Below are 57671 nucleotides of genomic sequence, written 5' to 3'. Positions count from 1 at the left end.
ACACCGGAGTTCTGGCAGCGTGTCATGGCGGTTAAAGACGCCGTGAACAAGTGTCTGGAAGATGCCCGTGGCGAGAAGCTGGTCAAAGCCTCGCTGGCTGCCGAAGTGACTCTGTATGCCGATGAAGCGCTACAGCAGGATCTGGCGCGCCTCGGTGACGAGCTGCGCTTCGTACTGATCACCTCCGTGGCCCGTATTGCGCCGCTGGCGGAGGGCGAAGGCGCCCGTGATACAGACGTAGCAGGTCTCAAGGTGGCGGTTAAAGCCTCCGCACAGCCCAAGTGCGCCCGTTGCTGGCACCACCGTGAAGATGTGGGTCAGCACGCTGAGGATCCGGAACTTTGTGGTCGCTGTGTCGAAAACGTCAGTGGAGAAGGCGAACAGCGCCAGTACGCCTGATGGAGTCGCTCACAAGTAAGGCCAGCGCACTGCGCTGGCTCTGGCTCAGCGCGGTCGTCATCCTGTTGGACCTGGGTACCAAGTACCTGGCAGATACCCGGCTGACCTATGCCGATCCGGTGTCGATCCTGCCGGTGTTCGATCTGACGCTGCTCTACAACAAGGGGGCAGCGTTTAGCTTCCTGGCGGCAGAGGGCGGCTGGCAGCGCTGGCTGTTCATCCTGATCGCTCTGGGTGTGAGCCTGATGCTGTTGGTGTGGATGAAACGCACACCGGCCCGCGCCTGGTGGCTGGGTTCAGGTCTGTCGCTGCTGCTCGGTGGTGCTCTGGGTAACCTCTACGACCGTATAGTTCATGGTCATGTGGTCGATTTTATCTCCGTGCACTACGGCGGCTGGTACTTCCCGGCCTTCAACCTGGCGGACACTGCGATCACCTGTGGCGCGATTCTTCTGATTATCGATATGTTGTTTGCTGGCGATCAAAGCGCCAAAGAGAGTGGAAAATGAGTCAAGCGACCATCGGTCCCGACACGCAGGTCACCCTGCACTTTGCCATCAAACTCCAGGATGGCCAGATTATTGATTCAAACTTCGAAGCCGAGCCGGCCACCTTTACCTTCGGCGATGGCAACATCCCTGAAGGTTTCGAACAGGCACTGCTCGGCCTTAAAGAGGGTGATGAAGCCCAGCTGACCATTGCCCCAGAGCGCGGCTTTGGCCAGCACAACCCCAGCAATATCCAGGTGCTTTCCCGCAAGGATTTCAAAGACATGGATCTGGAACCTGGCCTGGTCGTTTCCTTCCAGGAACCGGGTGGTGAAATTCCCGGTGTGATCACGGAATTTAATGACGAACGTGTTTCAGTGGATTTCAATCACCCGCTGGCAGGAAAGACGTTACTGTTCGAGGTCAAAATTCTCTCAGTTAACTAACTTCTAATAGAAAGCCAGTCTGCTATAGTGCGGGAATGCAAACACTTGTATGGATCCCGCACGGATGAAGAGACAGACTGGCTTTACTCTCATCGAACTGATGATCGTCGTTGCCGTAGTGGGCATCCTGGCGGCGATCGCATACCCCTCCTATCAGGAATACGTCCGTAAGGCTCGTCGGGCTGATGCTATGAATGCGTTGGCTGAAATTCGCATTGAGCAGGAAAAGTGGCGGGCGAATAACACCTCTTTTACGACCAATCTTTCAGCGCCCCCGGCAGGGCTGGGAGTAGGGGCGTTGTCAGGTGGCAGCTATTACTCCGCCGATGAGCATTACATATTGGAAGTAACTTCAGCAGGCACATCAACATTCACAGCTACAGCGGCTCCGACAGGGGATCAGGCCGGAGATAGTTGTGGAACGTTTGCTGTGGATCGTGAAGGAATTGACGATTCCGGCTCATACGCTGACCGCGACTGCTGGTCGAGGTGATCAGCCATGTATCTTCAACGTTTCACTGCCAAAACTATCTCAACGCGCCAGCAAGGCGTGACATTTATTGAATTACTTATCTCCATTGCGGTTCTGGCAATTCTTGTAGCTTTAGCTGCTCCTTACTTCGGCAACTATATCGAACGACAACGCCTTGTTGGCGCTACCGAAGCTTTGCATGGTCAGATACAGCAGGCCAAGCGAGCGGCGATCTCCAATAATAAAACGATATTCTTTAATGTCACTACAGGGCAGGCATGGGTATCTGTTTATGGAGATCAAAATCCGCCTGCGAGTCAGGTCAATGGAGAACCTGTGTTAACGGTGAGTGCAGATGAGTATCCGACGATAGAAGTTTCCAATGCGGGTAGTAATGCTACCGTAAGTTTCGAGAAGCCTGGGCTCGGTACAGCGGGCACGATAGTTAGCGATGGTTTAAGAATAGAATCGCCTTCTGCTTGGCAAGTGGTTGTTTCCGTGAGTTCTGTTGGGCAGGTAGAGATATGTTCAGATGATGTTAGCCAATACCCCGCCTGCCCGTAAGGAGATGTAGATGGCATTCGTTAAACAGTGCCGGCAAAGCGGCTACACTTTGATAGAGCTAATGGTTGGCCTCTTAGTTGGGCTTATCGTGCTTTCTGGAGTTCTCTATGCCCTCCTAACATCGTTATCAAGTAGCCGGGATGTTTTGAACAGTACACGTCTTAATCAAGAGTTGTCTACGCTAAATGACTTGATCTCCGGTGAACTCCGGCGTGCCGGTCATTGGCCCGCATCAGCGGCATCCGCGGCTATACCTTCACCGTACTCGGATCCGAGTGGTGAGATTCCGCTCGCTATTATTGGAACCGATTGCGTTTTGTATAGCTATGATGTGAATGATGATGAATCCATAGACGATGATGAAAGGCTAGGGTTCAGGCTGGCAAGCAATGCAAACGCGGGCTGGATCGAAGCGAGGATTGTAGGTGTTACTGCGATGGACCAGTGTGGTTTGGGGTCCGGGACTTGGGAGCCGCTAACGGATGACAGTTTTATGGACGTTACTTCGTTTGGTTTGTCATCAATCGAATCATGTTTTTTGGTAGAGGACGCAAGTTCCGTCGCATGCGGAACAGTTTCTTCTGGCTATGTGTCGATAAGAGACATTTCTATATATGTTGAAGCCAGAGTTCTTCGGGATAGTGATTGGGCTGGCTCGGTGCGCGAAACAGTCAAAATTCGCAACAACGATGTGGTGGACTGAACATGAAGAGACGAGCAGTGACGGTTCGCTTTGCTTCAGTGGATAAGCAGCGTGGGATGGCAACCCTTCTCACAGCCATCGTTCTCATGCTCGCTGTCCTGGGTGTCGGTTTTTATATGTCAGATACCGTGGTGCGTGAAAAGCAACTAGGTGCTAGTGATTATCGTGGGAAAAAAGCATTTGCTGCAGCACAGGCAGGCTTGGACTCAGTAGCGGGCTACCTTTCAGCGGATATGTCTGTACCTGGAGTGAGTTTAGGGACGCAAAGTTTGGGAAACGAGCGTTTTTCTGTTTCTTTGGTAGATGGGTCTGCTTCAGGGAATGAGGCTCTTATAGTAGTAAAGGCAGAGGGATATAGCCTAGAAGATATGTCGATAGTTAGGCATCTTTCGCAGGGGTATGGTCGTCTCCCTTTGCTGCCAGGTTTGCCGAAAGTGCCGGTGGTATCAAAAGGGGTTTCTGATCTTACCGGTAGCATGCAGATATACAACAATGCTGAGAAGGTTACGGTTTGGGCCGGTGGTGATGTTGATGGAGGTGGTAACTCGAACACATATATTACTATCGATGGTGTGCCAAATCAGATGAGCACCACTAATAATACATTAGGGCCTGATGTGATCGCGAATGATCAAGAACTTAATTCGGCGACTGAAGAAGAGTTTTTGGGGAATTTTTTCGGGACAGACTGGGATGGTTTAAAAACTAAAGCTCTGGAAAAAGGAAAAGTAGTAACTTCTCAGGCTGAGTTCGATGCAGCTGCATATGATGCTGATAATATTGGAGGCGTTATATATGTTGAAGGTGTTTCCGATCTTAAAATTCAGGGGAATTATGGTGTACCTCCTTCAGATCCTAACGATGAAAGTACAGCTATTCCTATAGTAATCGCTGTGAAAGGCGATGTCCGAATCAATGCTAATGGGACTACTTGGGGAGTACTATTGGCTGAGAATATTACTGGTGGTAATGGTAAATATACAGTAAATGGTAGTGTTATTACAACCGGTGATATAGAGAAAATGAACGGTACGTTTACTGTTAAGCTCAGTGATTCTGTCCTCGATGCCTTTGATAATGTTTATACGGTCGGTTTAATTAACGGTAGCTGGAAAGATTGGAAGTGATTACCATGAAAACGAAAGGCATACAGCGCGGATTTACTTTAATAGAAGCTTTGATCGCTTTTGTCGTTCTTTGTGTGGGCTTGCTTGGTGCACTTATATTTAATTCATTGCTCGTAAGTGAGAGTGGACAGTCTAAAGCGAGAATGTATGCTGTTAAGTTAGCGGAACAGAGATTGGAGGATCTTCGAGCATATAAGGACAGGGATGAGTTTGATTCGACAATTATTGCAGCTGCTTCAGATGGATATCCAACGGTTGGCGTAGTATCTGGAGCGGGTATAAACAGCACGTTTACAATTAGTAACAGGATACAGCCCGCGGCTTCATTAGCTTCTTTGGCCACGCCCGATGTGTATTCAGTTGACGTAATGGTTTCTTGGCAGGATAGTGACGGTTCTTCCGATTCGGTATCTCTCATTTCAAACATCGCATGGGTTAACCCATTAAGTGGCCTTTCTCCGAGCGAAGCTGGTGTGGGCAAGGTTAGCGATCAGTTTGGCTCGATAGATTTACCCACAGGCAACGCAACAGTGTTGAATAGGTCGCTGATAGATGTTTCGTCGGCAGCCGCAGGGACAGTTCTTGATACAAACGGTGTAATTTCCGTAGTAATGGGGAATGATGAAACGAAGGCGGTTGAGTTAATAAGGCTCAATGATTCAACTGATAATTTAATGAAGATTTCTGGACGTGTTGCGAGATATAGTAATAGCGGTTCGGTCGGGGTTTTTGATTTAAGTGATGGTGGTTCTGTCATAGGAAAAAATACCGTTTTTGGCTATATACCATTTGCCTCGGCTGCCTCTCCTACCGAATTGTCTCACTATTATTTAGATTTACAGGCAACTGGGGGGGCAAACTGTGTCATTTATAAATATGGAACGATAAATAGTGTTACAGCTCCTTATGATTATGGGGACTATGTTTGTGTGATGGCGGAGGGATGGCGAGGGACTATCAACCTAGACATATATTCTAATGTTCAACAAGACGATGTGGACTTGGTTAGTGAACAGATACTTTCCTGTGAACCAGATAGCGGGTCGCGGCGCTATAAATATTTAATTAAGCAATTGCCAATTAATATCGCTAGCTCAGCACTAACTGACGAAATTACATTTCAGAATGCCTCTACTGCAGGGGAGTCTGGCCTAATTAGGTTTGGCGATTCAGTCCAGCTTAGTGAATATTATTTTCTCAATAAAAATGTTGTTTCAGTGGCTCACGTAATTGATGAGGTTCCATACTATGGTGGAGATGTCGAGCGTCAAGGTTATATTGTAACTGACGACTATAGTAAATGTACCGGGAATGGTCAGATATTAGCTAGTAAATATGTAAATTATAACTCTGATTCGAAAATAGATCAGAACCCATTTCCCGGAAGTCTTAATGATTTTTATAATTTGGCTCCTGATGCGTCTAACGAGGCTGGGCAAGTAATATTAGGGTATGTTCCTGCTAGGTGGTCAATATCCGGGTATATATCTGTGGATAGAGATACAGGGAAAAACGCCGGCGGCTTTAGTATTATTGGTAACCCTGAGCCGGAAATATCAATTTATTGCTCTATTGGAGCTTCGGTAGCGTCACCATCTATCAGTAATTACGATACTTGGGAGTATTCATGCAGGGTTCCAGTCGATTGGACAGGGGCTATCATAGCTCAGCCTACGCCTTCTAATGGAGAGGTAGGTTGTCCTGATGATGCAACAGCTGAAGAGCTGGTTGGAGTAGTTGATTTTTATGCGGCTTCAGTCGCATCTGATGCTTCTGATTCGGTTGCTCATTACTATTATAAAGATGTAAATGCTAATGTATCCGGTCAGAACTTTGCTTTCTCTGCGACGGCGGAGTGTACTGAGATACCGTAAATACATTTTCGGTTTAAAGGTGTAAATATGGCAGCAGAATCGTATTTGTAGATCGCGCTAAAAAATGGCCTCTCCTCCAGAGGCTATTCCAGTCTCAAATGCCAAAAGTTACTTTGGTAAAATTATTCAATTTCGCAGTTCTTGCTTTCCCTGTCGCAGAGTGGGATATTTCTGTCTCGATACACTTTCAGTGTCTCCTGAGAACCGCAAGGATTTGGTTCTGATCTATGCTTATGCTGTCTAGATTTTCAGGCTTTACCCTCCTCGAACTTATGGTCTCGATTGCCGTTCTGGCGATCCTGCTGAGCATAGGTATTCCCAGCTTCAGTAGCTTTATTGACAGCAGTCAGCGCCGCGCTATCAGTGAAGGTTTAGCATCTGCAGTCAAGGTGGCGCGTTCTGAGGCGGTTACCCGCGGTGTGGAAACTACCCTCTGTCGACGGAACAGTGCGGGTAACGCCTGTAGCAACGATGCCAACTGGAGCGTAGGATGGTTAGTCATCCCCAACGCCAGCGGCGCGGCGCCCGTCAGGGTCTGGGATGCATTGCCGGCGAGGTATACCCTATCCCAGAATGGCGGTGCGGGACCGATCACCTTCACTGCCATGGGGAGTGTGCAGAATGAAGGAGTTTTTAACTTTTCGTTAGCGGATGGAGACGCTAATATTGGTGGTTACAAAGTGACCGCCATTGGAGGCTTTGAAGAGGACTGAAGTCTATGCCCAGGGATGGGAAGTATCACCTTCCAAAAAATCGTCAGTCTGGCTCAACTCTTATTGAAGTGTTGATCGCCATGTTTGTGATCGCCGTGGGGTTGCTTGGGGTCGCCGGAATGATGACCTACACCACCAAAGGCAACCACAGTGCCTACCTGCGTTCGCAGGCTTCTTTTCTTGCCTATGATCTGGCCGATGCCATGCGCGCTTCTCCTGCTGATTTTCTGGACGGCGGATTTGATAACGACTGTACCTCCTGCGCATACCGACAAACCTGGAATGGTAGAGTTATTAGCGAGTTGGGTGATACAGCAAGAGGCTCCGTTATTCGAACAGGAAACGAAGTGACGATCAGTCTTACCTGGAACGATAGCAGGGGTGAACTGCTTGATGGCCAGGGTAATGAAGCTACAGGCATCGACGCTGCTAACAATGTCTTCGAATTTAAGACAGAGATCTAATGATGCACGGACGCAGTGTTGAAAAGGGTTTTACGCTTATCGAACTGATGGTCAGTCTGACCATCGGCCTCTTTATCATTCTGGGAGTGCTCGTTGTTTATGTCGGCGGCTTACGCTCCTACGCCGTAAACGACGCCTTATCGCGGGTGCAGGAGAACGGGCGATTCGCTTTAGAGTTTCTGTCTAGGGATGTGCGTCAAACGGCGTATCAGCCGATCTGTGAAATAAATAACCTTTTGGATGTAGAGGCTGGCACTGCCGCTGCAGACCTGTATCTGGTTGGAGCTGGCATCGAAGGCTGGGATGATGAAGCCGGCGACTATTCGGCTAATTTAAGCAACTACCAAGCGGAAACAGACGTGCTGATGCTAAAGAATATGGCGACCAGCACAAGACTTGAAGCTAGCGGTAACACCCCTGCAAACGCTAACAACATAGGGTTGACCTCGGCAAGCGGCATCACGGCGGGCTCGATTATTCTCGTTGTCGATGCTGATCCTGATGAGCAACGCTGTGACCTTTTTCAAAAGGTAAATAACGAAAATGGTTCGAACCTCGCGCTGGCAGGCAGTGGCGGTGGCAGTGGCAATTCGCCCTCACCTGGCAACATAAATCAGAATAACGATTTCAGTCATCAGTACGATGGTGAAATCGATGTCTATCAACTACAAACCCTGATCTATTACATCGGAGAGGGGAGCGACGGCAGAGTGGGTTTAAGGCGCCGTGCACTCTCCTCAGATGGCTCTCTGAGTAATGATGTACCGCTGGTTAGTGGCGTCGAGGATATGCAGATCGAGTATGGGCAGGACACCGATGGCGATCGGAACGTGGATATATATCGTGATGCCTCGCAGGTAACTGATTGGGATGAAGTTCTTTCAATCAGGGTTCACTTGCTGGTAGCCGGAGAGACAGACAACGTTCTTGAGACTAGGTCCGATACACTGCCCGCCCCTTTTGCGACGGTTGGTACCTCGGATCGCCGATTGCGCAAGGTGTTTACCTCAACCGTAGCCCTAAGGAATAAGCTGCCATGAATGCTCAGGGCTTTAGGAATGAGTCCGGTGCAGCGCTGATCGTAGCGTTGATCATGCTGCTGCTAATCACCATTGTTGGCGTCAGTGCCATGCAGACCACGACCATGGAAGAGAAAATGGCCGGTAACCTGCGGGATCGCCATGTTGCCTTCCAGGCCGCTGAAGCTGCATTACGTCAGGGAGAGTCAGATGCTGAAGACAGCTTCCCGAATGTAGATGGTGAGAGCGATACGATTACTGTGAATATTAACGGTAATGACGTAAATGCGAGCTACACGCTGACTGAACAGTCTGTTGAGTACCAGCCCTCCCTGGATGCGAACGAAAGCCCTGATTACACCGTCATGATTGTCAGGGTGGTCGCTCGATCCAGGGGCTTGTCCGGGAGTGCGGATGTTCAGCTGGAATCGACATACAGAATAGAACGATAGGCGATAGATGATGAAAGGACTTCGAATCAAAAGCTGGCTCTGTTCTGTCTCTTTGCTGGCGGCCTGCCAGGGCGTTAATGCGGATGTCGCGCAGGAGCCTCTGTTTCTGGGCAGTAGCGTACCCGGCAATATGGCTATAGTCCCTTCGGTTGAATACCCGACGGTAAACAGCTTAGCGAATATTGACCCTTATCGAGAGGCATCAACTTTTCTAGGTTATTTTGACCCCAACAAGTGTTACGACTATAGCGGTAGCGCTAATGAGTCCGAGAGACACTTCTATCCGGTATCGGGAAACGCTTCGAATCACCGCTGTGATGGCGCGTACTGGAGCGGAAACTTCCTAAACTGGGCTTCGATGCAAACCATAGACCCGTTCCGTTGGGCGCTAACAGGTGGCTATCGAGTTGTCGATGAGCCTGATGAAACCTGGATACAAAAAGCTAGAAACTCGGGGCAAAATAATAACCCCGATCGTACTATCTATAATGATAGCGATCACTCAATACGATATGCCACTCCCTTTAATGCCAGTCAGATAATCGTTTCTGCAAAGAATGGTCACGGTCTGGAATTCCAGGTCCCCGCTAATGCTGAATATCTGGGCGATTCTCTGAGTTCTGAACTGCTACACAGTGAGAACTTCAACGGAAGTATTTCTGCTGACTTGAATTATGGATTCCACACGAATGACTATTCATACGGCGGGTCATATGGGAATAGATATTTAAGGAAAAGCAATAATTCCGGTGGTCGAAACGCGAACGATTATATACATAATCGATTTGATATTGATGATGGTGTTATATTTTCTGGTGACTTTTATTTAAATAGTGGTTCGGGAAACAGGGATGCTGCATTTTTCATAGGCGATAACCAAGGTAATGGCTACGGTATTTATGTCTATAGCGGGGATACCAATGGTGGAAGTACCGTTTATATAGATATCTTAGATGGAGGCAACTTAGTAGGGCCATACGTTTCAAGCGGGTGGGCTAATGTGACCCGAGGAGAGTGGCATAGGTTCACGCTTTCGTTTGACGGGGCACGTGCTTTATCTTTGAGTATTGTTGATTCGGATAATAACGAGATTTTTTCTACCAGTGGGAATGGAGATCTAAATGTTGGAAATATCTCCCGGATATACTTCAAAGGGAATGCCGACTATGGGGTTGATAACTTTCGGATAGAACGTTTTGATCCGACAGAGGATAGTGTTTTCAAGTATGAGTCGCTCGGCAACAACAGATATAGAGCAGCTGTGAGGGTTAAAGTCTGTGATCCAGTAGCGGGTCTTGAAGCGAACTGTCAGCCCTATTCTCAAGGGTGGAAGCCTGAGGGATTGATGCAGCAATATGCTGAACAGATTCGTTATAGTGTATTCGGTTATCTGAATGATAATAATGTATTGCGAGACGGCGGGGTTCTGCGCGCTCAACAGAAATTTATTGGTGCGCGCGAGCGTCTCCCAGGATCTGGATGGCAGGACAATAATCAGGCCGAGTGGGATCTGGTAACTGGCGTGATGTATCCTAATCCAGATTCGTCAGACGCTCAGGATACCGAAAATTATTATGGCGTTAATAACGTAAACAGTGGCGCCATGAACTACATCAATAAATTTGGTGAACTAAATAACAATACCTATAAAACGAGTGACCCGGTTAGCGAGCTTTATTATACCGCGACACGTTATTTTCGGAATATAGGGCCTGTTCCTGAATATACAAACAGGGGTCAGAACTATGGAAACGATACGGCGAGGCGCTGGGTCGATAACTTTGCAGTTATTCGTGATGATTGGGAAGATCCAATTCAATACAGCTGTCAAAAGAATGTGATTTTAGGTATCGGGGATGTAAATACACATAGGGATCAAAACTTGCCTGGAAGTAGCTTTACTGGCCCAACACCTAACGTAGAGCCCAGCCTTCCGTCGGCAGTAAATGACGATACGGCCGTTAATGTACATGACCTGAACCAGAAAGTTGGTGAGTTAGAGTCCCTGACCTTAACTGACCAGGGCTTTGGCGCGACCCGTAACCCTGGTTACATGATAGGCCTGGCCTATGATGCGCATACTCGAGACCAGCGCGACGATATACCGGGTAGACAAACGATAGATACCTATTGGGTTGATGTGCTTGAGTATCAGGTACTGAATCGGAGGCAAGATAACCAATTCTGGCTGACCGCCAAGTATGGAGGCTTTACGCCGAAATGCCCTGATGATGAGCCTAACTGTTCACTCCCGGAAATTGAGGGACCTGATGATTTGTCCGAGGCGCTGCCTGAACACTGGTGGTTCACCAATGGAGAAACGCTGACGCAATCAAATGCGAACCTTAAGCGTGCGGATAATTACTTCCCAGCAGGGCAGGCCGATGCGATGGTTGAAGGTCTTGAAAGGGCATTTAGCGATATTGCTGAATCGTTGACGTCCACAGCCACCGCGGTTTCCTTCAACAGTGACCAACTGGTGGCGGGTTCTCTGATATTTCAGGCGATGTTTGATACCAACCGTTGGAGCGGAGATTTGGTTGCTTACTCAATCGACACGAACGGTGGTGTTGGATCTCGGGCATGGAGCGCAGCGGAAAAGTTGGACGCACGTAACATAGGTAGCCGGAAGGTATTCACAAGTGGCGATTTTAGTAATGTAACCAACGGTGCGGTGACCGGTGGACGGAGCTTCACATCAGGGATTGGCTTGGCACCGGATCTCGTTAATTACGTTCGTGGTGACCGGTCTAACGAAAGTGTTGAAGGTTTTCGGCCTCGATCCAGTCGCCTAGGGGATATCGTCAATTCCAGCCCACAATATATCGATAATGAGGAAAACTTTGGCTATTCGGCCCTAGCCGGAAACAGCGAGTTTGGCGATGCAGGTGCGGCATACGCTAGTTATCGCGAAGGTAATGAATATCAGAATAAGCCGCCGGTCGTTGTAGTTGGCGCCAACGACGGTATGCTGCATGTGTTTAATGGCAGTGATACCAGCAGCGGCGGGAACGAGCTTTTTGCTTATGTTCCTGGCTCGGTACTTGGTGGGCTGGACGAATTAGCAAACCCGGGTTATGTGCACCGTTACTACGTAGACGGCACACCGCGATTAGGTGATGCTTGGTTGGGTAGCCATTGGGCTACCCTCGCGGTAGCGACGACTGGCGCGGGTAGTAACAGTGTTTTTGCGCTGGATATTACAGACCCCAATACCATGTCTTCGAGTGATGTACTCTGGGAGTACACCAACGAAAAGATGGGATTTCTTGTGCAGCAACCCTCGCTGGTCGCCTTGGGTAATGGTGACTTCGGGGTCGTGGTCACTAGCGGCTACGAAACGGACCAGGACGAAGGCTATGTTTGGATACTGGATGCCAGTGATGGCCAGGTGATCAGGGAGTTTGAATTAGATACGCAAGGCGGTGAGCTTGGAGCCCCCCTGGTGATCGACCTGGAAAGAGATCGTATTGCTGATCGCATTTATGTCGGTGATACCCAGGGTAACCTGTGGAGAATCGATATCGATGATACGGAGGCTGCCGATTGGGAAGTTTTTGGAACTGGCCAGCAGGGAAGTCCGCTGTTTGTTGCGATGGATGCGGATAACACTCGCCAGCCTATAACAGCGCCTCTCAGTGCTGCTTTTAATGGCAACAACGACCCAATGATCCTGTTTGGAACCGGTAGTTTCCACGAGCAGGGAGATAATATCGTCAGTGACGATCCGCAGGTGCAAACGCTTTACGGTATTTTTGACGAAGGTTCTGCGGTCAGCGGCCGAGGAGCCTTGCAGCAGCAGACGATCACTGCTGAAGTCGATAGAGGGGAGGTGGCGCTGCGAACCACTTCAACTAACGTCCTGACGGCCTCCGATAAGGGGTGGTTTATGGACCTTTATGTCAGTGAAGCCAACGGCGGAACAGGTGCAGTTGGAGAGCGGGTCGTTGCTAGAGCAAGTCTCACTAATGATCTCGTTATATTCAGTACGCTTATTCCCTCCGCTGATCCTTGTGCGGGAGGCGGTAGCAGTTGGTTCCTATCGCTTGATTACAATTCCGGCAGTGCGCTGAATTATCAGGTGTTCGACGTCAATAACGATGGTGAATTTGACGCTGAAGATGGTATCGACGGGCAGGTTTCTTCAGGCTTTTCTGATACGGACGCAGGGGTAAGCAGCGGCAGTATTACTGACCAGGAAGATGGGCGCCAGGTGTTGGTTACCACTGGTTCAAGGAATGTTGATCCCGAAACGGTAAACATCAATGATGGCAATGAGAGTGGCCGTATCGCCTGGCGTGAGCTGACGCAGTAATGGGAGTTAACGTGAAGGGACGTACGCAGGGCTTCACCCTGATTGAGTTAATGATCACGGTCGCCGTGGTGGGCATATTGGCGGCGATTGCCTACCCCTCCTATCAGGAGTATGTGAAGGAATCACGTCGCTCCAATGCGAGAGTCGATCTGCTGCAGTTGGCGCAGTTTATGGAAAGGTATTACACCAGTAATGGCCGCTATACCGCCTCGGGTGGCGTTGCGCCGACCTTGCCTTACAGCCAGTCACCCAAGGATGGCTCGACAAAATATTACGATCTGAGCCTGCCCGCGGCAGCGCTTACAAACAGCACTTATACGCTGCAGGCGGTGCCGAAAGGCGCAATGAACGGAGATCGCTGCGGTACGCTGACTCTCACTCATACGGGAGTAAAGGGCGTTCAGGGCGGGAGTAGCGGTGCGGATGACTGCTGGGGGCTCTGATCTTGAAAAGGTCTGAAACGGCCTGAAACCCAAATCAATGAGGATGTCATGGATGACTCCGAGTTTTTCCCAAAGCCGGGCAAGCTTTGCCCAGGGGATAGCGGCTTTACGCTGATCGAACTGCTGGTCGCTATTACCATACTGGCGATTTTAGCGATGTTGGTCCCTTCTATGGCCGGTATGGTCGAACGGGCTTCCCGTGATTCAACCCAGAAAGACCTGATGTCATTGATGTCTGTAGCGCGATCAGAAGCGATACAGCGTCAGCAGCCTGTGACTTTTTGCCGAGGTGAATCCACTGCCTGCGCGGGCACTACGACGAATCAAGATACCCGCTGGGACGGTGGTTTAATGTTTGTCGATACGAAGCAGACTAGAACGTTCGACACTGCCGATGATGAGCTGCTCCGTTATGTCCCGTTTAATGAGGGTGTGCAGGTGACATGGAACGGCGGCGACGTGATCACGTTTGAGGCTGATGGTAGTGTGACGGGCTACTCGCTGGGTAGCTTCATGCTGACCCACAGTAGTGACTCCAGCACAGTCAGTTGTATAAGAATTTCCATGCAGGGACGCGTGAGGCAGGCGACTGGAGAAGACTGCGATTGACCGTTGTCGCCCTGTTTTTTCAGAAGCTGTTGTAACATCATGCCCTGATGATTTTGTTCGGGGAGCAGTATGAAACATATCCTTATCATCGGCGCCGGCGTAATCGGCCTGATGACAGCACGGGAGCTGGCCCGTGCCGGCGTTAAAGTCACCCTGGTAGAGCGCGGCGAAAGCGCCCATGAAGCCTCTTGGGCCGGTGGCGGTATCGTCTCTCCGTTGTATCCCTGGCGTCATGGCGAGGCGGTAACACGGTTGGCACTCTGGTCGCAGAGCAGCTACATCCTGCTGGCGCAGGAGCTTTTTGCCGAAACCGGGTGTGATCCTGAGCTGCGCCAGAAGGGAATCATCATGGTGGATGTGCATGATGAGGAGGAAGCACTGCAGTGGGGCCATGATCACTACCGTCCGCTGGTAAAAGTGGATAGCGAGTTTATCCATGAGAAAGAGCCTCGCATCAGCGGCGATTTCAGCTCCGGCATGTGGATGCCGGAAGTCGCCAGCATCCGTAATCCCCGCCTCGGTCGCGCCCTGCGCATCAGCGCCTCCCAGCACCCCAATATCGATTTGATCGAGCACTGTGAGGTAACCGGATTTATTCTGGTCGGTGAGCGTGTAGAGGGTGTACATACGTCGAAGGGCGATATTCGTGCGGATGATACGGTTATAGCTACTGGCGCCTGGAGCGGTGGTTTGCTTGAAAGCCTCGGGCTGCGCCTGCCGGTAGAGCCGGTGCGTGGTCAGATGATGGTGTTCAAGGCGCCGGTGGGGTTGATCGACCGTATCGTGATGCTGAACGGTCGCTACCTGATCCCCCGCAGTGATGGCCGTATTCTCGTGGGTAGCACTCTGGAGTATGTGGGTTTTGACAAGCAGACCACGGAAGAGGCGCGGGAGTCTCTGTACAAAACCGCTCTGACAATTCTGCCTGATCTGGCACAATATCCCGTCGAACATCACTGGGCAGGGCTGCGGCCCGGATCGCCGGAAGGAATCCCCTATATCGGCCAGGTCCCGGGTTGGTCCGGACTGCATCTTAATTGCGGGCATTTCCGCAATGGGCTGGTGCTGGCGCCGGCGTCCACGCGTCTTCTCAGTGATCTGTTATTGGATCGCGCGCCGATCATCGATCCGGCTCCCTATGCCGTCGATGGCCGCATTGAACACGACTGACAGGTATCCTTAGGTACAGATGAGTAAGCCGATTCGGGTCGCCATGGCCCAGCTGAATCTTTTGGTGGGTGATATTCCGGGCAACACCGCACGGATTATCGAGACTGCATGTAAAGCCAGGGATGAGCTAAATGCCGATCTGGTCATGTTCCCGGAACTTGCCCTGAGCGGTTATCCACCGGAGGATCTGCTGCTGCGCCCGAGCCTGGAGATCCGTATTGAGCAGGCGCTGGAGCAGGTGCTCAGTGAAGTGCAGGGTATTACCCTGCTGTTGGGTTATCCCCGTTACCGCAACGGCGCCCTTTACAACATGCTGGGTGTCATCCGTGACGGCGAAATTCTCACCGAGTACGCCAAGCAGTGTCTGCCGAACTACCAGGTGTTCGATGAGAAGCGCTATTTCGTCGCGGGCACTGAGCCGGGCGTATTCGATCTGGACGGTTACCCGGTAGGCCTGAGCGTTTGCGAGGATATCTGGCACACCGCTCCGGTTCAGCAGCTCAAGGCGGCTGGCGTACGCCTGATACTCAATATCAACGCCTCTCCCTTTGATTCCAAAAAAGCGGAACAGCGTGCCGATCTGCTGGCGCGCCAGGCACAGACTGCAGGCTGCCCGATTCTCTACGTCAACCAGGTCGGCGGCCAGGATGAGCTGATTTTCGATGGCGGTTCCCAGGCGGTGGATGCGGCCGGTCGGCAGGTCTTCGCAGGTGCATTTTTCGAAGAGGGGTTGTATGCCTTCAGTATCGATCCGGTACTGGGTCAGGTCACTCCTGAACAGCCGACGATCGAGGCGCCTTCCTTCGAGAAGTCTGTCTATGATGCCCTGGTGCTGGGCGTGCGGGATTACGTCAATAAAAACGGCTTCAAGGGAGTCGTGCTCGGTCTGTCTGGCGGTATCGACTCTGCGGTAACCGCCGCCGTTGCCGTGGATGCCCTGGGTGCTGACCGGGTGGAAGCAGTGATGATGCCGTTCCGTTATACCTCCAGCATGAGTGTGGAAGATGCCGCCGCAGAGGCAGATCTGCTTGGCATCCGCCACAGCGTGATCTCCATCGAGCCGATGTATGAAAGCTTTATGGCGGCGCTGGCGGATGAGTTTGCCGGTACCAAGCCCGATACCACGGAAGAGAACCTGCAGGCGCGCTGCCGCGGTGTGCTGTTGATGGCGATCTCCAATAAGAAGGGATACTTGGTACTGACCACCGGTAATAAGTCCGAAATGGCGGTGGGTTACTCCACGCTTTACGGTGATATGGCCGGTGGTTTCGATGTACTCAAGGATGTACCGAAAACCCTGGTTTATCGGCTGGCCAGCTACCGTAACAGCCTCTCGCCGGCGATTCCGCAGCGCGTTATCGATCGTCCGCCGTCTGCCGAGCTGGCGCCGGATCAGAAGGACCAGGACAGCCTGCCTGAGTACGATGTGCTGGATAAGATTCTGGAGCTTTACGTCGAGCGTGACTTCAGCGCCCGGGCGATCATCGATGAAGGTTTCGCCGAAGCCGATGTAAACCGGGTGGTGCGTCTTGTAGATATCAACGAATACAAGCGACGTCAGTCACCAGTGGGGCCGCGCCTGACCCAGAGAGGTTTTGGCAGGGACCGGCGTTATCCGATCACCTCTGGCTGGAAACCGGGCGAATAACCCGGTAGGAGGCGCGTCTCGCGCCGATTGAGCCTGGCACGGCGGCTAATTCGTATTAAGTCGGTTGATCGCGACGGGGCGTCGCTCCTACGGAGGGGCAGCCGGATCAGCTGGTGGGAGACGCACCTCGCGCCGGTTGAATGGGGCACAAATAAAAAAGGCTTGCACACGTTCCGTAGTGCAAGCCTCTTCGGCATCCTGCCAGCTTTCCTTTGCAATACCGGGTGCATCCTGCGCCCGCGAGTTTCCATACCCACATCCGAAATGGCATCCTGCCATTGCTGCGATCCTGTCAGCGGATGGCCTAATGATGCTATCTCGAAGCACGCTGGGCTATAGGATTTTTTCCTAAACTGCGGGGCGAAGAATTATTTAGATTTAGCCCGGTTCAGGTTCAGCATCAGGGATTCGGTCAGTTCTACGGCCACATGGGGCAGAGCATCAATGGCGCGCATCAGGCGCTGCTCACCGCTCTGGTGGATAAACTTAAGCAGCTCTGGCCTGACCGATTGAGGTAACAGGGCATGAAGTGGATGATCTCTGCCATCGGCACGCAGGTAGACCCAGTGTCCAGGGTAGTTAAGGCTGACATCAATGAGTGTCTGCATATGCTCAGGGCCGACGTCGGGCGTATCGCAGGGCAGAATCAGTAGATTGCTTTCGGGTAGATCGGGCAGGAGAGCAGCTAAGGCTCTGAGCGGGCCAGGGAAACTGTCGTCCGGATCCGAAATCAGTGGAAAGCCGAAAGCGGCGTAAGCCTCCTGGTTCCTGTTGCAGTTGATGTAGATCTGCTGGCAGTGAGGTTGCAACGCCTGCAGCGAGTAGCTGACCAGGGGCTGGCCATCATGATCGATCAGGCCTTTATCCTGGCCGCCCATACGGCGCCCACGGCCGCCCGCCAGCACCAATCCCGTATAGTTTTTTCTATCGTTTCTTATTCTGTTGTTTTCGCTCGACACGACCGCTGGTACTCCTCGCAAAGATCGCGCCCATTGTCAGGCGACCTCCTGCGCTCTGGCAAGGGCTATCGCCTGCTGCTTTGCAGAGCGCGTAACCTCACCTACGATAATCAGGCTTGGGGTCTTGAATCGAGCCTGTTGTGTCTTCTCAACCACGGTGTCGAGCGTAGCCAGCAGGTTGCGCTGGTCGTCGCGGGTACCGTTTTCGATCAGCAGAATCGGCCAGTCGGCCGGCAGACCGTGTTTCTGCAGCCGGGCGCTGATAAAGGGAAGTGCCTCGAGGCCCATATAGAACACCAGCGTCTGATCGCGGCGGGCCAGCGATGCCCAGTCGTGGCGCAGGTGATCGACATGATGGGTGGCGGTGATAAAGCGTACCTGATGCGCACTGGCGCGGTCTGTCAGCGGTATGCCCGCCGCGGCGGCACAGCCCGAGGCCGCGGTGATTCCGGGTACGATCTGCCAGTTGATGCCGGCGCTGTTCAATGCATCTATCTCTTCAGCCATGCGGGCAAAGATGGCTGGGTCACCGCCTTTTAAGCGCAGTACGTTTTTGCCTCGGTAAGCTTCGGCAACCATCAGCTCGCCGATTTTTGCCTGAAGTACGCTGTGATTGCCCGGTGACTTACCGACATAGTGCCGCTCGGCGTTGGCAGGTATCAGGTCGATAATCTCTTTGCTGACCAGTCGATCGTAGATCACGACCTGAGCATTGCGGATCAGTTGATCGGCGCGAACGGTGAGCAGGTCTGCGGCACCGGGGCCACAGCCGATCAGATGAACCCGGCCCTTCGTCGGGTAAATGGGCTTTTTATCGACGGTATCGGCAGGAGATGTTGTTTTATCGCTCCGTCCAAGCAGGACAACACGGCTCAGAATCTGCGCGAACGGTGAGAAAGGTTTACTCAGAAACATGGTCGGCTTCCTTGGCGCTCTCAGCAATCAGCGCCTTTAGTTCGGGGAGGCAGGAACCGCAGTTGGTTCCACATTTGAGTTGCTCACCCAGCTTCTCGGCTGAGTCTGTGCCGGCGTGGATTGCCGCCAGAATCTCTGTCTCGCGCACCTGAAAGCAGCTGCAGATCACGGCTCCGCAGTTTGAACTACCCGCTTCGCGCGCTGCCAGAAGCTGGCGGCGAGCATCCTGATCGATAGAATCCCTGGCGAACTGGGTATCCAGCCAATCCAGCTCCGGCAGATTCTGATCCGGCTCGATCAGCAGCACCCATTCGAGCCGGTCACCCTTAAAACTGCAGCCACGGAAACGTCCCTGGTTGCGGTCTTCCAGCATCAGGTCCGGTTTGCGGCCCAGATTTTCTGAGCACCAGGCTGACCAGTCATCCACGGCGTTGGTGGCGGCCAGGCGGAAGCTGGTGCAGTGCTGCAGTGGAACACGGCTCCAGTACTCACTCGGAGGAGTGGCGTTTGAAACTGTGATCAGGCGAGCCTGCCAGACTGTTTTCAGAGCCGAAATCGATGCTATGCCCTGTTTCGATTCCGGCTGGCCGGAGATCGGGTCGACCACAGCGTCGATCAGATCGCCGCTGATCGCGGCGGATGTAAACTGGGCGTTCCAGTGCATCGGGATAAACAGCTCGCCTGGACGCTGGGCTTCACTCAACTGTGCCCTGGCAACGTAGCGGCCAAGTGCGTTTTCAAGCACGGCGATATCGCCTTCGGCAATATCGAAACGCAGGGCATCCTTGGGGTGGAGTTCGATAAACGGCTCGGCTCTATGCTGTAGAAGTCGGGCGGCGCGTCCCGTGCGGGTCATGGTGTGCCACTGATCCCTGATCCGTCCGGTGTTGACCACCAGTGGATAGCTTTTGTCCGGCTGTTGCTGCGGCAGGCTGGGCTCTACCGGCAGCAGGCGAGCTTTGCCGGATGGCGTGAAAAACTGGCCGTCTGTGAACAGGCGAGCCGTTCCCAGCGGTGCTGTAGCGTTAACCGGCCACTGGATGGGCTTCAGCGCATCGTATTCGTGATCGCCAATCTCTGTGAGCCCACTGATATCGAAGCCCCTGCGGCCGTTGTTTTCAAACCCGGAAAGCGCAGCGTGCTCGCGAAAGATCGCTGCGGGGCCCGTATAAGAGAAGGACTCGGCAAAGCCCAGGCGTTTGGCCACCTCACAGATAATCCACCAGTCATTTTTTGCAGCGCCGGGCGCGGGAATCAGTCCGCGCTGGCGCGAAATTCTGCGATCAGAGTTGGTTACGGTGCCATCTTTCTCTGCCCAGGTGGTGGCGGGCAGGGCGATGTCGGCAAGTTCCAGCGTATCGGTCTGTGTCATGCATTCGGAGACGATCACCAGCTCGCATTTCTCCAGCGCGGCGCGAACCTGGCTGGCGCGGGGTAGGCTGACGACCGGGTTGGTGGCCATGATCCAGACCGCCTTGATCTCACCGCGCTCGATGGCCGAAAAGAGTTCGACCGCCTTCAGCCCTTCGGTTGTTGCCATGTTGGGAGCGGCCCAGAAACGCTGTACGCGATCGATGTTCTCGGCGCTGGAAAAATCCATATGCGCGGCCAGCTGGTTGGCAAGCCCGCCCACTTCGCGCCCGCCCATGGCGTTGGGTTGGCCGGTTAGTGAGAAGGGACCCATGCCGGGCTTGCCGATACGTGCCGTTGCTAGATGGCAGTTGATGATGCTATTGACCTTGTCGGTGCCGCTGCTGGACTGATTGATCCCCTGGGAGAAGAAGGTCAGCGTCTTTTCGGTGTTACAGAACCAGTCGACCAGGGTGTCCAGATCGGCCTGCGGAAGATCGGTCAGCCGGGCTGCTGTGGATAGATCCGGGACGCTGCGCTGGGCTGCCGCAAGCGCTGCATCCAAGCCCTCGGTATGCTGTTCGACGTAGTCTCGGTCAATCTGTCCGCGCCGCTCCAGCTCAACCAGGAGCGCATTGAAAATAACCGCATCGCTGCCGGGCTTCAGTGAAAGATGCAGGTCCGCCAGTTCTGAGGTCGCGGTGCGGCGGGGGTCGATCACAACAACGCGCAGCGAGGGATTGGCTGTCTTGGCGGCGGTCATGCGCTGAAACAGAATTGGATGGTTCCAGGCGGCGTTTGAACCCACCAGAACCATCAGTTCGGCGTGGTCTATATCCTCGTAGCTGCAGGGCATCAGGTCGCCGCCGAAGGCGCGTTTATAACCGGCAACGGTGGATGACATACACAGGCGGGAGTTGGTATCCACCTGGCTGGAGCCGATGAAGCCTTTCATCAGCTTGTTGGCGACGTAGTAGTCCTCGGTCAGTAGTTGGCCGGAGAGATACATGGCGACCGACCGCGGGCCGTGCCGTTCGATGATGTTGGCCAGCCGTTCGCTGACGCTGTCCAGGGCCTGCTCCCAACCGGTTTCAACACCATCCACCTGCGGCTGCAGCAGCCGGTCGTGCGTTCCTGTGGTTTCATGCAGCGCGCTGCCTTTGACGCAGAGCCGCCCGCGATTGGCGGGGTGATCGCTATCGCCGGAGACGGCAATGATCGCCTGATCCTGCACCTGGGCAGTAACGCCACAGCCGACACCGCAGTAAGGACAGGTGGTATTGTTCATGCTTCAGCCCTGCAAAAAAAAACGCCTGAACCTCAGTCCTGCAGAGCAGGGTGAGATTCAGGCGCCTTTGCCATCTATCGGAAACGTCGCTAAGACATTTCCGTGAAATTGTTGATTAACTGTCCATAAACCAAGCAATTCTGATGCCATTCGTAGGTGTGTATGAATTTCAAAGAGTTAGCTGAAAGGATGGTTTTGGGCTCTGCTTTTTATGCCTCCCTAACATGCATCGCGCACTCAGGTGGTGCGAAACCTGGCGTGTCATCAGGTGTAAGGAGCTCCCTCCGTCTGCTGGTTTATCAATGCCTCCAGTGAGATTCGATCAGGCTCGTTAGGCATATAAAGAATGACCTGTTTTTTGCGCGGCATCAGGGGACCGTCTAATGACCAGTTTCAGGAAAAGGCTGCTCTATTTTTGATCAAAAAACGGCCGATCCTGCCTGATCTCGGTGCGATTTTTCTGTGCAGAGCAGCTAAGGAAAAGAACAAATGTAGACTATGAGTTTGTTTTTTATGAATTAATAAAAAACTGGCACAGGCTTCGCTTATGTTTTGGCAGATCGGTGGCGTGCCGTCTTGCTCTCAAGAGCCAAGGTTGAAAGCAGATTACCCGCCCCGAATGCTCTTTTAGAGCCTGACAATTAGCGAATTCGGCAAAGGCGCCGTTCCAGTATCACAGACCGAGGTTTGTGGTGCAGGAACGGCGCCTTTTTTTGTTTCTGGAGGAATGGATATGAAAAAGTTTAATCGTCGTTCTCTGTGTAAACGCATGCTGCTGGCGGCATCCATCGGCCTGGCTTCTGGCACCCTGTCTCTGCCGGCAGTTGCGGAAGTAGGTTATGCCGAAAAAGAGGAACTGAAGTTTGGCTTCATCAAGCTGACCGATATGGCGCCGTTGGCGATCGCCTACGAGAAGCAGTACTTCGAGGACGAGGGTCTCTATGTAACTCTGGAAGCCCAGGCGAACTGGAAAGTGCTGCTGGATCGCGTGATCGATGGGCAGCTGGACGGCGCTCATATGCTCGCAGGTCAGCCGCTGGGTGCGACCATCGGCTTCGGCACCAAGGCGGATATCATCACCGCGTTCAGCATGGATCTGAACGGTAACGGTATCACCGTTTCCAACGATATCTGGGAACAGATGAAGCCCAATATCCCGGTGGGTGAAGATGGCAAGCCGGTACACCCAATCAAGGCCGATTACCTGAAGCCGGTTGTGGATAAGTACAAGTCCGAAGGCAAGCCGTTCAACATGGGCATGGTGTTCCCTGTATCTACCCACAACTATGAGCTGCGCTACTGGCTGGCTGCCGGTGGCATTCACCCGGGCTTCTACGCTCCGGAAAAGGGCGACACCAGCGGCCAGTTGCAGGCCGATGCGCTGCTCTCAGTGACTCCGCCGCCGCAGATGCCGGCGACCATGGAAGCGGGAACCATCTACGGCTACTGCGTTGGCGAACCCTGGAACCAGCAGGCGGTGTTCAAGGGTATCGGTGTGCCGGTGATTACCGACTACGAAATCTGGAAAGACAACCCGGAGAAAGTGTTCGGTGTCTCCAAGGAGTGGGCGGAGAAATACCCCAACACCCATATCCGTGTGGTCAAGGCGATGATTCGTGCCGCCAAGTGGCTCGATGACAACAACAACGCCAACCGTCCGGAAGCGGTGGAGATCCTGTCACGCCCAACCTATGTGGGTGCGGATGAAGAGGTAATCGCCAACTCCATGACCGGTACCTTCGAATATGAGAAGGGCGATGTGCGCGATGTACCTGACTTCAACGTCTTCTTCCGCCACAACGCGACCTACCCGTACTACTCCGATGCGATCTGGTACCTGACCCAGATGCGCCGCTGGGGCCAGATCTCCGAGTCCAAGCCGGACAGCTGGTACATGGATATCGCCAAACAGGTTTATCGCCCGGACATCTACGCCATCGCTGCCAAGGAGCTGATCGCCGAAGGCAAGATGGATGCATCTGAATTCCCGGATTTCGATAGCGAAGAGGGCTTCAAGGCGCCGCAGACCCAGTTCATTGATGGCGTGACCTACGACGGCCGCAAGCCTAACGAATACCTCGAGAAGTTCTCTATCGGCCTTAAGGGCGACCAGAAAATCTAATCCCCGCGCGCAGCCCGATCCGGGCTGCCTATCCGGGAAGGAGAGATGACCGATGACTAGCATCCGCATGACACTGGCCGGCGTTTCCAGTATCGCCGGGGTTAAATCCAATGACACCCTGGGCAGCTGGTTTAAGCGCATGCTTGGCACCCTGGGTCTGCCGCTGCTTGGCCTCGCTGTGTTCCTGTTTATCTGGCAGGCCGGCGCCAAGCAGATCGATACCTCGCTGGGCCAGTTCCCTGGGCCCACCCAGGTCTACGAGCAGATGAGTTCGCTCTACGCAGAACATATCAGCGAGCGTGAGCGCGAAGCAGACTTCTATCAGCGTCAGGAAGCCCGCAATGCCGAGCGTGTGGCCAAGGATCCCAGCTATGTGCCGAAGATCCGTGAATACACCGGCAAACCGACCTTCTTCGACCAGATCGGTACTAGCCTGGTGACGGTCCTGGCGGGCTTTGCCATCGCTGCGATCATCGCGATTCCTCTGGGTATCTGTATCGGTCTGAACGCTTCGCTGTACGCGGCGTTGAACCCGATTATCCAGCTGTTTAAGCCGGTCTCACCACTGGCCTGGCTACCGCTGGTGACCATGGTGGTCAGTGCGGCTTACGTGACCGACGATCCGATGTTTGCCAAGTCATTTCTGACCTCGCTGTTCACCGTGGCACTCTGCTGCCTCTGGCCGACGCTGATCAATACGGCAGTGGGTGTGTCTGCGGTCAGCCAGGATCTGCAGAACGTCAGCAAGGTGCTGCGCCTGAGCTGGATGACTCATGTAGTGAAGATCGTGCTGCCGTCATCGGTGCCGATGATCTTTACCGGTCTGCGTCTGTCGCTGGGTATCGCCTGGATGGTGCTGATCGCAGCGGAGATGCTGGCGCAGAACCCGGGGCTGGGCAAATTCGTCTGGGACGAGTTCCAGAACGGCAGCTCCGATTCCCTCGGTCGCATCATGGTCGCGGTCCTGGTGATCGGCCTGATCGGCTTCCTGCTCGACCGGATCATGTTGCTGCTGCAGCGCCGTGTGTCCTGGGACAAAAACGCAATTACCCGTTAAGGAGGGCTCATCATGACCAAGCATCTTGAACTGACCGGTGTATCCATCGAGTTCCCGACGCCGAAGGGCTCCTTCAAGGCGTTGGATAACGTAAACCTGAAAATCGCCCGCGGTGAGTTTGTCTCGCTGATCGGCCACTCCGGCTGCGGCAAATCCACCGTGCTCAATATTGTCGCCGGCCTTTATCAGTCCACCACCGGTGGTGTGGTGCTGGATGGCAAAGAGGTGAACGAGCCTGGCCCAGAGCGCGCGGTGGTGTTTCAGAATCATTCGCTGCTGCCCTGGCTCACCGCCTATGAAAACGTGGAGCTGGCGGTGAAGCAGGTGTTCAAGGGCAAGAAATCCAAGGCGGAGATGAAGGCCTGGATCGAACACAATCTGGAACTTGTCCACATGACCCACGCCATGCACAAGCGCCCGGATGAGATCTCCGGTGGTATGAAACAGCGTGTTGGTATCGCCCGTGCGTTGGCCATGGAGCCCAAGGTGCTGCTGATGGATGAGCCGTTTGGTGCCCTTGATGCGCTGACCCGTGCCCATCTGCAGGACTCTCTGATGGAGATCCAGAAGGACCTGAACAATACGGTGATCATGATCACCCACGATGTGGATGAAGCGGTACTGCTCTCCGACCGTATCGTCATGATGACCAACGGCCCGGCAGCGACTGTGGGCGAGATTCTGGATATCGAGCTGGAGCGGCCACGCAACCGTATTCAGCTGGCCGATGATGCCCAGTACAACCATTACCGTCATGAAGTGCTCAGCTTCCTCTACGAGAAGCAGCGCAAGGTTGAGGATATTGGCCAGCATCGCTCGCAGAAGGCTGCGGCGGATAAAGCTCAGGAGACCGCACCGGCAAAAAAGCAGGCCCAGGCCTAAGCGATGGATGAGGGATAAGGCCATGAGAAAACTGGTTGATCTGCTGATTATCGGTAACGGCATGGCCGCCAACCGGCTGCTGCAGGAGTTGAGCAAACAGCCCAGCCGGCCCGAGTCGATCCTGGTGATTGGTGAAGAGCCTCGGCCGGCCTATAACCGGGTGCTGCTGTCCCCGCTGCTGGCGGGTGAGCTGAATGAATCTGATCTTCAGCTTAACGGCGTGGAGTGGTACGCAGAGCAGGGCATAGAGCTGCTGTGTGGCGACCCCGTTCAGGATCTGGACCTGTCGATGCGCCTGGTCAGAACAGCTCAAGGCAAGGTGGTTCGGTATCGTCGGTTGGTGTTCGCCACAGGCTCACGCTCAGCGCTTCCGGCTATCCCGGGCGCAGGTCTCAGCGGAGTGATGGGTTTTCGTACCTGGGCCGATGTCGAGACGATGCAGGCGCAGGCGGCCAAGGGAGGTTGCGCGGTGGTTGTCGGTGGCGGCCTTCTCGGGCTCGAAGCGGCGGAAGGGCTGCGCAAACTGGGTATGCAGACCAGCGTGTTACAGCGAGGTGCCTGGCTGCTCAACCGACAGCTGGACCAAAGTGCTGCCAGCCTGCTGCAGCAGACGCTGGAGGAACGCGGACTCGAGATCCATACCGATGCCGGTATTGAGCTGATTGAAGGCGAGGCGGGAAGGGTGAGCGGCGTGATGCTCAAGGATGGGCGCACGTTGAAAGCCGATCTGGTGGTGCTGGCGGCGGGTATCGCCCCGGAAATCACGCTGGCGCAGGCGGCGGGGCTTATCTGCCATCGGGCGATAGCGGTGGATGCGAGACTGCAGACCAGTGATGAGCGGGTGTTTGCTCTGGGCGAGTGCTGTGAATTTGCGGGCCAGACCTACGGCCTGGTGGCGCCTATCTGGCGTCAGGCAGAGGTGTTGGCCCAGGTGCTCGCCGGCCAGGACCTGAGCGGGTATGTCGAGCAGCCCGTCGCGACCCAGTTAAAGGTGAGCGGTATCTCACTGTTCTCCTGTGGAGAGGTTGATGCGAAGGATGCTCAGGTGCTGGAATATCGTGATGTGGGGCAGCGTGAGTATCGCAGACTCTGGTTACGTGACGGGCGTCTCGTCGGCGCGGTGTTATATGGCGATACCCGTTTCGGCCCCGAGTACTTCAAGGCCTTGCTGGCGGAAGAGGATCTCTCCGCCCAGCGTGAGTCGCTGCTGTTTGGTATTGCGGATCAGCAAAAGGTTGCCTGAGCACCGGCGCCGGAGTGTTTGTTCAGACTTTAAAATAATAGTTGAGATAAACTCAACTAAGAATCAAAAAAGGATCGTTTTTACTCAGCCAGGTGGCTACGTATCATAGGCCTCAAGTTAGACATTCAACTAAAGTCGAATCCAAAGAGGTGCCACCATGGCTGAACAAAATCTTACTACTGCTGAAATCGCTCGTCGTAACGGTTGCGAAGATCCGATCGTCCTGGCTCAGATCGAGCGCGCTGAATACATCGCTGACCTGATCCACGGCCTGACCAGCTGGGTTTCTGCTAAAGCTTCCCAGGTTGCTCACGAAGTATCTGCGCTGTTCCACCGTCACGCTCACTGATCGGTAGAACAGCCCTCCCCAGGGCTGGGGATAGAATAAAAAAGCCCTTTCTCTTCTTTATGCGTTCCTTGTGACGTTGCTTGTAACGTTCCTTGTAAAAAGCACCGCGTTAAAACTGGTTACAGTATCCGCTTTATCTCTGTTTTATCTCGAAAAGCCGTTATCGCCCGATTGTCAGCACGTTAGCACGTTGAGTCCCCCGGGATCGCTGTATGGCGTAGCAAGGCTATTGCTTCTATATCCCGTTCTACTCCGTACCTGATTCAGCCGGCGTAAGTTCGCACTACCAGACGTGGTAGGAGGCGACACCCTCGTCGCGATCCCCGCCGAGGCTCGATATGCCCTTGGTGTTGCTGGCTTTAATCGGCGCGAGGCGCGCCTCCTACGATGGGTGTGGCATCGGTTTTTCGTAGGAGCGACGCCCTCGTCGCGATCACCCGCCAGGGTTTGAATTACCCGCCGTGCCAGCTTCAATCGGCACTGGGTTATTATGCCCCTTGGGTGCGGGCCTCCTACTGCGCTTCATAGCGCTGATCGGTCAGGGTCTTCATAAAGGCGACCAGGGCATCAACACGGCGATCATCCAGAGCCGGGGCATCCTTTAGGATCTCTTCGGACAGGTTGCGCTCCACCTCGGCTGTATTCCAGGGATTACCTGTTTCCGGGTTGATCGCCCGGGCCGGATTGCGGCTGTTGTAGTGGTCATAAAACAGCACCACTGTGCGCAGATCTTCGAAGACGCCGTTGTGCATGTAGGGGCCGGTAACCGCCACGTTGCGCAGTGTCGGCACCTTGAATTTGCCATCACGGGTCGGGTCGTCGATGCTGGCGTTGGCGGAGAGTCCCAGGTCGATATCGCGATCCAGCGCCGGATTCATCGGTACGCCGATATTGTGGTAGCTGTAATCGCTGAACGTTTCCTGTTTGTACATCGGCGTCTGACTCAGCTGATGACACTGGTTGCAGTTGGTGAACTGCTGAGAGAAGAACAGGGTGCGGCCCAGTTCCTCTTCGGCGGTCATCTTGTACTCGCCGCGCAGGTAGCGGTCGTATTTGGAGTCGAACGGCGAGAAAAACTCGGTTTTTTCAAATGCCTGGATACTGTCGCCCAGCGCCTGATAGGCCCGTTCAGGGTCTTTCAATATCGCATCATCAAACAGCTTCGCAAAGCTCTGCTGATAGTAGGCGTTTTCGCGCAGCCTCTCGATGATCGCTTCCTTGCTGGGCATCCCCATCTCCGCTGGGTTCAGCGGCGGCCCCATCGCCTGGTCGGCCAGTGTCGACGCACGACCGTCATGAAATTGCCCACCTTTATAGCTGCCATCCTCTGTTTGATGAAACGCCGGTGAAAACGCCGCATAGCTGGCGGTGGGCGCATTACGGCCGCCGTGGGAGCTACCATCGTCGCCGAGAGAGTCCGGTGTGCGTTTGGGATCGACAAAACCGCTGGATGGGTCGTGGCAGGTGGCGCAGGACTGGGTACGGTTTTTCGACAGGTTAACGTCGAAATAGAGCCGCTGGCCCAGATCGGCCAGGCTGGTTGCAGCCTGGATATCGTTACCCGCGGAGTTGGCGGTGTTGGCTGTTTTCTGGCAACCGGCCAGCAGTGAGCCCAGTAACACCGCTACGGCGGTGGGAAGCACAGCGTTGTAAAGCTTCATGAGAGACCCTCTTAACCGGCGCGGACAGCCTGACGTAACGAGAATAAATAGCAATAAATAGAATCAATAAATAACCGGACGAAATGTCACGTTAATTTTTGAATGATACATATTATCACTCGCATTACAAAGCGGGGAGAGATGCGCTTTGTCGAAGGTCAAAATCGGTGTGGATGATGCCAGGGAGTGGGTGGGCTGTGGATAATGAGGACAAAAAGAAGCCCCGGCTTAAAGCCGGGGCTGGTGTGGTTCCGAATCGTACGAGTTAGCCGGGCTCAGCTCAGGCGGCTGCTTCGTCCTTCTCCGGTACCGACTCGCGAATCAGGTAGTCGAAGGCACCCAGTGAGGCGGTGGCGCCTGCGCCCATTGCGATAATGATCTGCTTGAACGGCACGGTGGTCACATCACCGGCGGCGAAGACGCCCGGCATGGAGGTTTCACCCTTGGCGCCGATCTCGATCTCGCCAAACTTGGACAGATCCAGGTCGCCCTTGAGCCATTCGCTGTTTGGTACCAGTCCGATCTGGACGAAGATACCTGCCACATCCACATCATGGGACTCGCCGGTGGCACGGTCGGTATAGGTCAGACCGGTGACACGCTCGCCATCGCCATTCACCTGGGTGGTGGCTGCTTCCTTGATGATCCTGATATTTGGCATCGACTTGGCCTTGCGCACCAGCACATCGTCGGCACGCAGGGTGTCGCCGAACTCCAGCACGGTTACGTCCTTGACGATACCGGCCAGGTCGATCGCCGCTTCGATACCGGAGTTGCCGCCGCCGATCACCGCTACGCTCTTGCCCTTGAACAGCGGGCCGTCACAGTGCGGGCAGTAGGCCACGCCCTTGCCGCTGTACTCTTTCTCACCGGGGACGTTCATCTGTCTCCAGCGGGCGCCGGTGGCAAGAACGACCGCCCGGCTTTTCAGCGTTGCGCCGCTTTCCAGGTCTACTTCAACCTGACCTTCACGACGTAATTTGGACGCCTTCTGCTCAGTAATGATATCCACTTCATAATCGCGGACATGCTCTTCCAGGCTGGCGACCAGCTTGGGGCCTTCGGTGTACTTGGTGGAGATAAAGTTCTCGATCCCCACGGTGTCCATTACCTGGCCACCAAAACGCTCGGCGACGATACCGGTACGGATGCCCTTACGTGCGGCGTAGATTGCTGCCGCAGCACCGGCCGGGCCACCGCCTACAACCAGCAGGTCATAGGGCTCTTTCTCTGACAATTCGGCGGCCTTGCGCTCGGCGGCGCCGTCGTCGACCTTGTTCAGGATCTCGGCCAGGCTCATGCGGCCCTGGCCGAACGCTTCGCCGTTCAGGAATACGCTGGGAACGGCCATGATATTGCGCTCGCTGACCTCATCCGGGAATACGCCGCCGTCGATCATGGTGTGGGTGATCTTCGGGTTCAGCGTAGCCATCAGGTTCAGCGCCTGGACCACGTCCGGGCAGTTCTGGCAGGAGAGCGAGATGTAAGTCTCGAAGTGCAGCTCCTTATCCAGTGCCTTGATCTGTTCGATCTGCTCGTCGGCGACCTTCGGTGGGTAACCGCCGTTCTGCAGCAGTGCCAGCACCAGAGAGGTGAACTCGTGTCCCATCGGGATACCGGCAAAATGAACGCGAGGAGTCACACCTGCCGGTGATACCGCCATGCTCGGTTTACGAGCGGCGTTGCCCTCTTCGTTCAGGGAAATTTTGTCAGACAGCGGGGCGATCTCCTGCGCCAGTTCGCGCAGCTCTTTGCCCTTGGCTGAGTCGTCTGCAGACAGGGTTATCTCAATCGGAGTAACCAGCGCCTGCAGATAGGTGTTCAGTTGCTGTTTCAGGTTTGCATCCAACATGAGCCTGTCCTGCATTAGTGTTCAAAGAAAATCGCTGTTCAAGGAAAATCGAAGGGTGGGGCTGCGCCCCGGTGCTTTTAAACACCCCGGCACAGCCCTCGGTGGAACCGGTCTTAGATCTTGCCGACCAGGTCCAGAGACGGTGCCAGAGTCGCTTCGCCTTCTTTCCACTTAGCCGGGCAAACTTCACCCGGGTGGCTAGCAACGTACTGAGCTGCTTTGATCTTACGCAGCAGGCTTTCAGCTTCACGGCCGATGCCCTCAGCAGTTACTTCAGCGGCCTGGATGATGCCTTCCGGGTCGACGATGAAAGTAGCGCGGTCTGCCAGGCCCTGGCCTTCACGCAGTACGTCGAAGTTGGTGGTCACGGTCCAGTTCGGATCGCCGATCATGGTGTACTTGATCTTGCCGATGGTTTCAGAAGCATCGTGCCAAGCTTTGTGTACGAAGTGGGTGTCGGTAGATACAGAGTAAACTTCCACGCCCAGCTTCTGCAGCTCTTCGTAGTGATCAGCCACGTCGCCCAGTTCGGTCGGGCAAACGAAGGTGAAGTCGGCCGGGTAGAAGAAGAATACGGACCACTTACCTTTCAGGTCAGCGTCAGAAACTTCGATGAATTCGCCGTTTTTGAATGCGTTCGCGGTGAACGGCTTGATCGGGGTGTTGATTGCCTGAGCCATGTCTAATCTCCTTTAGGTTTGTCAGTAGCGTTTCGACAGAACCCAGAATAGTTTTCTCCGTTAGATATGAGAAATTGATTATTCCAAGGTTACTGATAGCTATCCTTAATCGACGGCCAGTAGCCGACGCCTATTATTCATTGGGCCCCGAGGTTGGCAGTTTCAACCCCCCGGTTTCCAATAAGGTCTGTTGCAGGATCTATCAGGGAGCGGTGGCAGCGGCCTGAATGGCGGTGAGGGCGATGGTGAAGACGATATCTTCGACCAGCGCGCCGCGGGACAGATCGTTTACCGGCTTGCGCATCCCCTGCAGCATAGGTCCGATGCTGATGACGTCGGCGCTGCGCTGCACCGCCTTGTAGGTGGTGTTGCCCGTGTTCAGGTCGGGGAAGATAAAGACGGTGGCGCGACCGGCCACGGGGCTGTCCGGGGCTTTGCTGCGGGCCACGCTCTCCATGATGGCGGCGTCATATTGCAGAGGTCCGTCAATTAACAGGTCGGGGCGTTTGGCCTGGGCCAGAGTGGTCGCCTTACGCACCTTATCCACATCGGCGCCCTGGCCTGACTGGCCGGTGCTGTAGCTGATCATCGCCACCCGCGGCGGGATACCGAATGCGGCGGCGGAGTCGGCGCTCTGGATGGCGATATCGGCCAGCTCTTCCGCATTGGGATCGGGATTGATGGCGCAGTCACCGTAAACCAGCACCTGGTCCGGCAGCAGCATAAAGAAGACGGAAGAAACCAGGCTGGTGTTAGCCGCAGTGCGGATCAGCTGCAGCGGCGGGCGGATGGTGTTCGCCGTGGTATGCACCGCGCCGCTGACCAGGCCGTCCACCTCGCCGGCTTCCAGCATCAGCGTACCGAGCATGACGTTATCCTGCAGCTCATCCCGGGCCTGCAGCTCGGTCATTCCCTTATGTGCCCTCAGCTGCATCAGCCGCTGCACATAGTGCTCGCGCTTGACCTCTGGATCGACTACCTGCACACCCTCGGGTAGATGGATGCCCTGGTTCTGGGCCAGCTCCTCTATCTCCTCTGGGTCTCCCAGCAGAATTGAACGAGCGATACCGCGCTGGGCGCAGATGGCGGCGGCGCGCAGGGTGCGCGGCTCGTTACCCTCTGGCAGAACGATGCAGCGGTTGGCCTCACGGGCTCTGAGCGTCAATTGATAGCGGAACGCGGCGGGGGAGAGGTGTACCTCGCTGCTGCAGGTACGCAGGGATGCCAACCAGTCGGCATCCAGATGGGCGGCGGTAAACTCCTTGACCCGCTTGATCCGCTCACTGTCCTCTACCGGAATTTCCAGCGAATAGCGGGGGATATTCAGCACCGTCTGCCAGCTGTCTGTATCGACACAGACCAGCGGCAGGCCCGATTCCAGCCCCTTGCTGCAGAGTTTCATCACCTGCTCTGAGGGGCGAAAACCACCGGTCAGAACCAGCCCGGCCAACTCCACGCCGTTGGCGGCGGCCAGGCAGGCGGCGAGGATAATATCCTCGCGATCCCCCGGCGTCAGAATCAGCGTGCCCGGGCGCAGGCGGCTGGCGGCGTTGCTGAGCGTCTGCGCGCATAGAGTGATATTGCTGACCCTGCGGGTGGCGATCTCACCGGCGTTAAGGATGCTGGCGCCCAGGTAATCGGTGATATCACAGAGGCGAGGCGCCACCATGGCGGCATCCCAGGGAATCCCCCCGAGGAGTCGGAAGCCGGGGTTGAACAGGGTGCTACCGGTTTTTAACTCGGTCAGGGTGAAACTGCGGGTCTGGGTTTCATCCATCGCCAGATCGGGCCGCGGATTACCCTCCCGGTCCAGCGGTGCATCCAGCTTGTTGAGAATACAGCCGAGCACCTTGGGGTTGCCGATGCCTCCATAAAGCCGGGCGACGATATCGATATGGTCCTGGGTGGCTTCAACGGAATCCAGCCCCGGCGATGCCACCAGCACCACATCGGCATCCAGCGCCTTGGCGACTTCCCGGTTCAGGGTGTTGGCGTAGGGCTGGGTTGGGGTGGAGACCAGGCCTTCAATGACCACCACATCGGGTAACACCTGATCGGAGGCTTCGCCATAGTTGGTCTGGAAACGCTCTATGATCTGTTCCAGCAACTGATCCTGCTGACCGCTCCTGACCAGATGCTCGGCCTCACGCATCGGGATAGGGTCGGCGATGGCAAAAGCACTGCTGGAGCGCAGGATCGCCACACTTCGATCGGTACTGTCGCCGTTGCGTGTCTGTGCTATGGGCTTGAAAAAGCCGACGCGGATACCCTGTTGCTCAAGTGCGTGAACCAGCCCGAGTGCTGTGGTGGTCAGACCGCTGCCGAGCCCGGCGGGCGCGATCAGAATGCTGTGTGGCATAGCCTGGCTTCCCCTTTTGATTTCCCTGTCGAAACGGTGCGTATATTTTGTGCGATGCAAAAAATATACGCCTTGGCTTTGGGTCAGGGAAACCCCGGAATGGCCTGATAGTTGACCAGCCTCTGCTGCTCAACTCTTTTCGTTCATTTGCGCGCAGTAGTCTGGGTTTTCCCTGGCAGGGGTGAAGAGTATCAGGTCAACTGTTGCAAGATTGCCAAAGCTCTCGGGTTCGTAGCTTCCTGGGTCGTCGCCATGAGCCTGATCGTTCTCTTCAACGGCCTGCAATATCAGGGTGAGGGAGGGGGTAGCGTCCAGCCAGCGGGGTACGCCCAGGTCCTTGCGCGCATGGATGCTGCCGGTAAGCAGAATGCCGGTGCGATCGGTTGAAGTATGGTTTCTCAATACGCGGGCGATGCTTTGATCCCGGGCCAGTTGTACCTGGCGCATCGGATCCAGTTGGGAGCGCGGTAACTGACCGCAGTGACTTTCAAACAGCAGGTCGCGCATAAAATCTGCGTGGGCCGGCTCCAGTTCACCGTCGGGCGCTTTATCGCGGTAAACCTGGCTCATGGTCTCGCGGCTGATATCGGCCGCGAGCACGGATTGACTCCATTTGAACGCCGCTTCCACCGGCGCCTGGTACAAGGACCAGGGCCAGCCATCCTGCCAGTCCAGGGCTTGTGGCGTCGGTGGCTCATTTGCAGTGAAAAGCTGGTCGAACAGGGGTTGTTTATCGCGGGAAGCCATCTCCAGGGCCACGGCACCAAGGCGCTGCTGTTCGCCCAGGGCTGAAATCAGCTCCGCCTGGAAATGGTGATGGTCCGGGTTGTCGTGCTGTTCGCCGATCAGCAGCCAGCCGCCTTTCGGTAGCTCAGCGTAAAACTCCGGCCAGTCGATAAAGCGTTGTTGCTCCGGCGACCAGAGCTTGCCCACCAGCGGGTTATCCTCGGCACTGACCGGCAGCGCCAGTGCCATCAGGCAGAGCAGCAACAGAGGGCCGGACGTTCGCCGCTGGCGCTGCTTTCTCAACATCGGCAGCATCGGTCAGTCTCCGTGGGGTGAGCTGGATTTTACATCCAGGTAGTCACGCTGGATCACGGTTTCGAGCGCGTTGGTGGCGGTCACCAGTTCGTCGAAGGTTTCGCGGCAGGCTTTCAGCTGTTTTATCTGGTCCTGGCTGGGCACGCCGGTGCTGCTGACGTTGGCGATATCCAGCAGTTCGCGCACATAGGCGGCACGGGCGTGGGCTACCATGGTCAGCAGGGGTTTAAGGTCGTTTAGCGAAAGCTCGGGAAACTGTGGATTGATGATCTCCCGGTTGATTTCGCGGCGGTATTTCTCCAGTTCCAGCAGCAGGCGGTTATTGCTCACAGGCATGCTGTGTCTCCTCTTCATGTCGTCATGGGGTCCATGGAAACCTGAGCAGTTCCGTACTCTTCCTGAAGGTTAGCTCTAATCGTTGTAAAAGCGTTAATGAATCAGTGCCTTGTACTGACCAGGGTGGCGGTGGATAAGCGGTGTCCGGGATGACGCTGTGGCGGGTAGATGGCATACTCGCGACGTCCGCTATCTGCGGCGGTATTTCGTTTCGCGTGAACAGGAAGCCCGAATGAGTGTAGAGACCACTGTGGAAAATGGCACCGAGCAGCTCTCGCTGCGTGACTTTACCGAGAAGGCTTATCTCGACTATTCAATGTACGTCATTCTGGACCGTGCTCTGCCGCATATAGGCGATGGCATGAAGCCGGTGCAGCGACGTATCGTCTATGCCATGTCGGAACTGGGCCTGAAGGCCACGGCCAAGTACAAGAAGTCGGCGCGTACCGTCGGTGATGTACTGGGTAAGTTCCACCCCCACGGTGACTCCGCCTGTTACGAGGCGATGGTGCTGATGGCGCAGCCGTTCAGCTACCGTTATCCACTGGTCGACGGCCAGGGCAACTGGGGCTCCCAGGATGATCCCAAGTCGTTCGCGGCCATGCGTTACACCGAATCCAAACTGTCACGCTATTCCGAAGTACTGCTCAGCGAGCTGGGCCAGGGCACGGTTGAGTGGGTGCCCAACTTTGACGGCACCATGAATGAGCCGGAAGTATTGCCGGCGCGCCTGCCCAACGTATTGCTCAATGGTGGTACCGGTATCGCGGTGGGTATGGCCACCGATATTCCGCCGCACAACCTGCGTGAAGTGGCGAAGGCTTGTGTGCACCTGCTCAAACACCCGTCTGCGGATGTGGAGCAACTCAGTGAATTTGTGCCGGCGCCGGACTTCCCCACCGATGCCGAGATCATCACGCCGCGTGAAGAGCTGCTGAAGCTTTACCGCACCGGCCGTGGCTCGGTGAAGGCGAGGGCGGTTTACAGCAAGGAGGATGGCGATATTGTCATCACCGCGCTGCCGTACCAGGTGTCAGGCGCCCGCGTGCTGGAGCAGATCGCCCAGCAGATGCAGCAGAAAAAACTGCCGATGGTCTCCGACCTGCGTGACGAATCGGACCACGAAAACCCGACCCGTCTGGTGGTGGTGCCGCGCTCCAACCGCATCGATACCGAGCAACTGATGGCGCACCTGTTCGCCAGCACCGATCTCGAGCGCAGCTACCGCGTTAACCTGAACATGATCGGCATCGATGGCCGCCCCCAGGTGAAGGATCTGCGTCAGATCCTCACCGAGTGGCTGACCTGGCGAACCGATGTGGTGCGCCGCCGACTGCAGCACCGTCTGCAGAAGGTGATCGACCGCCTGCATATACTTGAAGGCTTGATGGTGGCCTACCTCAATATCGATGAGGTGATCGCCATTATCCGCCACGAGGAGGAGCCCAAGCAGGAGCTGATGCGCCGCTTCAACCTGACCGACATTCAGGCCGATGCGATTCTCGACCTGAAACTTCGTCATTTGGCACGTCTGGAAGAGTTCAAGATCCGCGGTGAGCAGGACGAGCTGAGCGAAGAGCGCAAGCAGCTCGAGGAAACCCTCGGCTCTGACAAACTGATGCGTAAGCTGATCAAGGAAGAGATCGAGGCGACCGCCAAGGAGTTTGGTGACGAGCGCCGCTCACCGCTGGTGGAGCGTGAAGAAGCCCAGGCGTTCAGCGAGAAGGATCTGCTTAGCGCCGATCCGGTGACCATCGTACTCTCCAAGCAGGGTTGGATCCGCGCCGCCAAGGGGCACGATATCGATGCGGAGGGGCTGAGCTACAAGTCCGGCGACGGCTTCAAGCTGGCGTGCCCGGGACGGATGAACCAGCCCACCATTCTGCTCGACTCCACCGGCCGCAGTTATACCCTGGATACTCACACCCTGCCGTCGGCAAGGGGGCAGGGCGAGCCGGTGACCGGCAAGCTGACGCTACCCAAGGGCGCGGTGATCGACGGGCTGACCTCCGGCCGCGATAGCGACCAGGTGCTGATGGCCTCCGATGCGGGTTACGGCTTTGTTACCCGGATCGAGGATCTGACCTCGAAAACCAAGAACGGTAAGGCGGTGCTGACGCTGCCGAAAGCTGCCAAGGTGCTGGCGCCGGTGAATGTGCAGGCCCCCGACACCGAGCTGCTGGCTGCGGTGAGCTCCACCGGTCGACTGCTGGTGTTCCCGGTCTCCGAGCTGCCTCAACTGGGACGCGGCAAGGGCAACAAAATTATCAACATCCCCTCCAGCGCAGCGGCCACCGGCGAAGAACTGATGGTAGCGATCCAGACCTTCCTGCCGGAGGACACCCTGGTGATTCACGCCGGTCGTCAGCATTTGAAGCTCAAGGGCTCAGATCTGGAACATTACCGCGGCGAGCGTGGCCGTCGGGGCAGCAAACTGCCGCGCGGATTCCAGCGCGTCGATGGTATGGATGTGATCTCGGCCGCCAAGGCTGAGGAGTAAGCCCTCGGCGCGGCGTGCCGCAGGAGGCGCGCCTCGCGCCGATTGGGCGGTGTTTCAGACTGCGGTGGTTGATCGCGAGGGGGGCGTCGCCCCTACTTGAAACGTTACCACTGTAGGAGCTGCTCCCTCGCGCCGATTGGGTCGTTTCAACCCACGGCGATTAATCCCGCGCCTGTTCCTGCTCGCGGCTCTGCAGCTTGGTGAGCAGATGGCGCGCCTGTTTCTCCAGCAGTTCCTGATAGGACTTGGCGATCTTCATGATCAGCACCTTGTCCTCATCCTCACGGCGGATATCCGCCCCCGCCAGCAGGGTGGCCTTGAGGTCAGCCGCCTCGGTCAGCGCGGTGTGGCTGATCAGTTCATTGCTCTCAGTGGTACGGGTCAGGAAGTGTGCTTCCTCCTGCATGCGATCGAGACGGTCATACTTGCCGCGCACCAGCGCGAGGTGCAGGTTGATCACCGGCTTGAACTGACGAATACGGTGCTGGTTGTAGTGGCGGTATAGATAGCTGAACAGCATGGCGCTGCAGAGCGCGTTGATACCGTGGCTGTCGTCCTCTTTCGGCTGGTCGAAGAACAGCTGCAGATCGCCGTCGCTGCCGGCTTCCACGCGGCCGCTGTAAATATGCGCTACCGAGTTTGCCAGGGTACGGTAGGGGCGCAGCAGATGCTGGCGCTCCTCCTCGGTAATGTTTTCCGAACGGGCGCTGGTGGCGTCGATCAGGAACAGGTAGCCGGCATCCTTGGCCTGGAGCATCAGTTCCAGTTCATGCTCAAGGGTATAAAGACCCAGTTGCTCCTCTTTCCGGCCCAGCGGCTGAACCACGGAGAAGCGCGACTTGGGCTGAGTTTCTTGCGCGGAGTCGTCGAACTCCACCTGATCGTCGTCGATATCCGGGGCGATCGCTTCGTCGCTCTCCTCATCACGGTGATCCTGGGGCGTAAACGGCGGCATCCCCTGGCGGTCGCGGGACGGGCGCAGCAGTTCGACCAGCTCACGATTATCGTCACGGCCAGTATCACCTTGGGAGTCCGTATTGGTTTCGGCTGCTGGTCTGGCTGGCGCGGCGCTGTACCCCGTTTCATCCGAGCTGTCCCTGGTGCCCGCATTGGGGCTGAGCCAGGAGGCAAGTTGCGGCTCAAAATCGGCGCTGGGCTGACGGGCCATCAGTGGAGTCTGCTGTTCCCGCTCGTGTTCGTCAGGATCGCTGTCAAAGCTCAAGGGCGCGTCATCAAGGTCTTCGGGCTCTTCGTCGAGAGCATCGCCGGGTATATCGTCGAACTCATACTCATCTTCTCGCACCTGAATCTGCTGCTCGCTGTCCAGGGTCGGCACTGGGGCTGGGTGCTCATCCTCAGTCTCCAGTTCGTCGTCGAATTGCGGCGCAATATCGCTGGCCAGGGTGCGAAAGTCGGAGGTTTCTGCCGCCGCAGGTGAGGTGCTGCGGCGGAGTACAAACCAGAGGGTCAGCAGGGTCAGCAGGATCGAGCCCAGAGCCAGGGCTCCAGCTTCAAACAGCAGGTTCTTCAGCAGCATCCAGCTGTACTGCGGGTTTATCCACAGCGTAAGTTCGCCCAGGCGTTCGCTGTCCCGGCTCAGCTCCAGCGTCTGGCGCAGGCCTGTCTGGCTACCGGCCACGGCAACCGGCAGTGCGGTACCGTCGACCAGGTGCAGACCGTTCAACTGCGGTTGCTTGTTAAGTTCGTTGAAAACGTAATTGAGGCTGATGCGATCATCGGCCAGCAGCAGTGGCTGGATCAGTATGGCGGTGGCGCGCCCCAGGCTTTCGCCGTAGTCACGGGCTTCCTCTTCGGCGCTGCTTTTGGCGCTGTAATAGAGCAGAGCGGTACTGGCCAGCAGGCACAACAGCAGTACGCCGGCCAGGGGCAGTAGCCTTTTATAGAGTCCGTGCTGGGTACTGGCTGTGGGGCGATCCATCTACACTCGGTCAGGTCGGCGGCCGGAAAGGAATGATTGGCCGGATAATAGCAGCTAGTGTTCGCCAGTCACAGCCCGGAAAGGGGCTGAGGAGTGTGTCAAGCGGCCCCTGAATCGCGGTATAATGTTTGATTCAATGCACCAACCCGGAACACTGTTGGATGAACGTAGCAGAATACATGTCCGAACTGGGACAAAAAGCACGTGCGGCCTCGCGTCTGATGGCCCGTGCCGACACCGGTTCGAAAAACGCAGCACTGGATGCGATGGCACGTGTGCTGGACGCCAGCCGCGAGCAGCTGGTGGCTGCCAACCAGAAAGATCTGGAAAACGGCCGCGCCAATGGCCTCGATGCGGCGATGCTGGATCGTCTCGAACTGACCCCGGCGCGCATCGATACCATGATCGAGGGCCTGCGCCAGGTAGCGGCTTTGCCAGATCCGATTGGCGGCATCACCGATATGAACTACCGCCCATCCGGTATTCAGATCGGTAAAATGCGCGTGCCGCTGGGTGTTATCGGCATCATTTACGAGTCCCGCCCGAACGTCACGGCGGAAGCGGCCAGCCTGTGTCTGAAGTCTGGCAACGCCACCATTCTGCGCGGCGGCTCAGAGGCGATCCATTCCAACCATGCGATTGCGGCCTGCGTCAGCCAGGGGCTGGTTGAAGCCGGCCTGCCGGCGGAAGCGGTGCAGGTGGTGGAAACTACCGATCGTGCCGCCGTGGGCGAGCTGATCACCATGCCGGAATACGTGGACGTCATCGTTCCGCGTGGCGGCAAGGGGTTGATCGAACGTATCTCCCGCGATGCCCGCGTTCCGGTGATCAAGCATCTGGATGGCATCTGCCACGTCTACATCGACGATCAGGCGGACAAGAGCAAGGCGATCAATATCGCGATCAACGCCAAGACTCACCGCTACGGTACCTGCAACACCATGGAAACCCTGCTGGTGAACCGCGCTGTCGCAGCCGAGATGCTGCCAGAACTGGCCGAGCACTATGCCGAACTGGGTGTTGAACTGCGTGGCTGCGCTGCGACCCGCGAGCTGCTGCCGCAGGTGAACGAAGCCACTGAAGAGGATTGGGCCACTGAATACCTGGCTCCGATTCTTGCCGTCAAAGTTGTCGAGGATATGGCCGAAGCGATCGAGCATATCAACCGCTGGGGCTCGCATCACACCGACGCCATCATTACCGAGAACTACACCAAGGCGCGGGCGTTCCTGCGTGAGGTGGATTCCAGCTCGGTGATGGTGAACGCTTCGACTCGCTTTGCCGATGGCTTCGAATATGGTCTGGGTGCAGAAATCGGTATCTCTACCGATAAAATACACGCCCGCGGACCGGTCGGCCTGGAAGGGCTGACATCGCAGAAGTACGTGGTGCTCGGCGACGGACAGATCCGGCAGTGATCGATGGCTGGCGCTGAAACTGGCGGCGTGCCCTTTGTATTTATGGGGGGCACCTTCGATCCCATCCATAACGGTCATCTGCGCACGGCGCTTGAGATCCAGCAGTGGTTGGAGATCCCTGAGGTCTGCCTGATTCCGTCGAAGGTGCCAGTGCACCGGGACGAGCCTGGCTGTACCTCGGAACAGCGTCTGGCGATGGTGGAGCTGGCGGTGGCCGACGAGCCCAGCCTGACGGCCGATGCCCGTGAAATACGCTCGGACAAACCGTCATACTCCCTGCTGACGCTGGAGTCGCTGCGCCAGGAACTTGGGCCGCAGCGGCCTCTCTGTATGGTCATGGGCGCGGACGCGTATATGACGCTTTCGCGCTGGTACCAATGGGAACGCTTTATCGATCTGTGCCATATCCTGGTGGTAACAAGGCCGGGTTACGAGCTGGATCTCGATCCGGAAATGAAGCGCTTTACCGATCGTCACGCGGCGGGCTCAAAACAGGAGCTGCTGAGCTTGCCGGCAGGAAAGGTGTTGATTCATGAGCTGACCCCGCTCGGCATCTCGGCGACCCAGGTCCGCCAGTTGGCCGCACAGGGGCAATCACCGCGTTATCTCATACCCGACAGCGTATGGGACTATATTCAAACTAACAGGCTTTACGGCTTTAACCGTCTCTAATGGACGCAAACAAAGGTACTGAAAACCCGATGCAGACCGATCAGTTGATCAACCTGGTGCACAGCGCGCTTGAGGATATGAAAGCCCGTGACGTTGCGACCCTGAATGTCACCGGTAAATCCAGCGTTACCGATTACATGGTGGTGGCCAGCGGTACTTCCAAACGTCACGTGATGTCCGTGGCCCAGGAAGTGATCGAAAAAGTGAAAGAGCAGGGCGTATTGCCCGTCGGTGTTGAAGGTCAGGGTGTCGGTGACTGGGTTCTGGTGGATCTCGGCGACGTGGTGGTCCACGTGATGATGCCGGATGCGCGCAGCTTCTATGATATCGAACGTCTCTGGTCGTTCGACGATGAAAGTGAAGACGCTGCAGCGGATAACGATTGATCCATGCGTATCAAACTGATCGCCGTTGGCGGCAAAATGCCCGGTTGGGTGAGCGAAGGCTACGATGAGTATGCCCGCCGCCTGCCGGGCGATTTTCGTCTGGAGCTGGTTGAGCTGCAGCTGGGTCATCGTGGCAAGGGCGCCGATATCGCGCGGGCAATCCGCAGCGAGGGCGATGCCATGCTGGCCGCTATCCCCAAGGGTGACCGGGTGATCGCGCTGACCGTGGACGGGCGCAGCTGGTCCACCGAGCAGCTGGCTGAGCAGGCCGAGGAGTGGCGCATGTCTGGCCAGAACCTCTGTTTGCTGGTGGGCGGCCCCGATGGACTCGACCCGCGTTGTGTCGCCGCAGCCGATCAAAAATGGTCTCTGTCGAAGCTGACTCTTCCTCATCCGCTCGTGCGTATCATGCTGGCGGAACAATTGTACCGCGCCTGGACTCTGTTACAGGGTCACCCCTACCATAAATAACGAATCCGATGGCTGCTGTGGAGCGACTTAAAGACTACTCTCAGGAGGGCAGAACCTTCGCCAATCGCGCCATTATCGCGATGGTGATCGTGATCCTGATGATGGGCGCGCTGGTGGCGCGTATCTATTTCCTCCAGGTCATAGAGCATGATCGCTATGCGGCGATCTCCGAGAAGAACCGTGTGCAGCTGCAGCCGGTGGCGCCCCGGCGTGGTCTGATCTACGACCGCAACGGTACCCTGCTGGCCGACAACCGCCCTGACTTCAGTTTGACACTGCTGAAAGAGGAGGTGGATGACCTGGATGCGACCATCGCCCGTATCGGTCAGATCATCGATCTCGAACCCAACGATATCGAACGCTTCAAAAAGCGCCTCAATCAGCGTCGGCGACCGTTTACCTCGGTGCCGCTGAAGTTCAGCCTCACCGAGAAAGAGATCGCTGAAATCTCTGTGAACTACCAGCGCCTGCCTGGCGTTCAGGTGGAAGCGGACCTGGTGCGTTATTACCCCTACGGCGATTCAATGGTGCATGCCCTGGGTTATGTGGGCCGCATCAATGAGCGTGAGTTGCAGCGGCTGGATCCGGAAAACTACGCGGCTACGCACTACATCGGCAAACTCGGTATCGAACGCTTCTACGAGTCGCTGCTGCACGGCCAGGTGGGATTCCAGAAGGTGGAAACCAATGCCCGTGGCCGCGTGCTTCGCGTATTGGAAAGCCAGGATCCGGTGCCGGGGCGGAATATTCAACTGAGCCTTGATCTCAAACTGCAGAAGTTCTCCGAGCAGCTGATCGAGGGGCGGCGCGCCTCCATCGTGGCGATCGATCCGCGTAACGGCGAGATCCTGGCGCTGGTGAGTGAGCCCGCCTACGACCCCAACCTCTTCGTTACCGGTATCTCCACCAAAGATTACGCGGAACTGCGCGACTCCAAGGATCTGCCGCTCTACAACCGGGCGATCCGCGGCCGCTATCCGCCGGGCTCAACGCTGAAACCCTTTACGGCACTTTCCGCCATCGACAGCGGTTCGGTGTCCATCGACCATACGGTCTGGGATCCGGGTTTTTATCAGCTCACCAAGGGCGGTCGAAAATACCGCGATTGGAAACGCTGGGGCCATGGCAAGGTCGATCTGAATCTGGCGCTGGCACAGTCCTGTGACGTCTGGTTTTACGATGCGGGCTACAAGACCGGCATCGATAACATGTCCGATTACCTGGGGCGTTTTGGCTTTGGCCAGGTGACCAGCCTGGATCTGCCGGAGGCGGACGATGCTCTGCTGCCGACCAAGGACTGGAAACAGGGACGCTACAAGCAGCCCTGGTATCCCGGTGACTCCCTCAACCTGAGTATCGGTCAGGGCTTCATGCTGGCCACGCCGCTGCAGCTGGCCACCGCCACGGCGGTGCTGGCGAACCGCGGCAAGTGGGTGCGACCACATACCATTCGTGGCGTTATCAACAGTGACGGCACCACCAGCATGCCGGAGATCGAGTCGGAAAACCCGCTGCCTGACGATGTAAAACTGAATCATCCCGAGTTCTGGAAACCGGTGATCCAGGGCATGGTCGATGTTATGCACAGCAGTTACGGTACGGCGCGCCGTGCGGCGGCCGGCGCCGAGTACACCATGGCGGGCAAGACAGGTACCGCCCAGGTGGTTGGTATCGCCCAGGACGCGAGATATAACCCTGAGGAGCTGGCGGAGCGTCATCTGGACCACGCTCTGTTTGTCGCCTTTGCACCGGTCGATGATCCGAAAATTGCCGTGGCGGTAGTGGTTGAGAACGGTGGTGGCGGTTCCAGTACCGCGGCCCCCATCGCCCGCGAGGTGATGGATGCCTGGCTGACCGACGACTACGTTAACGATCTGGAGGTGGATAAATGAGTCAGCGCGATTTTCAGCGCACCCTCTCAGACAGCTCGGCGCACCTGAGCCGGCCCACCGGTCTGTGGAGTTACACCCATCTGGATGCCTGGCTGCTGCTGATGCTTTTGTCGCTGTGCGGTTTTGGCCTGTTTGTACTTTACAGCGCATCCGAGCGTGACCTGGGATATGTGGAGCGTCAGGCGGTACGTATGGCCGCGGGCTTTTTTGTCATGTTTGTGCTGGCGCAGCTGAGGCCGCGCACCTTCGAAAGGTTGGGCTCCTGGGCCTATGTAGTAGGCGTGGGCCTGTTGGTGGGGGTGCTGCTCTTTGGTGTCGGCGCCAAGGGCGCACAGCGCTGGATCGAGGTGGCGGGATTCCGCTTTCAGCCCGCCGAGATCATGAAACTGGTGCTGCCGATCGTGGTGGCCGGCTTCCTGGCGCGGCAGAGCCTGCCGCCGACGATGCTGAGATTGTTTGGCGCCCTGGCGCTGATCGGCGTACCGACGGTGCTTATCATGAAGCAGCCTGACCTGGGTACTTCGCTGCTGATCGCCGCATCCGGTATCTTCGTCATCCTTTTTTCCGGCGTTTACTGGCGCTGGATCTTCCTGGCCCTGGGTCTGGCCGGTGCGGCTTTGCCCGGTCTGTGGATGGTCATGAAAGAGTATCAGCGTCAGCGAGTACTCACTTTCCTTGATCCCGAGAGCGATCCGCTGGGCGCCGGCTGGAATATCATCCAGTCCAAGACCGCCATCGGTTCCGGCGGTCTTTCCGGCAAGGGCTGGCTCCACGGCACCCAGTCCCAGCTCGATTTTCTGCCCGAATCCCATACCGATTTCATCATCGCGGTAATCGGTGAGGAACTGGGCATGACTGGCGTGATCGTACTCTTGTCGCTGTATCTGCTGATCATCGGTCGAGGGTTGGTAATTGCGGTGCAGGCCGGAGACAGTTTCTCCCGTCTGCTGGCTGGCAGTATCACGTTAACCTTCTTCGTCTACGTGTTCGTCAATATCGGTATGGTCAGCGGCATTCTGCCGGTTGTGGGGGTGCCGCTTCCGATGGTGAGCTACGGCGGCACATCGATCGTGACGCTGATGGCAGGATTTGGCATTCTGATGTCGATCCACACCCACAAGCAGATGCTGGTTCGCTAAATAAGGGTGTTGAAAATCGTTTTCGAGGCAGCCGAGGCAAGGCAAAAACAAGCGAAAAAGCGGAGTTTAGTGAACTAAATGAGCATTTTGAGCCTGTTTTTAACGCCGCATTCGGCAACGCAGATAGTTTTTCAACATCCTGCTAAGGAGATTAGGATGAAACAAGCACTACGTTCAGGAATAGCGCTCGGTGCCACCCTCCTCGGGCTGACATTGCCGCTGGCGGTCCAGGCTGCTTCGGAGGATTATGCCGACCGGCCGGAGGCCAAGGCACTGTATGAAACCCTGGAGGCGGAAGGGTTTGAACGCGATTACCTGCGTTCGGTGCTGGGTGATGCCAAGAAGCAGGAGTCGATCCTGGAGGCGATGTCGCGTCCGGCGGAAAAGCGCCTGACCTGGGGTGAATATCGCAACATATTCATTCAGCCCAAGCGGATCGAACGGGGCGTGAAATTCTGGCAGGAGCATGAGGAAACCCTGGCTCGTGCCGAGGCGGAATACGGTGTGCCGGCAGAAATTATCGTCGCTATCATCGGTGTAGAAACCCACTACGGCCGGATAATGGGCAACTACCGGGTACTCGATGCGCTCGCGACCCTGGGCTTTGATTATCCGCGTCGCGGCGAGTTTTTCCTCGGTCAGCTTGAAGACTACCTGCGCATGACCCGGGAAGAGTCTATCGAGCCGGGCACATTGAAAGGTTCCTACGCCGGCGCCATGGGCTATGGCCAGTTTATTCCGTCGAGCTTCCGCCACTACGCCATCGACTTCGATGGCGATGGCCATCGTAATATCTGGTCCAACCCGGTGGACGCCATCGGCAGTGTCGCCAACTATTTTGCCGAGCATGGCTGGAAAGCCGGTCAGCCGGTACGCGCCAATGTGGTGATGGGTTCGCCGGCCGATCCTGAGTGGATCAATGCCGATCTGAAGCCGGAGGTTTCTCTGGCGCAGTGGAGCGAACGTAATATCCGTACCCACAAAGGTCTGGATATGGCGCAGCCTGCGACGCTGATGCGCCTGGAAATGGAAGATGGTGATCACTACTGGTTTGGTCTACATAACTTTTACGTGATCACCCGCTATAACCACAGTCGCCTTTATGGCATGGCTGTCTATGAACTGAGCCAGGCGATCGCCGAGGCCAGGAAGAACGGTTAAACGAGGTAGGTTTGATGGCGCGACTGGGACTTCTGCTGTTGTTTGCCCTGGTGGGCTTGGCGGGCTGTTCATCGACGGGTGGTGGCGGTGGTAGTGATAACCCCAACGCCGGCCGTTACTCCATGACGCATGATCGTTACCCCGATGCGCCAGCGGATGTCTCAAACGTGCCGGACGCCGTTCCCCGGATCGAGCCGCAAAGTCGGGGCGGCAACAAGAGCCCCTACGAGGTGCTGGGCAAGAAGTATCACATCATGCCGTCTGCCGCGGGGTACAGCCGGCAGGGCACGGCTTCCTGGTATGGTGAAAAATTCCACGGCCACCTGACCTCCAACGGTGAGGTGTATGACATGTACAAAATGTCGGCCGCGCATAAATCCCTGCCGCTGCCCAGTTATGTGCGTGTAACCAACCTTTCCAACCGGCGCCAGGTGATTGTACGTGTCAACGACCGTGGGCCGTTCCACGATAACCGGCTGATCGACCTGTCCTATGCGGCGGCGGCCAAGCTGGGGATGCTCAACCACGGTACTGCACGTGTTGAGGTGGAAGCGATAGATCCCGTGGCCTGGAACAGTAAAAACATTCTGCCCGAGAGCGAGAATATGACCGCTAAGCCGGCAGGTGCGCAGCTGGCTGCGACAAAAGCTGCAACCGAAAAAGTCGCAACACAGAAAACCGCAGCGCTTCCCACGCCTGTCTCGGCGGAGGGGCGTTACCTGCAGGTGGGCGCGTTTTCCACCGATGCCGCAGCGCGCAAAGTGCAGGACAAACTGGTGGCTGCCGCCGCAGGCAGCCAGGTGCAGGTGCGCAGCGTCGAGCGTGACGGACGTTCGCTCTACAGGGTGTTGATTGGGCCGCTATCTTCGGATGTGATCCCCGGTGATTTAATATCCAGGGTACAGGCGGCAGGTCATTCGTCACCGATCTTGGTAGACTATCCCTGAGCACCATCCTTGATTCGCCGACCGGGGAACGAATCGTCGTTCCATCGGTCCATCTGTCGTTGATTTCAAACTACCCGATGAAGAAAACCATGTTGCAGAGACTCTTTCGATCCCCCCTTGCACTGTTATCGGCCTTCCTGTTCACCCTGGTTACGCTGAATGTGCAGGCGGCCAGCACCATGGTGCCGGCGCCGCCGCAGATTGCAGGTACCGCTTACCTGGTGATGGATGGCGACACCGGCGAAGTGCTGCTGTCTCAGAACGCCGACCAGCGTTTTGCACCGGCAAGCCTGACCAAGATGATGACCAGTTACATCGTCGAATACGAAATGTCGCAAGGGAATATCTCTGAAGATGACCTGGTGCCGATCAGTGAAAAAGCCTGGCGTACCGAAGGTTCGCGCATGTTTGTGCGTGAAGGAACCCAGGTGCGTCTCGGTGATCTGCTCAAGGGCGTGGTGATCCAGTCTGGTAACGATGCCTCCGTGGCGCTGGCCGAATATATCGCCGGCAGCGAGAGCGCTTTCGCCGATCTGATGAACCAGCACGCCGAAATGCTGGGCCTGAAAAACACCCATTTCATGAACGCCACCGGCCTGCCGCACGAGGATCACTACTCCTCTCCGCACGATTTGGCGCTGATCGGCCGGGCGCTGATCAACCGCTTCCCGGAGCATTACGAGATCTACTCCGAGAAGTACTTCACCTACAACAAGATCCGCCAGCCCAACCGCAACCGTCTGCTCTGGCGTGACGACAGCGTTGATGGCATCAAGACTGGCCACACCGACGAGGCGGGTTACTGCCTGGTGGCATCGGCCAAGCGCGATGGTATGCGTCTGATCACCGTGGTGCTGGGCACCAACAGCGATGAAGCGCGCGCCCAGGAATCGCAGAAACTGCTCTCCTATGCGTTCCGCTTCTACCGTACCCGTCAGCTGTATGAAGCCAACCAGGTACTGAATCAGGCGCGGGTCTGGGGCGGTGCGAGTGACCAGGTACGTCTGGGTCTGAGCGAAGATCTGGCGGTCACCATTCCGCGTGGCCAGGATGATCAGCTGGAAGCCAGCCTGGATATGAACAGCGTCATCAAGGCACCGATCGAAGCGGGCCAGACTCTGGGGCAGGTGGTTGTCACCCTGGGTGGCGAAACCGTGAAGTCGGTACCGCTGGTGGCGCTTGAAGCAGTACCCGAAGGTGGCTTCTTCAAGAAGATCTGGGACGAGATCGTGCTGTTCTTCACCAACCTGTTCAAGTAGGCAGCAGCGCGGCCAGGCTTTACAATATGGGCTGACGGTCGCAACGGAGACTCTCGATGAGTTCCGATATTGTCTATCTCGACGGCGCCTTCATAGCGGCGCAGGATGCGAAAGTCTCGGTCTTTGACCGGGGCTTTCTCTTTGGTGACAGTGTCTACGAGGTGATCCCCTTTTACCGGGGTGTCGCCTTCGGACTTGAGCCTCACCTGAAACGCCTGGAGCACAGCCTGGCGGCGTTACGAATTCCACTGTCGACCGATTTGCCGGTGGTGCTCAATGAGCTGGTGGCGCGTAATGGTGGAGGTAACCTGTCGGTCTATCTACAGGTGACTCGCGGCGACGCGGGCCGGCGTACACCGGTCTACGACGCCAGTATGCAGCCCACGGTGTTTGCCTGCTGTAACCCTATTCGCGATATCTACGCCGACGGACCCGATGGGGTGAGCGGCATCGCGGTGATAGTGACGGCGGATCTGCGCTGGCATCGTTGCGATATCAAGGCCAACGGCCTGCTGCCCAACATCCTGGTGCTGCAGCAGGCGCGGGAAGCAGGCGCTGCCGAAGCCCTGATGATCAGGGACGGCGTCATGACGGAGGGTGGCTCCTCCAACCTGTTTATTGTCAAAAGCGGGGTGCTTTATACCCCGAAACTCGGATCGGAAATCCTTGGCGGCACCACCCGTGGGCTGGTTCTTGAACTGGCGCGTGAAGCGGGTATTCCCTATCAGGAAACCGATCTGAGCTATGAAAATCTGCTCGAGGCGGACGAGGTGTGGATCTCCAGTTCGACCCGAGCCGTAGTCCCGGTGCTGAGTGTGGATGGAAAGACGGTCGGAGATGGCGAAAAAGGCCCGCTCTGGCGCAGGATGTTTGAGCTTTTCAGCCAGTTTCACCACCGGTTGATGACCGGAGAAGAGTAATGAGTGATACACCCGAAGCCCCCAAGATTGAGTTTCCCTGCGAGGATTACCCGATCAAGGTCGTGGGCCATAATGAAAACGACTTTCGCGGTTTCGTTATCGAGACTGTGCAGATTCACGCGCCCGACCTGGATATCAGCCAGGTGACCCTGGCGGAAAGCCGCACCGGTAAATACCTCTCCGTGCGCCTTAGCATCACCGCTACCGGCGAAGACCAGCTCAAACGTCTGCACGAGGATCTGATGGCATCCGGCCGTGTGCAGACCGTTCTCTGATGGCGGCTTCCGATAAGCTGATCGTCCGTGAGCTCGGGCTGCAGCCCTACGAGCCGACCTGGCACCGGATGCAGGCGTTCACCGACCAGCGCGATGCCGAGACCGTCGATGAGATCTGGCTGCTGGAACACGAGCCTGTATTTACCCAGGGGCAGGCCGGCAAGGCTGAGCACCTGCTCAACCCCGGTGATATCCCGGTGGTGCAGGTGGATCGCGGCGGCCAGGTAACCTACCACGGCCCCGGGCAGTTGATCGCCTACCTGATGATCGACCTTCGTCGGCGCAGCATCGGCGTGCGCGATACCGTCAGCCTGATGGAGAATGCGGTGGTCAGCGTGCTCGCCGACTTCGGTATCGATGCTTATCCCAAGCCCGATGCACCGGGCGTGTACGTCGACGGCGCCAAGATCAGCTCCCTCGGGCTGCGTGTGCGCCGTGGTGCTACCTTCCATGGCCTGGCGCTAAACCTGAACATGGAGCTAGAACCCTTCCTGCGTATCAACCCCTGCGGTTACGCCGGTCTGGCGATGACACAGCTGAGTCAGCTGGCGCCGGAAGCGGATCTTGCCTCGGTACCTGAGCGCCTGCTCAATTACTTGATAGAAAAGATCGGGTATACTTCTGTTACTCGAACAACCAGTTGGGACCAATAGTTTTATGTCAGACTCCCAGGAAAAAACCACCCACCGCGTAGAGCGCGGGGTGAAGCTGCGTGGCGCTGATAAGGTGTCACGTATCCCGGTCAAGGTGATCCCGACCGAAAAGGACGCTATGCCGCGTAAGCCCGAATGGCTGCGTGTGCGCATGGGCTCCAATACGGAAGTCAAACGCATCAAGGCGAAACTGCGCGAGCACAAGCTGGCTTCGGTCTGCGAAGAAGCAAGCTGCCCCAACCTGGGTGAGTGTTTCAGCCACGGTACCGCCACCTTCATGATCATGGGTGATATCTGCACCCGTCGCTGCCCGTTCTGCGACGTGGCCCACGGCCGTCCGAACGCGCTGGCCGAAGACGAGCCGCGCGAGCTGGCCGAAGCGATCACCGATATGGGGCTGAAGTACGTGGTTATCACCTCGGTAGACCGCGATGACCTGCGTGACGGTGGTGCCCAGCACTTTGCCAACTGTATCCGCGAAACCCGTGAGCGCAGTGCCTCGATCCAGATCGAAACCCTGGTGCCGGACTTCCGTGGCCGCATGGATATCGCGCTGGAGATCCTCAGCCAGACCCCGCCGGACGTGTTCAACCACAACCTGGAAACCGTGCCGCGCCTGTATCGCCAGGTTCGTCCGGGTGCCGATTACGCCTGGTCGCTGGAACTGCTCAAGGGCTTCAAGGCGCTGCGTCCCGAGATCCGCACCAAGTCCGGTCTGATGGTCGGCGTTGGCGAGACCAACGAAGAGATCGTTGAAGTGCTCAAGGATCTGCGTGCTCACAACGTGGATATGGTGACCATCGGCCAGTACCTGCAGCCGAGCCGCGATCACCTGCCGGTGGATCGTTTCGTCACTCCGGACGAGTTCGCAGAATTCGAACGTGTCGCGCGTGAGCTGGGCTTCTCCCACGTGGCCAGCGGCCCGCTGGTGCGCTCCTCATACCACGCCGATCTGCAGGCCAAGGGCGAGAAGGTAGGTTGATCCAGCCACCTCTTTAGCCAATCTGAAACGCGCCCAACGGCGCGTTTTTTATTGGTTTTGTGTAGAAGTGACGTGCCGTCGCGATCAACCGCCGATGTTTAAAATAGCCGCTGTGCAGGATTGAATCGGCACGAGGGCGTGCCTCCTACCTGGTAAAAATTGCAGCTACCCAGCCGATACCGCCCTGGATCAATATTCGGGTCTTTTGCCCGGTTATTGCCGTGAATCTTCCATGAACATCGTTGTGGATGCTGCGCTTGCACTATATATTAGTTACGCCTAATTAAAAGGAGTGCAGGTCATGGCCATCAAAAGGATCTCCATCAATGCCGAGATGGGCAGCGACTATGCTGTTCACGCCCAGATCCGCGGGCACAACCTAGTTATCGATCAACCCAAGCCCGGTGGTACTGATCTTGGACCGACTCCGCTGGAGCTGTTTCTGTTCTCCCTGGCGGGCTGCGTGGCTTCCATCGCGCGCATTGCCGCAGGCCAGCAGAAGATCGATCTGCGCGGCATGCAGGTGGTCGTAGAGGGTGATCTGAACTCCGCGGGGCTGCTGGGTAAGCCCACCGATGACCGCGTCGGCTTCCAGTCTATCCAGATCGCCGCCGAGATTGACGCCGACCTCAGTGACGAGGCCAAGCAGGCGTTTCTGGATGAGGTCTGTGCCCGCTGTCCGCTGCACGACAATATTCATTACACCACGGTGGTGGTGCATGAGCTGAGCGCCGCCGGCTGTATCGCCTGATCCGCCGAACTGTCATTTTTTCTCTTTAAACTGGCTGCACTGTGGTGCGGCCGGTTCGCCTGTGCGTAACTTTTTCTAGTCATTCAGATCAGTTTATGCTGCACTGCAATAAAATGTTGTAGCCATTTTGATCAACTCAACTGGATGCAGAGGAGACTGCGCATGAGCCTGAGTCTGGAAGGAAAACGTGGACTGATCCTGGGAATAGCCAACCGTCACAGTATCGCGTATGGATGTGCCAAGGTGCTCTCTGCCCTGGGGGCCGAGCTCTGTATTACCTATCTGAATGAAAAGGCCAGGCCCTACGTGCAGCCGCTGGCGGATGAGCTGGGCGCGAAGATGCTGCTGCCCTGTGATGTATCCGTAGAAGGGGAGCTTGAATCGGTATTCCACGAGATGGAAAAGCACTGGGGCAATATCGATTTTGCCGTGCACTCCATCGCCTGGTCGCCGCTGGATGAGCTGCATGGACGCCTGGTGGACAGCAGTGGCGACGGCTTCTGCAAGGCGATGGATATCTCCTGCCACTCCTTTGTACGCATGGCGAACCAGTCGCAGCGACTGATGCCGGAAGGCGGTACGTTGCTGACCATGAGCTACGAAGGTGCTGAAAAAGTGGTGGATCACTACAACCTGATGGGGCCGATCAAGGCGGCGCTGGACAGCTGCGCGCGCTATCTGGCGTCGGAGCTGGGAGAGCAGCAGATCCGCGTACACTCCATCTCGCCGGGTCCCATGCCGACCCGTGCGGCCAGCGGAATCGATCACTTCGATGAGCTGATGGATGACGCCACCAGCAAATCGCCGCTGAAACGCCTGGGTACCCCCGATGAGGTGGGCTCACTGGCGGCGTTTCTGATCAGCGATCTGGCGAAAACCCAGACCGGTAACCGGATCTTTGTCGATGCCGGCCGTCATCTGATCGGATAAACGGCTATCGCCGCAGGCGTGTGCTCCGGTATAAACCAAACAAACAGTATTTACACACTTAGCAAAAGAGAAGCTGACAGGATTTTTGTCGGCTTCTCTTTTGTCTCTCCCTTGCCCCGCTATCGACCCCTGTTGCAGACTTGATCCTTTCTGCCCCGCGACCCGAGATTAACTATGTCCGAGCTGTCTACCGGTCTGGCGATCATCCACGCTAACCGCCTCGAGACCCTGCGTGACCTGCTGGTGCGCTGGATGCGCGACAACCCCCTGCCACCCCTGGTGGACGAACAGATCCTGGTGCAGAGCAACGGTATCGCCCAGTGGCTGCGCCTGGCGCTGGCGGCGCCGGTCAGCGAGGGCGGTTGCGGCATCGCTGCCGGGCTTCAGGTGGAACTGCCCTCGGCTTTTCTCTGGCGCGCCTACCGTGCGGTGCTTGGCAAAGAGGCGGTGCCGCCCCAATCCCCTTATGACAAACCCCAGCTGCGCTGGCGCCTGCTGAGGCTGCTGCCCGATCTGCTGAAAACGCCCGAGTTTGCCTCGCTCGCGCAGTACCTGGAGTCGGACCCCGGCGAACGCAAGGCTTACCAGCTGGCGGAGCATCTGGCGGATCTGTTCGACCAGTACCAGGTTTACCGTGCCGACTGGCTGGCGGACTGGGCCGAAGGGCTGGACCAGCTGCGCATGCCGGATGGCGGCGAGCCTCGCCTGCTGGATGAGGATCAGCGCTGGCAGCCCAGGCTCTGGCGTGCGATCCGTGCCGACCTGCAGGCCGAAGTGGATAGCTCCCGCGCCGACCTGCATCAGCGCTTTCTTGAGGCTTGCAAGCAGTTGCAGTCTCGTCCCCGGTCGCTGCCGCCGCGGTTGATGGTGTTTGGTATCTCGGCGCTGCCGCAGCAGATGATCGAGGCGCTGGCCGCGCTATCGGGGCAGATCCAGGTGATGGTGGCGGTGCTTAACCCCTGCCGTTTCTACTGGGCCGATATCATCGAAGGCAAGGAGCTGCTACGTGCCGAACATAAACGTCAGCAGCGCCGTGAGGGGGTGCCTGCGGAGCTCTCCAGCGAGCAGATGCACCTGCATGCGCCGCCGCTGTTGGCGGCCTGGGGTAAACAGGGACGCGACTATATTCGCCTGCTGGATGAGTTCGATCAGAGCGAGCGTTACCGCCACTGGTTTAACGACAGCCGTATCGACCTGTTTGATGAACCGGACCCTGATATCGCCTCACTGCCGCTGTTGCAGCAGCTGCAGCAGGATATTCTCGAACTCAATCCGGTAGAAAAGGCGCCGCGCGAATGGTTCGCCGGTGACGATTCGCTGGTGTTTCATCTGGCGCACAGTGCTCAGCGTGAGGTGGAGGTACTGCAGGATCAGATCCTGAAACGCCTCGATGAAGATCCGACCCTGAAACCCCGGGATATGATCGTTATGGTGCCGGATATCGGTATCTATCAGCCCCATATCGAGGCGGTGTTTGGCCGCCTGCCCAAGGATGATCCTCGCTTTATTCCCTACAGCCTGGCGGACCAGTCCAGTCGTGGCCAGGTGCCGTTGCTGGTGGCGCTGGAGCAGCTGCTGCGCCTGCCGGAGCTGCGCCTTGGCGCCAGTGAACTGCTGGATCTGCTGGAGGTGCCGGCGCTGCAGCAGCGCTACGGCCTGACGCCGGCGGATATTCCCACGCTGCAGCGCTGGATCGACGGCGCCGGTATCCGCTGGGGGCTGGATGCGGATCACCGCGCCGGCCTGGAACTGCCCCAGGGGCTGGAGCAGAACGCCTGGCTGTTCGGCATGCGCCGCATGCTGCTTGGTTACGCCATCGGCGATGGCGAAGCCTTTGCCGATATCGAACCCTATGACGAGGTGGCGGGCCTGGAAGCGGCTCTGGCCGGATCGCTTGCGCTGCTGCTGGATGATCTGCGCGAGCTGCTGCATCGACTCACCGCGCCCCAGGATGCACTGGGCTGGCGAGAGCAGCTGAACTGGCTGCTGGATCGCTTCTTTGCACCGCAGGATGATGCTGATCTGCTGCTGAATGAGCGGCTGGTCAGCGAGCTGCAGAGCTGGACTCAGGGCTGTATCGATGCCGAGCTGACGGCGGCCCTGCCGCTGACGCTGGCGCGGGAGGCCTGGCTGGGCGGCATCGACCAGGGCAGCCTGTCGGCGCGCTTTATGGCCGGTCGACTGACCTTCTCCACGCTGATGCCGATGCGTGCCATTCCGTTCCGCCAGGTGTTTCTGCTCGGCATGAACGATGGCGATTACCCGCGTATCAAGCCGCCCCAGGATTTCGACCTGATGGCGGGCCAGTACCGCCCCGGCGACCGTTCCCGCCGCGAAGACGACCGCTACCTGTTCCTCGAGGCGATGCTCTCCGCCCGCGAGCAGCTCTATATCAGCTGGGTCGGTCGCAGTATCCGCGATAACCAGCCACAGCCGCCATCGGTGCTGGTGGCGCAGCTGCGCGACCATCTGAATCAGGGCTGGAAGGATATTGAAAGCGAAGAGGATGTGGCGCAGCAACTGACGCTGGAGCATCCGCTGCAGCCGTTCAGTACCCGCTATTTCGATGGCTCCGGCCAGGCCGAACCGCGCCTGTTTACCTATGCCCAGGAGTGGCGCGAGATCCACGACAGCGTCGGTGGTGATAGCGAGCAGGATCTGCCCGCCGGATTGCCGGAGGGCGCGCTGACCCTGCAGCGGCTGGGGCGTTTCCTGCGTTACCCGGTGCGGGCTTTCTTTAACGAGCGCCTGAACGTCTATTTCCAGCAGCCGGCGGTACAGCAGGCGGAGCATGAACCCTTTGCCTTTGACAACCTGGAGCAGTTCCAGCTGGGTCAGGAGCTGATCGATCTGGCCCATGGATCTGCTGAGCCCTCGCGGATAGTGGAAGAGGAGCTGGAGCGCTGGCGCCGCGCCGGGCGTCTGCCGTTGGGTGAATATGGCCCGCTGGCGCTGCAGCCGATCCTAAGCCCGGTGCGTTCAACCCTGCGCCACCTGGAGCCGCTAGCCGAATGGCAGCCGCTGGAGGGAGCGCTGGAGATCGATTTGAAAATGCAGCTCAACGGCAGTGAAATCCCTATAGAAGACTGGCTCAGTGGTGTCTCCGTGCGTGACGGCGCTTATGCGCTGATCCGTACCTCGCCCCAGGCGGTGGCTAGCAAAAACGGTCCGCGCTGGCACCGCCTGCTGCGGCTCTGGGTAGAGCATCTGTGCGGCTGTGCCCAGGGCTATGACCTGCGCAGCTGGCTGGTGGGCCCGGATACCAGTGTATTGATCGAGCCGCTGGCACCGAAAAGTGCACAAGAGATTCTGGAACAGATGGTGAGCTGCTGGGCCCAGGCGATGCAGGCGCCGCCGCCGCTGGCGTGTAAAACGGGGCTGGCGCTGCTCACCGAACCACCGGAGAAGGCTATTGGAGCGGCGGCTCGCGCCTATCTCGGCACAGGTCAGTTCGCCGGTGAGGTGCAGCAGGATCCGGCCCTGGCCCGCGCTTGGCCCGAGTTTGAACAGCTTGCTGACCCGGGGTTGGAAGAGGGACTGGAAGCCTGGGCCAAAGCGCTGTACGCGCCGCTGCTGCAGCATGCCCAGGCCCGAGGGACAGGAGAGAGTGAATGAGCGATATGATTCAACTGGATCCGCTGGCGTTTCCGCTGCATGGGCGTCGTCTGATCGAGGCCAGCGCCGGTACCGGCAAAACCTACACCATCGCCGCGCTTTACCTGCGTCTCGTTCTTGGGCACGGAAAGGATTCGGCTCACCCGCGAGCATTGCTGCCGCCGGAAATCCTGGTGGTGACCTTCACCAACGCTGCCACCCGTGAGCTGCGTGAGCGTATCCGTGATCGGCTTTCGGAGGGCGCACGGGTTTTCCGCGCACAACAGGAGCCGCGCGATCCCTTTCTGACCTCACTGCTAAACGATCCCGCTTATGCCGATGACGCGGCCAGAGCGGCCGCGGCACATCAGCTGGACCAGGCGGCGCAGTGGATGGATGAGGCGGCGATCTACACCATTCACGGCTGGAGCCAGCGCATGCTGACCCAGCACGCCTTCGATAGCGGCAGCCTGTTCGATCAGGAGCTGGAAGGGGATGACAGCGAGATCGTTGCCGAGGCGGTGCGCGACTACTGGCGAACCTATTTTTATCCACTGCCGGAGGCGGCAGCCCGGTCATTGAAGAGGTTGGCGGATCAGCCCGACAAATTGGCTGAGACGATCCGTCCGCTGCTAAAAAACAGCGACGCCACCCTCTACCAGGCGGGCGAACCGCTGCCGGCGCCGGTATCCCCCACGGATTTCGCCAGCGTGCTGGTGGGCTGGGAGGAGCGGCGCGAAAGCCTGCAGGCCTTTGCCCGTAACCTCTGGTGCCGTGATTGC

At 56.8% G+C, this 57671-nt stretch carries 50 protein-coding genes (2 of these 50 running past the window's edge); 40 read left to right on the top strand and 10 right to left on the bottom strand.

Annotated elements, in window-relative coordinates:
- The 17 genes from ileS to C4S72_RS18030 all read left to right on the top strand — a co-directional run.
- Nucleotides 1-399, top strand: the 3' end of a protein-coding gene (gene ileS / locus C4S72_RS18110) for an isoleucine--tRNA ligase (protein WP_104004591.1). The gene continues 2418 nt to the left of window position 1, outside the view; only the last 399 of its 2817 coding nucleotides appear in the window; the start codon falls outside the window, past its left edge; it ends in the stop codon at nt 397-399.
- The gene (lspA, locus tag C4S72_RS18105; protein ID WP_104004590.1) at nt 399-908 is read left to right on the top strand and encodes a signal peptidase II; all 510 of its coding nucleotides are present in this window, start codon (nt 399-401) and stop codon (nt 906-908) included. The genes ileS and lspA overlap by 1 nt, the downstream gene beginning before the upstream one ends.
- A complete protein-coding gene (locus C4S72_RS18100) occupies nt 905-1333 on the top strand; it encodes an FKBP-type peptidyl-prolyl cis-trans isomerase (protein ID WP_104004589.1) in 429 nt (142 codons plus the stop codon). The genes lspA and C4S72_RS18100 overlap by 4 nt, the downstream gene beginning before the upstream one ends.
- Before the next feature lie 64 nt (nt 1334-1397).
- Nucleotides 1398-1826, top strand: coding sequence for a type IV pilin protein (locus C4S72_RS18095; RefSeq protein WP_200826832.1), 429 nt, complete (start codon nt 1398-1400; stop codon nt 1824-1826).
- Between the two features lie 6 nt (nt 1827-1832).
- Nucleotides 1833-2369 carry a GspH/FimT family pseudopilin gene (locus C4S72_RS18090; RefSeq protein WP_104004587.1) on the top strand — a complete coding sequence of 179 codons (537 nt, stop codon included), beginning with the start codon at nt 1833-1835 and terminating at the stop codon, nt 2367-2369.
- Between the two features lie 10 nt (nt 2370-2379).
- Entirely contained in the window at nt 2380-3072 is a 693-nt protein-coding gene (locus C4S72_RS18085; RefSeq protein WP_104004586.1) for a PilW family protein, read from the top strand.
- Nucleotides 3073-3074: 2 nt separating this feature from the next.
- Nucleotides 3075-4199, top strand: a complete 1125-nt coding sequence (locus tag C4S72_RS18080; protein WP_146071924.1) for a hypothetical protein — start codon at nt 3075-3077, stop codon at nt 4197-4199.
- Between the two features lie 5 nt (nt 4200-4204).
- Nucleotides 4205-6073, top strand: a complete 1869-nt coding sequence (locus tag C4S72_RS18075) for a type IV pilus modification PilV family protein (RefSeq protein ID WP_146071923.1) — start codon at nt 4205-4207, stop codon at nt 6071-6073.
- 227 nt (nt 6074-6300) lie between these two features.
- Nucleotides 6301-6786, top strand: coding sequence for a GspH/FimT family pseudopilin (locus C4S72_RS18070; protein ID WP_104004583.1), 486 nt, complete (start codon nt 6301-6303; stop codon nt 6784-6786).
- Between the two features lie 5 nt (nt 6787-6791).
- Nucleotides 6792-7250, top strand: coding sequence for a type IV pilus modification protein PilV (pilV, locus tag C4S72_RS18065; RefSeq protein WP_104004582.1), 459 nt, complete (start codon nt 6792-6794; stop codon nt 7248-7250).
- A complete protein-coding gene (locus C4S72_RS18060; protein WP_104004581.1) occupies nt 7250-8290 on the top strand; it encodes a PilW family protein in 1041 nt (346 codons plus the stop codon). Before pilV ends, C4S72_RS18060 begins: the two co-directional genes overlap by 1 nt.
- The gene (locus tag C4S72_RS18055; protein ID WP_104004580.1) at nt 8287-8721 is read left to right on the top strand and encodes a pilus assembly PilX family protein; all 435 of its coding nucleotides are present in this window, start codon (nt 8287-8289) and stop codon (nt 8719-8721) included. The genes C4S72_RS18060 and C4S72_RS18055 overlap by 4 nt, the downstream gene beginning before the upstream one ends.
- Nucleotides 8722-8728: 7 nt before the next feature.
- Complete coding sequence (locus C4S72_RS18050) at nt 8729-13036, top strand: pilus assembly protein (RefSeq protein ID WP_104004579.1); 4308 nt, start codon at nt 8729-8731, stop codon at nt 13034-13036.
- Nucleotides 13037-13047: 11 nt separating this feature from the next.
- Nucleotides 13048-13479 (top strand): type IV pilin protein, encoded by a 432-nt coding sequence (locus tag C4S72_RS18045; RefSeq protein WP_327332882.1) that lies wholly within the window; start codon nt 13048-13050, stop codon nt 13477-13479.
- Nucleotides 13480-13527: 48 nt separating this feature from the next.
- Nucleotides 13528-14088 (top strand): GspH/FimT family pseudopilin, encoded by a 561-nt coding sequence (locus C4S72_RS18040; protein WP_104004577.1) that lies wholly within the window; start codon nt 13528-13530, stop codon nt 14086-14088.
- A gap of 69 nt (nt 14089-14157) precedes the next feature.
- A complete protein-coding gene (gene thiO, locus C4S72_RS18035) occupies nt 14158-15258 on the top strand; it encodes a glycine oxidase ThiO (protein WP_104004576.1) in 1101 nt (366 codons plus the stop codon).
- Nucleotides 15259-15277: 19 nt separating this feature from the next.
- A complete protein-coding gene (locus tag C4S72_RS18030) occupies nt 15278-16906 on the top strand; it encodes an NAD+ synthase (RefSeq protein ID WP_104004575.1) in 1629 nt (542 codons plus the stop codon).
- Between the two features lie 368 nt (nt 16907-17274).
- On the opposite strand, the gene C4S72_RS18025 is transcribed toward C4S72_RS18030, so the two are convergent.
- From C4S72_RS18025 to C4S72_RS18015, 3 genes are read right to left on the bottom strand one after another with little or no spacing between them, the layout of a single operon-like run.
- Entirely contained in the window at nt 17275-17865 is a 591-nt protein-coding gene (locus C4S72_RS18025) for a molybdenum cofactor guanylyltransferase (protein WP_146071922.1), read from the bottom strand.
- Nucleotides 17866-17901: 36 nt separating this feature from the next.
- Complete coding sequence (gene cobA / locus C4S72_RS18020) at nt 17902-18780, bottom strand: uroporphyrinogen-III C-methyltransferase (RefSeq protein WP_104004573.1); 879 nt, start codon at nt 18778-18780, stop codon at nt 17902-17904.
- Complete coding sequence (locus tag C4S72_RS18015; protein WP_104004572.1) at nt 18767-21418, bottom strand: nitrate reductase; 2652 nt, start codon at nt 21416-21418, stop codon at nt 18767-18769. Before C4S72_RS18015 ends, cobA begins: the two co-directional genes overlap by 14 nt.
- A gap of 733 nt (nt 21419-22151) precedes the next feature.
- Here C4S72_RS18015 and C4S72_RS18010 point away from each other — a divergent pair.
- From C4S72_RS18010 to C4S72_RS17990, 5 genes are all read left to right on the top strand, one after another.
- Nucleotides 22152-23540, top strand: a complete 1389-nt coding sequence (locus tag C4S72_RS18010; protein ID WP_104004829.1) for a CmpA/NrtA family ABC transporter substrate-binding protein — start codon at nt 22152-22154, stop codon at nt 23538-23540.
- A gap of 139 nt (nt 23541-23679) precedes the next feature.
- Nucleotides 23680-24597, top strand: a complete 918-nt coding sequence (locus tag C4S72_RS18005) for an ABC transporter permease subunit (RefSeq protein WP_407657718.1) — start codon at nt 23680-23682, stop codon at nt 24595-24597.
- Between the two features lie 12 nt (nt 24598-24609).
- Nucleotides 24610-25479, top strand: coding sequence for an ABC transporter ATP-binding protein (locus C4S72_RS18000; RefSeq protein ID WP_104004570.1), 870 nt, complete (start codon nt 24610-24612; stop codon nt 25477-25479).
- 22 nt (nt 25480-25501) lie between these two features.
- Nucleotides 25502-26722 (top strand): NAD(P)/FAD-dependent oxidoreductase, encoded by a 1221-nt coding sequence (locus C4S72_RS17995; RefSeq protein WP_104004569.1) that lies wholly within the window; start codon nt 25502-25504, stop codon nt 26720-26722.
- Nucleotides 26723-26879: 157 nt separating this feature from the next.
- Nucleotides 26880-27071: a hypothetical protein gene (locus C4S72_RS17990; protein ID WP_104004568.1), complete on the top strand. Its 192-nt coding sequence runs from the start codon at nt 26880-26882 to the stop codon at nt 27069-27071.
- 512 nt (nt 27072-27583) lie between these two features.
- Here the strand turns inward: C4S72_RS17990 and C4S72_RS17985 are convergent.
- The 6 genes from C4S72_RS17985 to C4S72_RS17960 form a co-directional block, all read right to left on the bottom strand.
- Complete coding sequence (locus C4S72_RS17985; protein WP_104004567.1) at nt 27584-28732, bottom strand: cytochrome-c peroxidase; 1149 nt, start codon at nt 28730-28732, stop codon at nt 27584-27586.
- 280 nt (nt 28733-29012) lie between these two features.
- Nucleotides 29013-30584 (bottom strand): alkyl hydroperoxide reductase subunit F, encoded by a 1572-nt coding sequence (gene ahpF, locus C4S72_RS17980; RefSeq protein ID WP_104004566.1) that lies wholly within the window; start codon nt 30582-30584, stop codon nt 29013-29015.
- A 113-nt stretch (nt 30585-30697) separates the two neighbouring features.
- The gene (gene ahpC / locus C4S72_RS17975; protein ID WP_104004565.1) at nt 30698-31264 is read right to left on the bottom strand and encodes an alkyl hydroperoxide reductase subunit C; all 567 of its coding nucleotides are present in this window, start codon (nt 31262-31264) and stop codon (nt 30698-30700) included.
- Nucleotides 31265-31466: 202 nt separating this feature from the next.
- Entirely contained in the window at nt 31467-33623 is a 2157-nt protein-coding gene (pta, locus tag C4S72_RS17970; protein ID WP_104004564.1) for a phosphate acetyltransferase, read from the bottom strand.
- 129 nt (nt 33624-33752) lie between these two features.
- Nucleotides 33753-34664: a ChaN family lipoprotein gene (locus tag C4S72_RS17965; protein WP_104004563.1), complete on the bottom strand. Its 912-nt coding sequence runs from the start codon at nt 34662-34664 to the stop codon at nt 33753-33755.
- Between the two features lie 3 nt (nt 34665-34667).
- Nucleotides 34668-35000: a hypothetical protein gene (locus C4S72_RS17960; protein ID WP_104004562.1), complete on the bottom strand. Its 333-nt coding sequence runs from the start codon at nt 34998-35000 to the stop codon at nt 34668-34670.
- Nucleotides 35001-35232: 232 nt separating this feature from the next.
- Here C4S72_RS17960 and parC point away from each other — a divergent pair, with 232 nt between their 5' ends.
- Nucleotides 35233-37500 (top strand): DNA topoisomerase IV subunit A, encoded by a 2268-nt coding sequence (gene parC, locus C4S72_RS17955; protein WP_104004561.1) that lies wholly within the window; start codon nt 35233-35235, stop codon nt 37498-37500.
- A 160-nt stretch (nt 37501-37660) separates the two neighbouring features.
- Here the strand turns inward: parC and C4S72_RS17950 are convergent, their stop codons facing one another.
- A complete protein-coding gene (locus C4S72_RS17950) occupies nt 37661-39439 on the bottom strand; it encodes a hypothetical protein (protein WP_104004560.1) in 1779 nt (592 codons plus the stop codon).
- Nucleotides 39440-39600: 161 nt separating this feature from the next.
- On the opposite strand from C4S72_RS17950, the gene C4S72_RS17945 reads away from it, so the two are divergent.
- The 17 genes from C4S72_RS17945 to recB form a co-directional block, all read left to right on the top strand.
- Nucleotides 39601-40857 carry a glutamate-5-semialdehyde dehydrogenase gene (locus C4S72_RS17945; protein ID WP_104004559.1) on the top strand — a complete coding sequence of 419 codons (1257 nt, stop codon included), beginning with the start codon at nt 39601-39603 and terminating at the stop codon, nt 40855-40857.
- 3 nt (nt 40858-40860) lie between these two features.
- Nucleotides 40861-41529, top strand: coding sequence for a nicotinate-nucleotide adenylyltransferase (nadD, locus tag C4S72_RS17940; RefSeq protein WP_235009187.1), 669 nt, complete (start codon nt 40861-40863; stop codon nt 41527-41529).
- A 29-nt stretch (nt 41530-41558) separates the two neighbouring features.
- Nucleotides 41559-41915 (top strand): ribosome silencing factor, encoded by a 357-nt coding sequence (rsfS, locus tag C4S72_RS17935; RefSeq protein WP_104004827.1) that lies wholly within the window; start codon nt 41559-41561, stop codon nt 41913-41915.
- Nucleotides 41916-41918: 3 nt separating this feature from the next.
- Nucleotides 41919-42386: a 23S rRNA (pseudouridine(1915)-N(3))-methyltransferase RlmH gene (gene rlmH / locus C4S72_RS17930; RefSeq protein ID WP_104004558.1), complete on the top strand. Its 468-nt coding sequence runs from the start codon at nt 41919-41921 to the stop codon at nt 42384-42386.
- Nucleotides 42387-42394: 8 nt separating this feature from the next.
- Nucleotides 42395-44278: a penicillin-binding protein 2 gene (gene mrdA, locus C4S72_RS17925; RefSeq protein ID WP_104004557.1), complete on the top strand. Its 1884-nt coding sequence runs from the start codon at nt 42395-42397 to the stop codon at nt 44276-44278.
- A complete protein-coding gene (gene rodA, locus C4S72_RS17920; RefSeq protein ID WP_104004556.1) occupies nt 44275-45417 on the top strand; it encodes a rod shape-determining protein RodA in 1143 nt (380 codons plus the stop codon). Before mrdA ends, rodA begins: the two co-directional genes overlap by 4 nt.
- 156 nt (nt 45418-45573) lie before the next feature.
- The gene (gene mltB / locus C4S72_RS17915) at nt 45574-46578 is read left to right on the top strand and encodes a lytic murein transglycosylase B (RefSeq protein ID WP_104004555.1); all 1005 of its coding nucleotides are present in this window, start codon (nt 45574-45576) and stop codon (nt 46576-46578) included.
- A 14-nt stretch (nt 46579-46592) separates the two neighbouring features.
- Nucleotides 46593-47525 (top strand): septal ring lytic transglycosylase RlpA family protein, encoded by a 933-nt coding sequence (locus tag C4S72_RS17910; RefSeq protein ID WP_104004554.1) that lies wholly within the window; start codon nt 46593-46595, stop codon nt 47523-47525.
- 89 nt (nt 47526-47614) lie between these two features.
- Nucleotides 47615-48784 carry a D-alanyl-D-alanine carboxypeptidase family protein gene (locus tag C4S72_RS17905; protein ID WP_200826831.1) on the top strand — a complete coding sequence of 390 codons (1170 nt, stop codon included), beginning with the start codon at nt 47615-47617 and terminating at the stop codon, nt 48782-48784.
- Between the two features lie 56 nt (nt 48785-48840).
- A complete protein-coding gene (locus tag C4S72_RS17900) occupies nt 48841-49704 on the top strand; it encodes a D-amino acid aminotransferase (RefSeq protein WP_104004552.1) in 864 nt (287 codons plus the stop codon).
- Entirely contained in the window at nt 49704-49979 is a 276-nt protein-coding gene (locus C4S72_RS17895; RefSeq protein ID WP_104004551.1) for a YbeD family protein, read from the top strand. Before C4S72_RS17900 ends, C4S72_RS17895 begins: the two co-directional genes overlap by 1 nt.
- Nucleotides 49979-50632 carry a lipoyl(octanoyl) transferase LipB gene (gene lipB / locus C4S72_RS17890; protein WP_104004550.1) on the top strand — a complete coding sequence of 218 codons (654 nt, stop codon included), beginning with the start codon at nt 49979-49981 and terminating at the stop codon, nt 50630-50632. Before C4S72_RS17895 ends, lipB begins: the two co-directional genes overlap by 1 nt.
- Nucleotides 50633-50636: 4 nt before the next feature.
- Nucleotides 50637-51614: a lipoyl synthase gene (lipA, locus tag C4S72_RS17885; RefSeq protein ID WP_104004549.1), complete on the top strand. Its 978-nt coding sequence runs from the start codon at nt 50637-50639 to the stop codon at nt 51612-51614.
- 301 nt (nt 51615-51915) lie between these two features.
- The gene (locus C4S72_RS17880) at nt 51916-52365 is read left to right on the top strand and encodes an OsmC family protein (RefSeq protein WP_104004548.1); all 450 of its coding nucleotides are present in this window, start codon (nt 51916-51918) and stop codon (nt 52363-52365) included.
- A gap of 162 nt (nt 52366-52527) precedes the next feature.
- Nucleotides 52528-53295: an enoyl-ACP reductase FabI gene (fabI, locus tag C4S72_RS17875; RefSeq protein ID WP_235009186.1), complete on the top strand. Its 768-nt coding sequence runs from the start codon at nt 52528-52530 to the stop codon at nt 53293-53295.
- Between the two features lie 174 nt (nt 53296-53469).
- Nucleotides 53470-56910, top strand: a complete 3441-nt coding sequence (recC, locus tag C4S72_RS17870) for an exodeoxyribonuclease V subunit gamma (protein WP_104004546.1) — start codon at nt 53470-53472, stop codon at nt 56908-56910.
- Nucleotides 56907-57671: the 5' portion of an exodeoxyribonuclease V subunit beta gene (gene recB, locus C4S72_RS17865; protein WP_104004545.1), read on the top strand. It continues 2955 nt past the right edge of the window; 765 of the gene's 3720 nt are visible here — the first part of the coding sequence; its start codon is at nt 56907-56909; the stop codon falls past the right edge of the window. Before recC ends, recB begins: the two co-directional genes overlap by 4 nt.

The sequence above is a fragment of the Marinobacterium lutimaris genome (assembly GCF_900108065.1).
Lineage (GTDB): Bacteria > Pseudomonadota > Gammaproteobacteria > Pseudomonadales > Balneatricaceae > Marinobacterium_D > Marinobacterium_D lutimaris.
The sequence above is the reverse complement of the archived record's forward strand: the minus strand, read 5'-3'. Positions and strand labels throughout refer to the sequence as shown.

Excerpts from the sequence above, each read along its gene's own strand:
- lspA (WP_104004590.1), top strand. The coding sequence starts at position 399 with ATGGAGTCGCTCACAAGTAAGGCCAGCGCACTGCGCTGGCTCTGGCTC.
- C4S72_RS18100 (WP_104004589.1), top strand. The coding sequence starts at position 905 with ATGAGTCAAGCGACCATCGGTCCCGACACGCAGGTCACCCTGCACTTT.
- C4S72_RS18095 (WP_200826832.1), top strand. The coding sequence starts at position 1,398 with ATGAAGAGACAGACTGGCTTTACTCTCATCGAACTGATGATCGTCGTT.
- C4S72_RS18090 (WP_104004587.1), top strand. The coding sequence starts at position 1,833 with ATGTATCTTCAACGTTTCACTGCCAAAACTATCTCAACGCGCCAGCAA.
- C4S72_RS18085 (WP_104004586.1), top strand. The coding sequence starts at position 2,380 with ATGGCATTCGTTAAACAGTGCCGGCAAAGCGGCTACACTTTGATAGAG.
- C4S72_RS18080 (WP_146071924.1), top strand. The coding sequence starts at position 3,075 with ATGAAGAGACGAGCAGTGACGGTTCGCTTTGCTTCAGTGGATAAGCAG.
- C4S72_RS18075 (WP_146071923.1), top strand. The coding sequence starts at position 4,205 with ATGAAAACGAAAGGCATACAGCGCGGATTTACTTTAATAGAAGCTTTG.
- C4S72_RS18070 (WP_104004583.1), top strand. The coding sequence starts at position 6,301 with ATGCTTATGCTGTCTAGATTTTCAGGCTTTACCCTCCTCGAACTTATG.
- pilV (WP_104004582.1), top strand. The coding sequence starts at position 6,792 with ATGCCCAGGGATGGGAAGTATCACCTTCCAAAAAATCGTCAGTCTGGC.
- C4S72_RS18060 (WP_104004581.1), top strand. The coding sequence starts at position 7,250 with ATGATGCACGGACGCAGTGTTGAAAAGGGTTTTACGCTTATCGAACTG.
- C4S72_RS18055 (WP_104004580.1), top strand. The coding sequence starts at position 8,287 with ATGAATGCTCAGGGCTTTAGGAATGAGTCCGGTGCAGCGCTGATCGTA.
- C4S72_RS18050 (WP_104004579.1), top strand. The coding sequence starts at position 8,729 with ATGATGAAAGGACTTCGAATCAAAAGCTGGCTCTGTTCTGTCTCTTTG.
- C4S72_RS18040 (WP_104004577.1), top strand. The coding sequence starts at position 13,528 with ATGGATGACTCCGAGTTTTTCCCAAAGCCGGGCAAGCTTTGCCCAGGG.
- thiO (WP_104004576.1), top strand. The coding sequence starts at position 14,158 with ATGAAACATATCCTTATCATCGGCGCCGGCGTAATCGGCCTGATGACA.
- C4S72_RS18030 (WP_104004575.1), top strand. The coding sequence starts at position 15,278 with ATGAGTAAGCCGATTCGGGTCGCCATGGCCCAGCTGAATCTTTTGGTG.
- cobA (WP_104004573.1), bottom strand. The coding sequence starts at position 18,780 with ATGTTTCTGAGTAAACCTTTCTCACCGTTCGCGCAGATTCTGAGCCGT.
- C4S72_RS18015 (WP_104004572.1), bottom strand. The coding sequence starts at position 21,418 with ATGAACAATACCACCTGTCCTTACTGCGGTGTCGGCTGTGGCGTTACT.
- C4S72_RS18010 (WP_104004829.1), top strand. The coding sequence starts at position 22,152 with ATGAAAAAGTTTAATCGTCGTTCTCTGTGTAAACGCATGCTGCTGGCG.
- C4S72_RS18005 (WP_407657718.1), top strand. The coding sequence starts at position 23,680 with ATGCTTGGCACCCTGGGTCTGCCGCTGCTTGGCCTCGCTGTGTTCCTG.
- C4S72_RS18000 (WP_104004570.1), top strand. The coding sequence starts at position 24,610 with ATGACCAAGCATCTTGAACTGACCGGTGTATCCATCGAGTTCCCGACG.
- C4S72_RS17995 (WP_104004569.1), top strand. The coding sequence starts at position 25,502 with ATGAGAAAACTGGTTGATCTGCTGATTATCGGTAACGGCATGGCCGCC.
- C4S72_RS17990 (WP_104004568.1), top strand. The coding sequence starts at position 26,880 with ATGGCTGAACAAAATCTTACTACTGCTGAAATCGCTCGTCGTAACGGT.
- C4S72_RS17985 (WP_104004567.1), bottom strand. The coding sequence starts at position 28,732 with ATGAAGCTTTACAACGCTGTGCTTCCCACCGCCGTAGCGGTGTTACTG.
- ahpF (WP_104004566.1), bottom strand. The coding sequence starts at position 30,584 with ATGTTGGATGCAAACCTGAAACAGCAACTGAACACCTATCTGCAGGCG.
- ahpC (WP_104004565.1), bottom strand. The coding sequence starts at position 31,264 with ATGGCTCAGGCAATCAACACCCCGATCAAGCCGTTCACCGCGAACGCA.
- pta (WP_104004564.1), bottom strand. The coding sequence starts at position 33,623 with ATGCCACACAGCATTCTGATCGCGCCCGCCGGGCTCGGCAGCGGTCTG.
- C4S72_RS17965 (WP_104004563.1), bottom strand. The coding sequence starts at position 34,664 with ATGCTGCCGATGTTGAGAAAGCAGCGCCAGCGGCGAACGTCCGGCCCT.
- C4S72_RS17960 (WP_104004562.1), bottom strand. The coding sequence starts at position 35,000 with ATGCCTGTGAGCAATAACCGCCTGCTGCTGGAACTGGAGAAATACCGC.
- parC (WP_104004561.1), top strand. The coding sequence starts at position 35,233 with ATGAGTGTAGAGACCACTGTGGAAAATGGCACCGAGCAGCTCTCGCTG.
- C4S72_RS17950 (WP_104004560.1), bottom strand. The coding sequence starts at position 39,439 with ATGGATCGCCCCACAGCCAGTACCCAGCACGGACTCTATAAAAGGCTA.
- C4S72_RS17945 (WP_104004559.1), top strand. The coding sequence starts at position 39,601 with ATGAACGTAGCAGAATACATGTCCGAACTGGGACAAAAAGCACGTGCG.
- nadD (WP_235009187.1), top strand. The coding sequence starts at position 40,861 with ATGGCTGGCGCTGAAACTGGCGGCGTGCCCTTTGTATTTATGGGGGGC.
- rsfS (WP_104004827.1), top strand. The coding sequence starts at position 41,559 with ATGCAGACCGATCAGTTGATCAACCTGGTGCACAGCGCGCTTGAGGAT.
- rlmH (WP_104004558.1), top strand. The coding sequence starts at position 41,919 with ATGCGTATCAAACTGATCGCCGTTGGCGGCAAAATGCCCGGTTGGGTG.
- mrdA (WP_104004557.1), top strand. The coding sequence starts at position 42,395 with ATGGCTGCTGTGGAGCGACTTAAAGACTACTCTCAGGAGGGCAGAACC.
- rodA (WP_104004556.1), top strand. The coding sequence starts at position 44,275 with ATGAGTCAGCGCGATTTTCAGCGCACCCTCTCAGACAGCTCGGCGCAC.
- mltB (WP_104004555.1), top strand. The coding sequence starts at position 45,574 with ATGAAACAAGCACTACGTTCAGGAATAGCGCTCGGTGCCACCCTCCTC.
- C4S72_RS17910 (WP_104004554.1), top strand. The coding sequence starts at position 46,593 with ATGGCGCGACTGGGACTTCTGCTGTTGTTTGCCCTGGTGGGCTTGGCG.
- C4S72_RS17905 (WP_200826831.1), top strand. The coding sequence starts at position 47,615 with ATGTTGCAGAGACTCTTTCGATCCCCCCTTGCACTGTTATCGGCCTTC.
- C4S72_RS17900 (WP_104004552.1), top strand. The coding sequence starts at position 48,841 with ATGAGTTCCGATATTGTCTATCTCGACGGCGCCTTCATAGCGGCGCAG.
- C4S72_RS17895 (WP_104004551.1), top strand. The coding sequence starts at position 49,704 with ATGAGTGATACACCCGAAGCCCCCAAGATTGAGTTTCCCTGCGAGGAT.
- lipB (WP_104004550.1), top strand. The coding sequence starts at position 49,979 with ATGGCGGCTTCCGATAAGCTGATCGTCCGTGAGCTCGGGCTGCAGCCC.
- lipA (WP_104004549.1), top strand. The coding sequence starts at position 50,637 with ATGTCAGACTCCCAGGAAAAAACCACCCACCGCGTAGAGCGCGGGGTG.
- C4S72_RS17880 (WP_104004548.1), top strand. The coding sequence starts at position 51,916 with ATGGCCATCAAAAGGATCTCCATCAATGCCGAGATGGGCAGCGACTAT.
- fabI (WP_235009186.1), top strand. The coding sequence starts at position 52,528 with ATGAGCCTGAGTCTGGAAGGAAAACGTGGACTGATCCTGGGAATAGCC.
- recC (WP_104004546.1), top strand. The coding sequence starts at position 53,470 with ATGTCCGAGCTGTCTACCGGTCTGGCGATCATCCACGCTAACCGCCTC.